50 protein-coding genes (1 of these 50 cut by a window edge) are annotated in these 57,165 nt (G+C 61.0%); 34 read left to right on the forward strand and 16 right to left on the reverse strand.

Annotated elements, in window-relative coordinates:
- Positions 1-2,138, forward strand: partial view of a S41 family peptidase gene (locus tag JAO77_RS11070; protein WP_198990451.1) — the 3' portion only. Its footprint begins 1,201 nt before the window's first position; 2,138 of the gene's 3,339 nt are visible here — the last part of the coding sequence; the start codon falls outside the window, past its left edge; the stop codon is at positions 2,136-2,138.
- A gap of 139 nt (positions 2,139-2,277) precedes the next feature.
- Here the strand turns inward: JAO77_RS11070 and JAO77_RS11075 are convergent, their stop codons facing one another.
- Positions 2,278-3,183, reverse strand: coding sequence for a DUF5694 domain-containing protein (locus JAO77_RS11075; protein ID WP_198990452.1), 906 nt, complete (start codon positions 3,181-3,183; stop codon positions 2,278-2,280).
- A 199-nt stretch (positions 3,184-3,382) separates the two neighbouring features.
- Between JAO77_RS11075 and JAO77_RS11080 the strand changes: the two genes are divergently transcribed.
- A complete protein-coding gene (locus JAO77_RS11080; protein ID WP_198990453.1) occupies positions 3,383-4,441 on the forward strand; it encodes a sensor histidine kinase in 1,059 nt (352 codons plus the stop codon).
- Here JAO77_RS11080 and JAO77_RS11085 read toward each other — a convergent pair.
- Positions 4,427-4,921 carry a hypothetical protein gene (locus tag JAO77_RS11085; protein WP_198990454.1) on the reverse strand — a complete coding sequence of 165 codons (495 nt, stop codon included), beginning with the start codon at positions 4,919-4,921 and terminating at the stop codon, positions 4,427-4,429. The two genes, JAO77_RS11080 and JAO77_RS11085, sit on opposite strands and share 15 nt — an antisense overlap.
- 286 nt (positions 4,922-5,207) lie before the next feature.
- Between JAO77_RS11085 and JAO77_RS11090 the strand changes: the two genes are divergently transcribed.
- From JAO77_RS11090 to JAO77_RS11120, 7 genes are all read left to right on the forward strand, one after another.
- On the forward strand, positions 5,208-5,951 hold the full coding sequence (locus tag JAO77_RS11090; RefSeq protein ID WP_198990455.1) for a LytR/AlgR family response regulator transcription factor: 744 nt from the start codon (positions 5,208-5,210) through the stop codon (positions 5,949-5,951).
- A 66-nt stretch (positions 5,952-6,017) separates the two neighbouring features.
- Entirely contained in the window at positions 6,018-6,611 is a 594-nt protein-coding gene (locus JAO77_RS11095; RefSeq protein WP_198990456.1) for a hypothetical protein, read from the forward strand.
- Between the two features lie 219 nt (positions 6,612-6,830).
- Positions 6,831-8,483: a TldD/PmbA family protein gene (locus JAO77_RS11100; RefSeq protein ID WP_198990457.1), complete on the forward strand. Its 1,653-nt coding sequence runs from the start codon at positions 6,831-6,833 to the stop codon at positions 8,481-8,483.
- A gap of 262 nt (positions 8,484-8,745) precedes the next feature.
- Positions 8,746-10,398 carry a TldD/PmbA family protein gene (locus tag JAO77_RS11105; RefSeq protein ID WP_198990458.1) on the forward strand — a complete coding sequence of 551 codons (1,653 nt, stop codon included), beginning with the start codon at positions 8,746-8,748 and terminating at the stop codon, positions 10,396-10,398.
- Positions 10,399-10,435: 37 nt separating this feature from the next.
- The gene (locus JAO77_RS11110; protein ID WP_198990459.1) at positions 10,436-11,770 is read left to right on the forward strand and encodes a TldD/PmbA family protein; all 1,335 of its coding nucleotides are present in this window, start codon (positions 10,436-10,438) and stop codon (positions 11,768-11,770) included.
- 182 nt (positions 11,771-11,952) lie between these two features.
- Positions 11,953-13,602 carry a TldD/PmbA family protein gene (locus JAO77_RS11115; protein WP_198990460.1) on the forward strand — a complete coding sequence of 550 codons (1,650 nt, stop codon included), beginning with the start codon at positions 11,953-11,955 and terminating at the stop codon, positions 13,600-13,602.
- A 33-nt stretch (positions 13,603-13,635) separates the two neighbouring features.
- Positions 13,636-14,961: a TldD/PmbA family protein gene (locus tag JAO77_RS11120; protein WP_198990461.1), complete on the forward strand. Its 1,326-nt coding sequence runs from the start codon at positions 13,636-13,638 to the stop codon at positions 14,959-14,961.
- Between the two features lie 140 nt (positions 14,962-15,101).
- Here JAO77_RS11120 and JAO77_RS11125 read toward each other — a convergent pair whose 3' ends face one another.
- Positions 15,102-15,725, reverse strand: a complete 624-nt coding sequence (locus JAO77_RS11125) for a porin family protein (RefSeq protein ID WP_198990462.1) — start codon at positions 15,723-15,725, stop codon at positions 15,102-15,104.
- Between the two features lie 216 nt (positions 15,726-15,941).
- Between JAO77_RS11125 and JAO77_RS11130 the strand changes: the two genes are divergently transcribed.
- From JAO77_RS11130 to JAO77_RS11170, 9 genes are all read left to right on the forward strand, one after another.
- Complete coding sequence (locus tag JAO77_RS11130) at positions 15,942-16,565, forward strand: DUF4159 domain-containing protein (RefSeq protein ID WP_198990463.1); 624 nt, start codon at positions 15,942-15,944, stop codon at positions 16,563-16,565.
- Positions 16,566-16,687: 122 nt separating this feature from the next.
- Positions 16,688-17,665: an AAA family ATPase gene (locus JAO77_RS11135; protein WP_198990464.1), complete on the forward strand. Its 978-nt coding sequence runs from the start codon at positions 16,688-16,690 to the stop codon at positions 17,663-17,665.
- 71 nt (positions 17,666-17,736) lie between these two features.
- Complete coding sequence (locus tag JAO77_RS11140; RefSeq protein ID WP_198990465.1) at positions 17,737-18,612, forward strand: DUF58 domain-containing protein; 876 nt, start codon at positions 17,737-17,739, stop codon at positions 18,610-18,612.
- Positions 18,613-18,760: 148 nt separating this feature from the next.
- Positions 18,761-20,359, forward strand: coding sequence for a BatA domain-containing protein (locus tag JAO77_RS11145; protein WP_198990466.1), 1,599 nt, complete (start codon positions 18,761-18,763; stop codon positions 20,357-20,359).
- Entirely contained in the window at positions 20,359-22,644 is a 2,286-nt protein-coding gene (locus JAO77_RS11150; RefSeq protein WP_198990467.1) for a hypothetical protein, read from the forward strand. The genes JAO77_RS11145 and JAO77_RS11150 overlap by 1 nt, the downstream gene beginning before the upstream one ends.
- Before the next feature lie 82 nt (positions 22,645-22,726).
- Complete coding sequence (locus tag JAO77_RS11155) at positions 22,727-24,523, forward strand: hypothetical protein (RefSeq protein WP_198990468.1); 1,797 nt, start codon at positions 22,727-22,729, stop codon at positions 24,521-24,523.
- Between the two features lie 245 nt (positions 24,524-24,768).
- Positions 24,769-25,347, forward strand: coding sequence for an RNA polymerase sigma factor (locus JAO77_RS11160; RefSeq protein WP_198990469.1), 579 nt, complete (start codon positions 24,769-24,771; stop codon positions 25,345-25,347).
- Positions 25,348-26,393: 1,046 nt separating this feature from the next.
- Positions 26,394-27,110 carry a porin family protein gene (locus JAO77_RS11165; RefSeq protein WP_198990470.1) on the forward strand — a complete coding sequence of 239 codons (717 nt, stop codon included), beginning with the start codon at positions 26,394-26,396 and terminating at the stop codon, positions 27,108-27,110.
- A 70-nt stretch (positions 27,111-27,180) separates the two neighbouring features.
- Positions 27,181-28,152, forward strand: coding sequence for a hypothetical protein (locus JAO77_RS11170; protein ID WP_198990471.1), 972 nt, complete (start codon positions 27,181-27,183; stop codon positions 28,150-28,152).
- A 74-nt stretch (positions 28,153-28,226) separates the two neighbouring features.
- On the opposite strand, the gene proS is transcribed toward JAO77_RS11170, so the two are convergent.
- Positions 28,227-29,702, reverse strand: a complete 1,476-nt coding sequence (gene proS / locus JAO77_RS11175) for a proline--tRNA ligase (RefSeq protein WP_198990472.1) — start codon at positions 29,700-29,702, stop codon at positions 28,227-28,229.
- A gap of 261 nt (positions 29,703-29,963) precedes the next feature.
- Between proS and JAO77_RS24375 the strand changes: the two genes are divergently transcribed.
- Both JAO77_RS24375 and JAO77_RS11185 read left to right on the forward strand, forming a co-directional pair.
- Positions 29,964-31,391, forward strand: a complete 1,428-nt coding sequence (locus JAO77_RS24375) for a hypothetical protein (RefSeq protein ID WP_198990473.1) — start codon at positions 29,964-29,966, stop codon at positions 31,389-31,391.
- Positions 31,392-31,478: 87 nt separating this feature from the next.
- Positions 31,479-33,047, forward strand: a complete 1,569-nt coding sequence (locus tag JAO77_RS11185) for an OmpP1/FadL family transporter (RefSeq protein ID WP_198990474.1) — start codon at positions 31,479-31,481, stop codon at positions 33,045-33,047.
- A 96-nt stretch (positions 33,048-33,143) separates the two neighbouring features.
- On the opposite strand, the gene JAO77_RS11190 is transcribed toward JAO77_RS11185, so the two are convergent.
- Positions 33,144-34,187, reverse strand: coding sequence for a hypothetical protein (locus tag JAO77_RS11190; RefSeq protein WP_198990475.1), 1,044 nt, complete (start codon positions 34,185-34,187; stop codon positions 33,144-33,146).
- A gap of 174 nt (positions 34,188-34,361) precedes the next feature.
- Between JAO77_RS11190 and JAO77_RS11195 the strand changes: the two genes are divergently transcribed.
- The 3 genes from JAO77_RS11195 to JAO77_RS11205 all read left to right on the forward strand — a co-directional run bounded on the left by JAO77_RS11195 (position 34,362) and on the right by JAO77_RS11205 (position 35,677).
- Positions 34,362-34,772 (forward strand): hypothetical protein, encoded by a 411-nt coding sequence (locus JAO77_RS11195; protein WP_198990476.1) that lies wholly within the window; start codon positions 34,362-34,364, stop codon positions 34,770-34,772.
- Between the two features lie 51 nt (positions 34,773-34,823).
- A complete protein-coding gene (locus JAO77_RS11200) occupies positions 34,824-35,240 on the forward strand; it encodes a hypothetical protein (RefSeq protein WP_198990477.1) in 417 nt (138 codons plus the stop codon).
- Positions 35,241-35,317: 77 nt separating this feature from the next.
- Positions 35,318-35,677, forward strand: a complete 360-nt coding sequence (locus JAO77_RS11205; protein ID WP_198990478.1) for a winged helix-turn-helix domain-containing protein — start codon at positions 35,318-35,320, stop codon at positions 35,675-35,677.
- A gap of 46 nt (positions 35,678-35,723) precedes the next feature.
- Here the strand turns inward: JAO77_RS11205 and JAO77_RS11210 are convergent, their stop codons facing one another.
- The 3 genes from JAO77_RS11210 to JAO77_RS11220 all read right to left on the reverse strand — a co-directional run bounded on the left by JAO77_RS11210 (position 35,724) and on the right by JAO77_RS11220 (position 37,808).
- Entirely contained in the window at positions 35,724-36,311 is a 588-nt protein-coding gene (locus JAO77_RS11210; RefSeq protein WP_198990479.1) for a YdeI/OmpD-associated family protein, read from the reverse strand.
- Positions 36,312-36,328: 17 nt separating this feature from the next.
- Positions 36,329-36,751, reverse strand: coding sequence for a DUF1761 domain-containing protein (locus JAO77_RS11215; RefSeq protein ID WP_198990480.1), 423 nt, complete (start codon positions 36,749-36,751; stop codon positions 36,329-36,331).
- 88 nt (positions 36,752-36,839) lie between these two features.
- A complete protein-coding gene (locus JAO77_RS11220; RefSeq protein ID WP_198990481.1) occupies positions 36,840-37,808 on the reverse strand; it encodes a helix-turn-helix transcriptional regulator in 969 nt (322 codons plus the stop codon).
- A 153-nt stretch (positions 37,809-37,961) separates the two neighbouring features.
- Between JAO77_RS11220 and JAO77_RS11225 the strand changes: the two genes are divergently transcribed.
- The 5 genes from JAO77_RS11225 (at position 37,962) to JAO77_RS11245 (ending at position 44,011) form a co-directional block, all read left to right on the forward strand.
- The gene (locus JAO77_RS11225) at positions 37,962-40,703 is read left to right on the forward strand and encodes a TonB-dependent receptor (RefSeq protein ID WP_235998386.1); all 2,742 of its coding nucleotides are present in this window, start codon (positions 37,962-37,964) and stop codon (positions 40,701-40,703) included.
- Positions 40,704-40,817: 114 nt separating this feature from the next.
- Entirely contained in the window at positions 40,818-41,906 is a 1,089-nt protein-coding gene (gene moeB, locus JAO77_RS11230) for a HesA/MoeB/ThiF family protein (RefSeq protein WP_198990482.1), read from the forward strand.
- A gap of 248 nt (positions 41,907-42,154) precedes the next feature.
- Entirely contained in the window at positions 42,155-43,174 is a 1,020-nt protein-coding gene (gene moaA, locus JAO77_RS11235) for a GTP 3',8-cyclase MoaA (RefSeq protein ID WP_198990483.1), read from the forward strand.
- 24 nt (positions 43,175-43,198) lie between these two features.
- The gene (locus tag JAO77_RS11240; RefSeq protein ID WP_198990484.1) at positions 43,199-43,441 is read left to right on the forward strand and encodes a MoaD/ThiS family protein; all 243 of its coding nucleotides are present in this window, start codon (positions 43,199-43,201) and stop codon (positions 43,439-43,441) included.
- A gap of 153 nt (positions 43,442-43,594) precedes the next feature.
- The gene (locus JAO77_RS11245) at positions 43,595-44,011 is read left to right on the forward strand and encodes a molybdenum cofactor biosynthesis protein MoaE (protein WP_198990485.1); all 417 of its coding nucleotides are present in this window, start codon (positions 43,595-43,597) and stop codon (positions 44,009-44,011) included.
- 5 nt (positions 44,012-44,016) lie between these two features.
- On the opposite strand, the gene JAO77_RS11250 is transcribed toward JAO77_RS11245, so the two are convergent.
- The 8 genes from JAO77_RS11250 to JAO77_RS11285 form a co-directional block, all read right to left on the reverse strand.
- Positions 44,017-44,844 carry an SDR family oxidoreductase gene (locus JAO77_RS11250; RefSeq protein WP_198990486.1) on the reverse strand — a complete coding sequence of 276 codons (828 nt, stop codon included), beginning with the start codon at positions 44,842-44,844 and terminating at the stop codon, positions 44,017-44,019.
- Positions 44,845-44,957: 113 nt separating this feature from the next.
- On the reverse strand, positions 44,958-45,863 hold the full coding sequence (locus JAO77_RS11255; protein ID WP_198990487.1) for a helix-turn-helix domain-containing protein: 906 nt from the start codon (positions 45,861-45,863) through the stop codon (positions 44,958-44,960).
- Between the two features lie 61 nt (positions 45,864-45,924).
- Positions 45,925-46,416 carry a cyclic pyranopterin monophosphate synthase MoaC gene (gene moaC / locus JAO77_RS11260; RefSeq protein WP_198990488.1) on the reverse strand — a complete coding sequence of 164 codons (492 nt, stop codon included), beginning with the start codon at positions 46,414-46,416 and terminating at the stop codon, positions 45,925-45,927.
- Between the two features lie 48 nt (positions 46,417-46,464).
- The gene (locus JAO77_RS11265; RefSeq protein WP_198990489.1) at positions 46,465-47,733 is read right to left on the reverse strand and encodes a sensor histidine kinase; all 1,269 of its coding nucleotides are present in this window, start codon (positions 47,731-47,733) and stop codon (positions 46,465-46,467) included.
- A gap of 102 nt (positions 47,734-47,835) precedes the next feature.
- Positions 47,836-48,513, reverse strand: a complete 678-nt coding sequence (locus tag JAO77_RS11270; protein ID WP_198990490.1) for a response regulator transcription factor — start codon at positions 48,511-48,513, stop codon at positions 47,836-47,838.
- A 120-nt stretch (positions 48,514-48,633) separates the two neighbouring features.
- Complete coding sequence (locus JAO77_RS11275) at positions 48,634-49,488, reverse strand: phosphatase PAP2 family protein (RefSeq protein ID WP_198990491.1); 855 nt, start codon at positions 49,486-49,488, stop codon at positions 48,634-48,636.
- Between the two features lie 178 nt (positions 49,489-49,666).
- Complete coding sequence (locus JAO77_RS11280; protein ID WP_235998421.1) at positions 49,667-51,487, reverse strand: sensor histidine kinase; 1,821 nt, start codon at positions 51,485-51,487, stop codon at positions 49,667-49,669.
- A 206-nt stretch (positions 51,488-51,693) separates the two neighbouring features.
- Complete coding sequence (locus JAO77_RS11285) at positions 51,694-52,443, reverse strand: LytTR family transcriptional regulator DNA-binding domain-containing protein (RefSeq protein WP_198990493.1); 750 nt, start codon at positions 52,441-52,443, stop codon at positions 51,694-51,696.
- 224 nt (positions 52,444-52,667) lie between these two features.
- Here JAO77_RS11285 and JAO77_RS11290 point away from each other — a divergent pair, with 224 nt between their 5' ends.
- The 6 genes from JAO77_RS11290 to JAO77_RS11315 all read left to right on the forward strand — a co-directional run bounded on the left by JAO77_RS11290 (position 52,668) and on the right by JAO77_RS11315 (position 57,139).
- Positions 52,668-52,826, forward strand: a complete 159-nt coding sequence (locus tag JAO77_RS11290) for a hypothetical protein (RefSeq protein ID WP_198990494.1) — start codon at positions 52,668-52,670, stop codon at positions 52,824-52,826.
- Between the two features lie 44 nt (positions 52,827-52,870).
- Positions 52,871-53,434 (forward strand): CsgE family curli-type amyloid fiber assembly protein, encoded by a 564-nt coding sequence (locus JAO77_RS11295; protein ID WP_198990495.1) that lies wholly within the window; start codon positions 52,871-52,873, stop codon positions 53,432-53,434.
- Positions 53,435-53,478: 44 nt separating this feature from the next.
- Positions 53,479-53,895: a curli assembly protein CsgF gene (locus JAO77_RS11300; protein ID WP_198990496.1), complete on the forward strand. Its 417-nt coding sequence runs from the start codon at positions 53,479-53,481 to the stop codon at positions 53,893-53,895.
- Between the two features lie 23 nt (positions 53,896-53,918).
- Positions 53,919-55,325, forward strand: coding sequence for a CsgG/HfaB family protein (locus tag JAO77_RS11305; RefSeq protein WP_198990497.1), 1,407 nt, complete (start codon positions 53,919-53,921; stop codon positions 55,323-55,325).
- Positions 55,326-55,766: 441 nt separating this feature from the next.
- Entirely contained in the window at positions 55,767-56,435 is a 669-nt protein-coding gene (locus JAO77_RS11310; protein ID WP_198990498.1) for a hypothetical protein, read from the forward strand.
- Between the two features lie 83 nt (positions 56,436-56,518).
- Positions 56,519-57,139, forward strand: a complete 621-nt coding sequence (locus JAO77_RS11315) for a hypothetical protein (RefSeq protein ID WP_198990499.1) — start codon at positions 56,519-56,521, stop codon at positions 57,137-57,139.
- The last annotated feature ends 26 nt before the right edge of the window (positions 57,140-57,165 follow it).

Consider the following 57,165-nt stretch of genomic DNA (forward strand, 5'->3'; position numbering starts at 1 on the left):
TCACCAACGCGGCCACCAACGACGCCGCCCCGCGCTTCTCGCCCGACGGCAAGCTGCTGGCGTTTCAGCGCGATGCCAAGGAGCTGCGCGTACTCGACCTAGGCAGCAACCAGGAGCGCGTGGTGGGCACAGGTCGCCTCGACCGGCCGCCGCTGGCCGCCGAGCGCTCGGCCGTATGGAGCCCCGATGGTAAGTGGCTGGCCTTCGCGCCGGCCGGCGCTCGCGGCTTTACCAATGTGCAGGTAGTGCCCGCCGCGGGCGGCGCGGCCCGGCCGGTGAGCTTCCTGGCCAACTCCAACAGCAACACGCTTTCGTGGAGCCCCGATGGCAAGTACCTGCTCTTCGACACCGGCCAGCGCACCGAAGACGCCGAGGTAGCCCGCGTGGATTTGCAGCTGCGCACGCCGCGCTTCCGCGAAGACCAGTTCCGCGACTTGTTCAAGGAGACGACGCCCGGCCCGGTGTCGCCCGACAAAAACCAGAACCCGCCGCAGAAACCTAATTCCCCAGCTACACCAGCGCCGCTGCCCGTAGCCGCCGCCGACTCGGCCCGCGCCAAAACGCGCGCCACGGCTAAAACCAAAAAGTCGAGCAAAGGCAAAAAGGGGGCTGATACCGCTGCTACCGCTACAGCGGCCAAGCCGCCGGTCACTATCAACTTCGAGGATATTCGGCGGCGCCTGAGCTTGGTGCCGGTAGGCATCGATGTACGTGCCCAAACCATTAGCCCCGATGGCAAGTGGCTGCTACTCACAGGCAGCGTCTTGAATCAGACCAACTTGTACATTTACCCGCTCGATGAGCTGAGCAAGGACCCCGCCACGGCCCGACAGATTACCTCTACCTCGGGCGCTAAGCGCGAGGCCCAGTTTTCGCCCGACAGCAAGGAGGTGTATTTCCTCGACCAAGGCCGCATTCAGGTAGTGCCGGTGGAGGCAGGCAAGGGTGCCTCGCGCAGCGTGTTCGTAGCCGCCGAGCTCGATGTGGACTTCGAGCAGGAGAAAATGGTAGTCTTCGACGAAGCCTGGGCCTACCTGCGCGACTTCTTCAACGACCCCACCTTCAACGGCGCCGACTGGCCAGCCCAGCACGACCGGTTTGCGCCCTACATCGCCGGCGCCCGCACCCCCGACGAAGCCCGCCGCCTCACCAACCTCATGATTGGCGAGCTCAACGCCTCGCACTCGGGCATGGGCCCAGCCGCCAACAGCCCCGGCACGGTACCGCCCTCCACCGGCCGCCTAGGAGTGCGCTTCGCCCCCGCCGAATACGAGCAAAAAGGTCGCCTGCGCGTAACCACCGTGCTGCCCCTAGGGGCCGGCGCGCTGGCCGGCCTCAAGCCCGGCGACGTGCTGCTGGCCGTGGATGGCCGCCCCATCAACGGCAGCACCAACCTCGACGAGGTGCTGCAATACAAGGTGGGCCGCCGCACCACGCTCCGCGTTTCCTCCGATAATAAGGAGCGCGAGGTAGTGGTGCGCCCCCTCAGCCGCGACACCGAAAAGGCCCTCGACTACCGCCAGTGGGTAGAGGAGCGCCGCGCCTACGTGGCCAAAGCCAGCGGCGGCAAGCTCGGTTACGTGCACATGTTTGATATGTCGGCCGCCTCGCTCTCACAGCTCTACCTCGACCTCGACGCCGAAAACATGAGCCGTGACGGCGTGGTAGTAGACGTGCGCAACAACAACGGCGGCTTCGTAAACGTGTACGCCATCGACGTGCTGGCCCGCCGCAGCTACCTCACCATGGCCGACCGCGGCACGCCTACCCCGGTGCCCGCCCGCAGCGCCCTAGGTCAGCGCAGCCTCGAAATTCCGACGGTACTCGTCACCAACCAGCACTCGCTCTCTGATGCTGAGGACTTTAGCGAAGGCTACCGCGCCTCCAAGCTCGGCAAAATAGTGGGCGAGCCCACCGGCGGCTGGATTATTTTCACCTCGGGTACCACCCTGCTCGATGGTTCTAGTCTGCGCCTGCCCACCAGCACCATCCGCTCGACCCGCGACGGCAAAGTAATGGAAATGAACCCCCGCCCCGTGGACATACCCGTGACGCGCCCCATCGGCGAGAGCTATACCGACCACGACGTGCAACTCGACACCGCCGTGAAGGAGCTGCTGGGCCAGCTGGGTAAGTAACCTATAATGCAGTCATAAAATGGCCCGTCTAAACCGGCTGTCATGCTGACGAAGGAAGCATCTTATCAGGTTAGAACCTTACGTGATAAGATGCTTCCTTCGTCAGCATGACAGCCGGTTTTTTGTCGTCTTTAATCTCTTACTTTGCCTCTAGCAGCGGCAGTATCTCGGCTACTTCAAAAAGCGAATTGTAGCGCAGAATCGACTTGAGTAAAGACACATGTCCCTGGCCAATGATGAGTACAATTGACTTGTCGCGCTGCACATCCACGGCGCGCAGCAAGTTGGTGTAAATGCGCACGTTGCGCTTGAAGTAATCGCCGCCTAGGTCAGCACCGGCGTAGTTGGTGCCGCCACCTACGCGGGCGTCGGTGAGCAAGTAGCCATCCATATTGGCTTGGTTTACTTCCGGTGAGTTCAGCACCTTGAAGAGGTTGAGCATATTGTTCATGGGGCGCTTGGGCACGGCGGGCCGGGCGGCCTCAATAGCCTTCACTCGCTTCTCTATCAGTAGGCCTACGCTGTCGCCGGCCTGCGCTGGGCCACTAAAGCCTTTCAAAATCGGCTCCTGTCCGTGGCTCTTGGCATAGTCTAAGGCAGCGCCGTAGTCGAATACGCCGTCGGCATCGGCGCAGTAAACTTTGGGGCGGTTCAGCTTTTTGGCCAAGCGGTAGCCTATTTGCACTACCTCGTTGTTATTGTCACGCTGGTTGCCTACCTCGCGTTGGCCCTTGCGGTAGAGCGCGTAGGTGCTATCCACAAAGCGCTGGCGGTACTCCTGCTTCCACTCCACAAAGACTTTATCGGCCTGCGTTTTCTGGAGCTTGCTCACTAGCTCGTCGAGCTCGCGCTGCTTATCGGGCGTGCTCATGTCCACCTTGGTGCCTTTGATAACATCGCCGTCCGACGAGTTGAAGTGGAACGTACCCACCAGGTAGACCTTGATTTTAGTGTTGAGCGGAGCGGCCGTTTGGGCAGCGGCAGGGCGAGCGGCGGCAAGGAGCCCTAGGGCGAGCAGGGAGCGGAAGCAGGTGGCGAGCGACATGGCAGTGCAGTGTTTGAAAGTGATGTCGCAAAGGTGCCCGGCCCACCTGGCGCCCGAAATTTTATTATCCCAACCCGGCTGAATCTTATTCCAACTGGCGTGGGGCGGTCGTCCGGCCCCAGCGGGCGTTGACTTTCGCCTGGGCGGCTTTGGGATAATAAATGGCGACGGGTGCTACCTAGGCCGGTACTTTTAAGCCATGAACCGCCAGCGCCTTCTTCTCTACCAAGTGCTCGGCTGGGCGCTGGTTATCGGCTCCGATTTAGTAGCCATTGTGGCTACGCACAGCAAGAGCGACAAGCAGGGCCTGGGCCAGCAATTGCTACTGCAATTCACGTTCGAGCTCAGCTTAATGAGCTTGTTTTATTACTGCTTCCTGTTCGTGTTTCCGCGGGGACTACGGCGGGGCGGCTGGCCGGTGCTGGCGCTAGGGCTGCTAGGCACGCCGCTGATATTTGCGGGCAGCCGCTACCTATTGCAAGAGGTAGTACTGCCGCTGCTGTTCGGCTTCCGCAATTACTATCCGGGCGTGCCGCTGCTCCCTTATATCGGCGACAACCTCTACTACCTGCCGCCCACGGTAGGGCTGGCCGCCGCCGTTGTGGTAGTGCGCGATGCCTTTGTGCGCGAAAAGGAGCGCGAAAACCAGCTGCTGCTGCAAGTGCTGGAGCAGGAGAAAACCCAGGCCGAGCTAGCCTTTTTGCGCACCCAGATAAACCCGCACTTCCTTTATAATACCCTCAACTACCTCTACGCCCAGGCCTACCCCGTGTCGGAGCCGCTGGCCGAGGCCGTGCTGCGCCTCTCCGACCTCATGCGCTATCTGTTGCACGATAGTCCCGATGGCCAGATAAACCTAGGCCGCGAGGTGGAGTACGTACAGAACTACCTCGCCATTCACCAGCTACGCTTCGAGGAAAATTTCCACGTCGAGTTTCTTCAAACCGGCCAGCCAGTGGGCGGGCAGCGCGTGGCCACGCTGCTGCTCATCCCATTTGTGGAGAATGCCCTCAAGCACGGCGTCGTAAACCAAGCAGCGCACCCGGTGCGCATCCGGCTGCACCTGCCGGCGCCTAATCAGCTAAATTTCAGCGTCGAAAACCGCATTAACCAGCATCACAAGGATGCTACTACCGGCGTGGGGCTGCCCAATATCCGGCGGCGGCTGGCGCTGCTCTACCCCGGCCGCCACACCCTGCAGGTGCACGACGATGGCCACACCTACCGCACCGAGCTTACGCTGTTACTCGGTGCCTAGGCTCAGCGCCTTGCTATCGAGGGCCGGCAACTGCACGTCGAAATCAACCTTGGCCGTCGGCAGAATTTTGGGCACTACCACGTAGTACACCACACTGGCAGCCTTGTGGCCGCTGGCCGCCTCCAGCTTCACGGTGTAGGTATAGCCAGTGCAGGTTTGCATTACCTCCTGGGCTAGCACGCGGGTAGCGGTAGCGGTTTTTGTTTTGCCAGCCAGCAGCGTGTGGGTCATGAAGTTAACCATGGTCGGCGGCGCGCAGTCGAATAGTTCGCGGTACTCACTGATGGAGTTGACGATATAGTGGTTGGACTGCCCCACGTTGGGGATGGGCTCGGTGATGTGCGCTTGCAAGCCGGGTACTTGGGCCGTCTCCACCGGACTAGGGCCTGGGCAGGGCACCGTATCGTCCTCTTTTTTGCAGCTATTATTCATAGCCAGCAAGCCGCCGGCCACGATAGTGAGTAAACGAGTAAAACGCATTCAGAGAGCAGGTTGGGTGGGAAAGGAGAATTAGCCGAATAGACTGGCAAAGAATTACTCAGCCAGCACCGACCTAGGGTAAGTAGCGCAGCGCAGCCCGAAAACCGCTGCTTCATTGAGAGCCCGCATTAGGCCGTGGCAACGACCTAGGAGCGCCCTTAGCAAACTTAACTGTAATTCTTTGAAAAGTATAGGCCCGCGCCTCGCTTTTGAGCGCTGGCCCGCCATTTTGCCTAGCAGCCTGCGCTTTTGAGGCTACATTTCCACTTTCTCTACTTTCTATTCTATGCTCCGCTGCATTGCCGTTGACGACGAGGCGTTTGCTACCCGGCTGCTTGCCAGCTACATCCAGAAGATTCCGACCTTAGAATTGGTTGGCACCACTATTAACCCGCTCGAAGCCTTGCAGTGGGTGCAAGAGGGCCGCGCCGACCTGGTGTTTCTCGACATTCAGATGCCCGAGCTCACGGGCCTACAGTTCCTCAAGATTTGTGGTACCCGCTGCAAGGTCGTGCTTACTACCGCCTACCCCGAGTATGCCCTCGACGGCTATGAGCACGATGTGGTAGACTACCTGCTCAAGCCCATTGCCTTCGACCGGTTTTTGCGGGCCGTGCAGAAGGCGCAGGCGCTATTTCCGGCTCCCGCGCCCGTGACGCCCGCCCTGCCCCCGGCCCCGGTGGCAAGCCCGCCGCTGGTCACGACCAGCGCCGACTACCTCTTTGTGAAGGGCGAGAGTAAGAACAAATATCTCAAGCTCAACTACGCTGATATTCTGTACATTCAAGGGCTCAAGAACTACGTTTCTATCCACGTACCCGGTCAGCGCGTAGTCACCTACCAAACCCTGCGCGACCTAGAGGCGCAATTGCCACAGCCGCCCTTCGTGCGGGTGCACAAGTCGTTTATCATCTCGCTCGACCACCTGCGCATGGTGGAGGGTAACACGCTGCTCGTGGGTACCGAAAGCATCACGGTGGGCGAGACATATCGAGAAGACTTCTTTAAGCTAATTCGAGAAAAGGGCTAGGTGCCCTGCAACGCTGGTCTTATAATTGACATCTTCTGACTTCATCCGTCCCTCATTTTGCTTTTGATGAGAACAACTACTGCGCTCCTCCCCTACTTAGGCCTGGCCCTAGGGCTGCTAGCTGGATGTAGCCGCGACGAGGCACCCGCCCCAGCTCCCGAAGCCACCTATAGCCGTACCGTCACTTATTCAGACACGGCTAGCCCGAGCCGGCTAGATTCTACCTTTAAAGCGCCTGTCCTCAAGGCTTTCGCTCAGCAAAACGCCAATTACTTCACCGTATTTGTACAGCGTCCGCCCAATCGCGAAGCTATTAGCTTCAGCTTTGTGCGCGCCAAGCTACCGGCCAATCTGGTTGGCACGTATACGTTTAAGACTAAGCAGGATGACGGCCCCGATGTGGACTTTGCGTACCGAATCGAAATAACAGACCGGCGAGGGTCAAGTAACTGGGTCTACGATAGGCTTATTTATAGTCCAACTGGTTCCTTAATTGTCACCGCGTATGATGCAAAGCACCGCTTGGTAAGTGGCCGTTTTGAAGTCAATGTACCCAACGCGTCGGACCCCTTCGCCTTATACAGCACTGATATTCCGCGCCGTTGCAACCTGAGTTTACAGGGCACTTTTACGAATGCGCCGGTGCAGGACATAGAGTAGCTGCCTCACGTCTCACTTACCTAATTATGAGACCTAGGGCAATAGTTGGGTTGAGGCCAGAAGAGTGCGGCAGCTAGTTGCTGCGTCCTTCTGGCCGCTTGGTTTTAAAAAGTTACCTACTTAAGGGCTGCAACTTGGTGCAGGGCACTATGTCTTTTTTGTGAAAAAGCTGCCATCTTACCGACTGCATTTCACCTTGACATAATTTAATCTGCTGCTTTGAAACGACGCGACTTCGTCGGCCTCACTGGTTTAGCCACCGGGGCCATGTTTTTACCCGGCTTCCCTAGCCTGGCTAGTAATCCGGTTGATGCCGCCCGCCTGCTAGAGCCGGGCCTCGATGTGTTGCAGAAAAAGCGCTTTGCCGACGCGGCCCTCAATACGGCCAAAGGGGCCGGCGCCAGCTACGCCGACGTCCGTATCGGGCGTTACCTCAACCAGAGCATTTTCACCCGCGAAAAGCAGGTGCAGAACATCGCCAACGGCGAAAGCTTCGGGGCCGGCGTGCGCGTCATTGCCAACGGCAGTTGGGGCTTTGCCTCTACCAACGACGTGTCGGACAAGGGTCTAGCCAAGGCCGCCCAGCTAGCAGTAGCCATGGCTAAGGCCAACGCCAAAACCCAGAAGGAGCCCGTGAAGCTGGCCGCCCAGCGCGGCTACGGCGACGTGAGCTGGAAGACGCCTATTAAAACGAATGCCTTCGAAGTACCAGTAGCCCAGAAGGTAGAGCTGCTGCTAGCAGCCAATGCTAAAGCCACCGAGAATGGCGCCAACTTCGTTAATTCGTCGCTGTTCCAAATCAATGAGCAGAAGTACTTTGCCAGCACCGACGGCTCGTACATTGACCAAGACGTGCACCGCATCTGGCCCACGTTTTCGGTCACGGCCATCGACCGGGCCAGCGGCAAGTTCAAGACCCGCGACGCGCTGAGCGCGCCCATGGGCCTAGGGTATGAATACCTCTCGCCCCAGGCTGTAGACAAGGTGGCGGGCCCGGCGGGCACCGGCCTCATCGGCTACCGCAACAGCTACGACATCTTGGAAGATGCCGCTTTGGCCGCTCGCCAAGCCAAGGCCAAGCTCACGGCGCAGTCGGTAGCGCCCGGCAAGTATGACTTGGTGCTGGAGCCCAACCACCTAGGGCTCACCATTCACGAAAGCATCGGCCACGCGCTAGAGCTCGACCGCGTGCTGGGCTACGAGTCCAACTTCGCTGGCACCAGCTTCGCTACGCTGGAGTGGAAGGCGAAGAACATTCCGTACGGCTCGAAGCAAGTCAACATTGTGGCCGACAAGCTCCAGCCCGGCTCCCTAGGTGCCGTGGGCTACGACGATGAGGGCGTGAAGTGCAAGGAGTGGACCCTCATCGACCAAGGCAAGCTCGTGAACTACGAGAAGATTCGCGACCAGGCCCACATCGTAGGCCAGACCGAATCGGATGGCTGCTGCTACGCCGACTCCTGGAGTTCGGTGCAGTTTCAGCGCATGCCCAACGTGAGCTTGCGCCCCGGCACCGCCAAGCTCAGCGCCGACCAGCTCATCAGTCAGGTAGACAAGGGTATTTACATTGCCGGCCGCGGCTCTTATTCCATTGACCAGCAGCGCTACAACTTTCAGTTTGGCGGCCAAGTGTTCTATGCCATCGAGAAAGGTAAAATCACGGGCATGCTCGACGATGTGGCCTACCAAGCCAATACGCAAGAGTTCTGGAACTCCTGCGCGGCGGTGTGCGACGCGTCGGAATACCGGCTCTTCGGCACCTTCAACGATGGTAAAGGCCAGCCCTCTCAAAGCTCGGCCGTAAGCCATGGCTCTGCCACTACCCGCTTCAACGGCGTGAATGTGATTAATACGGCCCGCAAGTTGGGGTAGGGCTTTTCTGGCGTAAGACCCCACCCCCGACCCCTCCCCTCCGGGAGAGGGGAGCCACACGCTCGCTCACGTCAAATGTCGTCAGGCTCCCCTCTCCCGGAGGGGAGGGGTCGGGGGTGGGGTCATGCGCTAGCGGAATAGCCGTTTCGAAAAAAGAACCACGCGCTACGCAACTTCCCACTGGAAGGTTAGTCCTTTTTCAAGAAAAAATCCCCATCTTGCCCCACCTCTTCACTCCTATTTCACTAAATCTACCCACATTTTGAACAGACGCGACTTCGTAGGACTAGCTGGCCTGGGGGCCGGAGCCCTGCTGCTCCCCAATTTTCCGAGCCTCGGCGCCGACTTGGTAGACCCGGCGCGCCTGCTAGAGCCCGGCCTTGACATAGCCCAGAAAAAACGCCTGGCCGACGTAGCCCTCAACGCCGCCAAAAGCGCCGGCGCCAGCTACGCCGACGTGCGCATTCAGCGTACCCTCAACCAGGGCATTTTCACTCGCGAAAAGCAGGTGCAGAACATCGGTAGCACCGAAACCATGGGCGTGGGCATTCGGGTGATTGCCAACGGCACCTGGGGCTTTGCGGCCACCAACCAGCTAACTGATGCAGGCATTGCCAAAGCGGCCCAGCAGGCGGTGGCCATCGCTAAGGCCAACTCGAAGGTGCAGAAAGAGCCCGTGCAGCTGGCCCCGCAACGTGGCTACGGCGACGTAAGCTGGAAAACCCCTATTCAGCAAAATGCGCTGGAAGTGCCCATCAAGCAGAAGGTAGACCTGCTACTGAACGCTAATGCGGTAGCTCTCGACAACGGCGCCTCGTTCGTGAACTCGGCGCTGTTTCAAATCAATGAGCAGAAGTATTTTGCCAGCACCGATGGCTCGTATATCGACCAGGATATTCACCGCATCTACCCCAACTTTGGGGTGACGGTGGTAGACCGCGCCAGTGGTAAGTTCCGCTCGCGGCAGTCGCTGAGCCAGCCCATGGGCCTGGGCTACGAGTACCTCACGCCTAAGGCCGCCGACAAAATTGCGGGTCCGGCCGGCTCCGATGTGATTGGCTATAAGAATAGCTACGACATCTTGGAGGACGCCGCCAGCGCCGCCAAGCAAACCAAGCAAAAGCTGACCTGTAAGTCGGTTACTCCGGGCAAGTACGACCTCGTGCTCGACCCCGGCCACCTAGGGCTGACCATTCACGAGAGCGTGGGCCACCCGCTGGAGCTCGACCGCGTGCTGGGCTACGAAGCCAACTACGCGGGCACCAGCTTTGCCACCTTGGAGTGGAAAGCCAAGAACCTGCCCTATGGCTCGAAGCAAGTCAACATTGTGGCCGACAAACTGCAACCCGGCTCCCTAGGTGCCGTGGGCTACGACGACGAAGGCGTGAAGACCAAGGAATGGGACCTCATCAAGGCGGGCAAGCTCGTGGATTATGAGAAAATCCGGGACCAGGCGCACATCGTGGGCCAGAAGGAGTCGGATGGCTGCTGCTACTCGCAGTCGTGGCAGGATGTGCAGTTCCAGCGCATGCCCAACGTGAGCCTGCGCCCCGGCACCGCTAAAATGAGCGTGGATGACCTCGTGAAAGGGGTAGACAAAGGCATTTACATTGCCGGCAATGGCTCGTTCTCTATCGACCAGCAGCGCTATAACTTCCAGTTTGGCGGCCAGGTGTTCTACGCCATCGAGAAAGGCAAAATCACCGAGATGCTGGAAGACGTAGCCTACCAGGCTAACACCCAGGAGTTCTGGGGTGCCTGCGCCGGCTCGTGCGACGCCTCGGACTACCGCCTGTTTGGTGCCTTCAACGACGGCAAGGGCCAGCCTTCGCAGAGCTCGGCCGTGAGCCACGGCTCGGCTACCACGCGCTTCAACGGTGTGAATGTGATTAACACGGCCCGCAAAATCGGGTAGCGCGCACTTTAGTATCTACGAAATAATCTCAGCTATAATGGCAATTCTTTCTCAAACCGAAGCGCAGGACATTCTGAAGAAGGTCATCAGCTTCAGCACCGCCGACGAGTGCGAGGCCAACATGCAGGGCAGCCTGCAAGGCAACGTGCGCTCGGCGCGCAACTCCATCAGCACCGCCGGCGCTACCGACAACGTATCCTTGGCCGTGACCTCGTACTTCGGCAAGCGCTCGGGCACGGCTACGTGCAACCAGTTTGACGAGGCTACGTTGCGTCGCTGCGTGCAGCGCGCCGAGGAAATCGCGCGCCTGGCCCCTGAGAGCCCCGAGTACATGCCCCTCCTAGGTCCGCAAACCTACCAGGCGTCGCCGCAATCGTACGCGGCCAGCACGGCGGGCATCACGCCCGACTACCGCGCCACCCAAATGGCGACCAGCATGCAGTATTGCGACAGCAAGAAGCTGACCTCGGCGGGTTTCCTCAACGACTCAACCAGCTTCGTAGCCAAGCGCAACTCGAAAGGATTGGAGGCCTACCAGCGCCTCACTAACCTCGATTTCAGCATCACGGTGCGCACGCCCGACGGGCAGGGCTCGGGCTACGCCTCGACCGATTTTACTGACATCAGCAAGTTTGACGCGGCCCGCCTCACGCGCACGGCCGCCGACAAAGCGGCTTCGTCGGTGGGCGCTCGGGCCATCGAGCCCGGCAAGTACACCGTTATTCTGGAGCCTAATGCGCTGCTGTCGAACACCGACGCTTCGCTCCTAGGTGCCCTAATGCGCTCGTTCGACGCCCGCTCGGCTGACGAGGGGCGCAGCTTCCTGAGCAAGAAGGGCGGCGGCAATCGCAAGGGCGAGAAGATGTTTGACGAGCGCGTGACTATCTACTCGGACCCCACCAACCCCGAGGTACCCGACCTCACCTTCTCGGGCGACGGCCGCCCGCAGCAGCGCACCACCTGGATTGAGAAGGGCGTGGTGAAAAACCTGTACTCTTCGCGCTACTGGGCGCAGAAGTCGGGTATTCCTTCTTTGCCTGGCCCCGGTGGCTTCATCATGGAAGGCGGCACCCAAAGCACTGCTGACCTCATCAAGAGCACCAAAAAAGGCATCTTGGTGACGCGCCTGTGGTACATCCGCCCCGTTGACCCGCAAACGCTGCTGTACACGGGCCTCACCCGCGATGGAACGTTCTATATCGAGAACGGCGCTATCAAGTTTCCGGTCAAGAACTTCCGCTTCAACGAGAGCCCCATCATCATGCTCAACAACCTGGAAGCCATCGGCCGCCCCGTGCGCTTGGCTGGCAATCTGGTGCCCCCCTTGAAGATTCGCGACTTCACGTTTACGAGCTTGTCCGACGCCGTGTAGCGCGTGGACCCCACCCCCAGCCCCTCCCCCCTCCCGGAGGGGAGGGGTTGGGGGTGGGGTCTCACAGCTGGCGAGCACACGCTCAAGCCTAAAAACCGTCCTGCTTAGCTTGCCTTCGCAGGGCGGTTTTTGCTTTTCATTTATTCCTGATTAAATAGCGCTTTATATATAAAACTCTACTCATGAACCGACGTGACTTTGTGGGCCTCACTGGCCTAGGTGCCACGGCCCTGCTGCTGCCCACGCTACCCGGCTTTGGGGCCAAGCGCGTGGACCCCGCCCGCCTGCTGGAGCCCGGCGCCGACACCGTGCTGAAAAAGCGCCTAGCCGACGCCGCCCTTAATGCTGCTAAGAGCGCGGGCGCCAGCTATGCCGACGTGCGCATTGGCCGCTCACTCAATCAGTACGTGTTTGCTCGCGAAAAGCAGATTCAGAACATCGTGAGCACCGAGAGCTACGGGGTGGGCATTCGGGTGCTCGTGAATGGCTGCTGGGGCTTTGCCTCCACGAGCGTAGTCACCGAGGCCAGCCTGGCCGCCACCGCCCGCCTGGCCGCCGATATTGCCAAGGCCAACAAGCTGGTGCTGAAAGAGCCTGTTCAGCTAGCCCCACAGCAGGGCTTCGGGGAGGTGAGCTGGAAGACGCCCCTTGTGCAAAGCGCCTTTGAGGTGCCAGTGAAGCAAAAGGCCGACCTGCTGCTGGCCGCCAACGCCGCCGCGATGAACAACGGGGCGAGTTACATCAGCTCGGCGCTATTTCAAGTTAATGAGCAGAAGTACTTTGCCAGTACCGACGGCTCGTACATCGACCAAGATGTGCACCGCCTCTGGCCCACTTTCAACGCCACGGCGGTAGATACCAAGTCGGGTAAATTCCGCTCGCGGGAGGCGCTGAGCGCGCCCGTGGGCATGGGCTACGAGTACCTCACACCCAGCGCTGCCGAGCAGGTGCGCGGGCCGCAGGGCACCGACACCATTGGCTACAAGCTGCGCTACGACCTGCTGGCCGACGCCGCCCTGGCCGGCAAGCAAGCCAAAGCCAAGCTGAACATGAAGTCGGTAACGCCTGGCAAGTACGACCTGGTGCTCGACCCCGGCCACCTAGGGCTGACCATTCACGAGAGCGTGGGCCACCCCACCGAGCTCGACCGCGTGCTGGGCTACGAGGCCAACTTTGCGGGCACCAGCTTTGCCACCCTAGAGTGGAAAGCCAAGAACCTACCCTACGGCTCCAAGCAGGTTAACATCGTGGCCGACAAGCTGCAGCCGGGCGCGGTGGGCACGGTGGGTTACGACGACGAGGGTGTGAAAACCAAGCAGTGGGACATTATTAAGGAAGGCAAGCTAGTAGACTACCAGAAAATCCGGGACCAGGCGCACATCGTGGGCCAGAAGGAATCGGATGGCTGCTGCTATGCCCAGTCTTGGGACGATGTACAGTTTCAGCGCATGGCCAATATCAGCCTAAAACCCAGCCCCACCAAGATGAGCGTGGACGAGATGGTGAGTAAGGTGGATAAGGGTATCTATATCGCCGGCGCGGGCTCGTTCTCTATTGACCAGCAACGCTATAACTTTCAGTTCGGCGGGCAGCTGTTTTTCGCCATTGAGAAGGGCAAAATCACGGAGCCGATTGAGGACGTGGCCTACCAGTCGAACACCCAAGAGTTTTGGGGCGCCTGCGCCGGCTCGTGCGACCAATCGGACTACCGCCTGTTCGGCACTTTCTTCGACGGGAAGGGCCAGCCTACGCAAAGCTCGTCAGTGAGCCACGGCTCGGCTACCACGCGCTTCAATGGGGTGAACGTGATTAATACGGCCCGGAAAGTTTAGCGCCCGCACTTCTTACTATCAGCAACTTATCCAATGGCTATTCTCTCTAAAGACGAAGCCCAAGCTTTACTAAAAAAGGTGCTATCCTATAGCACTGCTGACGAGTGCGCCGTCGGGCTCGATGGGCGCACCACCGGCAACATTCGCTACGCCCGCAACAGCGTGAGCACGGCCGGCGCCTCCGACACGGTGTCGCTCAGCGTGGAGTCGCGCTTTGGCAAGCGCTCGGGCATTGCTACCTGCAACGAGTTTGACGAGGCCACGCTGCGCCGCTGCGTGCAACGCGCCGAAGAAATCGCACGCTTGGCCCCCGAGAGCCCCGAATACATGCCGCTCCTAGGTCCGCAAACCTACCTCAACCCACCCTCGGCGGCAGCTACGCTGCTCACGCCCGCTACCCGCGCCCAGGCCGCAGCCGACAGCATCGGGCTATGCGCGGCCAAAAACCTTACGGCCGCCGGCTTTCTGGATGGTGGCGCCCGCTTCTCAGCGCTGCGCAACTCGAAGGGCCTGGAAAGCTACCAGCAATCGACCAGCACCGACTTTTCGGTGACGGTGCGCACCGCCGACGGGCGCGGCTCGGGCTACGCTATTAGCGACGCCACCGACCCCAGCAAACTCAATTTTAAGTCGCTGACCCAGCGGGCCGCTGATAAAGCAGCTTCGTCGGTGATGGCCAAGGCTATCGAGCCCGGCAAGTACACCGTTATTCTGGAGCCGGCCGCCCTGATGGCGGGCGATGACCTCTCGCTCCTAGGTGGCTTGGTGTACAACATGGGCGCCCGTGAGGCCGACGAAGGGCGAAGCTTTTTGACCAAGAAGGGCGGCGGCAACCGCAAGGGCGAAAAGCTCTTTGACGAGCGCGTGAACATCTACTCCGACCCGCTCAATGCCGACGTGCCCGGCAACGCCTTCGATGGCGAGGGCCTGCCAACCAAGCGCATGAGCTGGGTGGAGAAAGGTGTAGTAAAAAACATGTTTTACTCACGTTTTTGGGCTCAGAAAAACAACGTGGCGCCCACCGCTTTCCCCAGCAGCTTTATCATGACGGGTGGCACCCAGAGCACCGCCGAGCTTATCAAAAGCACGGCCAAGGGCATTCTAGTCACACGCCTGTGGTATATCCGCGAGGTAGACCCGCAAACGCTGCTCTACACGGGCCTGACGCGTGATGGTACTTTCTATATCGAAAACGGCGCTATCAAGTTCCCTATTAAGAACATGCGCTTCAATGAGAGCCCCATCATCATGCTCAACAACGTGGAGGCCATCGGCCGGCCCCAGCGCCTGGCTAATTGCTTGGTGCCGCCGCTCAAGATTCGCGACTTCACCTTTACCAGCCTATCAGACGCCGTGTAGCAACCACAAAAAGCCGGCTGTCATGCTGAGCTTGCGAAGCATCTTATCACGTTAGAGCTAGTAACTCCAGCGTAAGAAGATGCTTCGCAAGCTCAGCATGACAGCCGGTTGAGGAGCCTATTTGGGATTGCTTTTAGTTCTTACTTGCCAAACTGGATGGCGGCGTAAAGCTGAAACACGCGGTTTTGCAACCTAGGGTCGTTCACGCCGCTGAGGTTCTTCACATCGTTGATGTCGTTGAGGCCAGCCACGTAGCGGGCACCGATGGAGAGCGCGCTGAATTTCAGGCCCGCGCCAGCAGCGAGGCTAAAGTCGCCACGCTTGTAGTTGCCCGTTGAAGACTGGTCGACCTGACCGTAGCTGGCCGAACCGTTGGTGTTGCTAATCTGCACGTTGCCTTTCTCGTTGGCACTAGCCAGAAAGCCGAATTGCGGGCCAGCTTCTACGAAAACGGGCCCGACGGTTATTTTGGCCAGCACGGGCACCGTGAAGTAGTGCAGCTTAGTTTCGTAATCGGTTACGGCGCCTTTGAGGTCGCTGCCCTGCACCGAGTACTGTAGCTCAGGCTGAATAGACAGCGGCCCTAGGATGTTGGCCTGGTACAAGATGCCCACATGATAGAAGGTTTTGTAGCTGGCATCTTCACCCGAGCGGCCGTGCAGCTGAGCGAAGTTGACGCCGCCTTTCACGCCGAACTGGGCATGGGCTTTGGGGGCAAGGGCTAGGGTGAGCAGTGCGGCTACCGGAAGGACGAGAGCTTTCATAAGGACAATTTTTTAGAGGTAGAATACCAAAGCGGGTAACGCAGTGCGGGCCGAAATAGTACAGCCGGGTGCACTAACGGGGCCTCATGCGATGGAGTTATGATGAGCTTGGGCCAGAATAACTGCAGAAAAAACGCGCTACCGCGCAACCAACCGCGTCGCTTTGTTTCATTTAGGTGCCTTGGCTGCCTTTATTTGCTAGCTTAACTTTTACGTATGCCCGCTGCTCCTTTTACGTTTGTGCGCCTCAGCTACCACTCCGGCGACTGGGACGCGGTAGATGAGCGCATGCCGGCTAACCTGCTGCACTCCTTGGTGCAGTACACCACGGTGCCCGTCGAGCCCAAGGAAAAAGTGGTGGCCCTCGACAGCCCCGAGCTGTTCAACTACCCCTTTTGCTACCTAAGCGGCCACCGGCTGGTGCAGTTTTCGGCCCAGGAAAAGAAAAACTTCACCCAGTACGTGCGCAACGGCGGCTTCGTGTTTGTGGACGACTGCAACCACGACATCGACGGCCTGTTTGCCCGCTCCTTTGAGGAGCAGATGCGCGCCTGCTTCGGCGCCACGGCACTGAAGAAAATTCCTAAGACCCACCCCATTTACAACCAGTTTTTTAAGTTCAAAGACGGCCCACCCAACACAGGCTTCGAGCTCAATGGCTGGGGCGACGACCTAGTGCACGACTACCTGAAGGGCGTGGAAATAAACGGTCGCCTAGGTGTCCTTTATTCCAACAAAGACTATGGCTGCGAGTGGGACTATGACTTTAGAAACAAGCGCTTTCTGGCCGAGGACAACACCAAGTTTGGGGTCAATATTTTGCTGTATGCGCTGAGTTGAAATTTGCCTGTCATGCAGAGCGCAGCGCAGCATCTCGCGTGGCGCAGTAATCAATAATGTTCACAAACGTCAGCACGCGAGATGCTTCGCTGCGCTCTGCATGACAGACGCCTTTATATAATATGACAGAACAAGACGTTAAAACGCTCCTCGCCAAGCTTCCCGTCCTGAAGGCGGAGATTGGCAAAATCATCGTGGGCCAAGAGTCGGTGCTCGACGAGGTGCTAGTGGCGCTGCTGGCGGGCGGCCACGCGCTGCTCGAGGGTGTGCCGGGCCTAGCCAAAACGCTGCTGGTACGCACGCTGGCCTCGGCCACCGATTTGCCGTTTCGCCGCATCCAGTTCACACCCGACCTGATGCCGACTGACATCCTAGGTACCGAAGTACTAGAGGAAGACCACAGCACGGGGCACCGCTCGTTCAAGTTCAACCAAGGGCCCATCTTCGCCAGCCTCGTGCTGGCCGACGAAATAAACCGCACGCCGCCCAAAACCCAAGCTGCCCTGCTCGAAGCCATGCAGGAAGGCCACGTAACCTACGCCGGCCAGGAACACGCGCTGCCCAAGCCTTTCTTCTTGCTGGCCACCCAAAACCCTATTGAGCAGAGTGGTACCTACCCGCTGCCCGAGGCGCAGCTCGACCGCTTTCTGCTGTACGTGCGCATTGGCTACCCCACCGAGCAGGAAGAGATGGCAGTGCTGAGCGGCACCACCGGCGGTGCCCGCGCCGAGGTCAAGCCTATCCTAGGCGGGGCAGATATTCGGCAGTTGCAGCAGCTAGTGCGCCAGGTCAGCCTCAGCCCCGAGCTGCTGAGCTTCGTGAACCGGCTGGTGCGGGCCACGCGCCCAGCCACTTCTACGGTGAAGTTTATTCAGGACTACGGGCGCTGGGGGGCGGGACCTAGGGCCGGGCAGGCGCTCATTTTGTGCGCCAAAGCGCGGGCGCTGCTGCAAGGCCGCTTTGCCGCCACGCTCGATGATATCAAGGCGCTGGCGCCGCCCGTGCTGCGGCACCGGGTGCTCCTGAACTTCAACGCCGAAGCCGAAAACCTGACGCCGGACGACGCAGTGCGCGAGCTGCTAAAAGCCGTAGCGGTGTAACACCGATGGCACGGGGCGCAGCCCCACGCCATCATGAGGTCATCCTAGGTTCTTAATTCACTAGTTAGTAGATGCTTTTTCCTGAACTCCTTTACGCCCTGCGCAACTTGCCCCTTGCCGCCAAGCGGGCGGCCGAAGGCTTCCTGGCCGGCGCCCATGCCAGCCGGCGGCACGGGGTAGGTATGGAGTTTAGCCAGTATCGGCCCTACCTGCCTGGCGACGACCTGCGCCGCCTCGACTGGCGCCTGGCCGCCCGCTCGGACCGCTACTACATCCGGGAATCGGAAGTGGATACCAGCCTCACGGTGAACCTCCTGCTCGACGCTAGCGCCAGCATGAACCACCGCGATGACAACGGCCTCCGCAAGCTCGACTACGCCCGGCTACTGCTAGCCGCGCTGGCCTACTTGGCTCAAAAGCAGGGCGACGCGGTGGGTCTGAGCATCTTGAGTCCGGCTGGTTTGCAGCACCTAGGTGCCCTTTCGGATACGCGCCAGCTACCGCGCATTTACCATACCCTCGAAAATACTGAGGCCACTGGCGCCTTCCCGAGCACAACTACGCTAGCGCCCCTTACGGCACGCCGCCAGCGGGCGCTTACGGTGTGCGTGAGCGACTTGTACGAAGAGGACGGCGAGATAACGCGCCTCTTAGGTCGCCTGCGGGCCGTGAGCGGCGACGTGCTGCTGCTGCACTTGGTAGCTGGCAACGAATTGAATTTTAGCTACAAGGGGCCCGTCACGTTTCGCGACTTGGAGACCAACCAAACCATTCAGCTCGACGCCGACCAGCAACGGGACGCTTACCAGCAGCAGTTACAGCTGTGGCTACGCGACACTGCTCAGAACGCCCGCAGCCAGGGGCTCGATTACCATTTATTGAATACCGCCGAGCCGCTCGACGGAGCGCTACGCGAGTTTTTAACCCGCCGCCAGCGGATGGGCTAGTATTCTTAAAAAGAACCACAAAACCGTCTGTCATTGCGAGGAGGAACGACGAAGCAATCTCTCCTTTTTGGCTGACAGGCAATACAAACGATAAGGAAAGATTGCTTCATCGTTCCTCCTCGCAATGACAGTTTTTAATTGATTTAACTTGTTCGCCCTCAATACCCCTTCTGCGCTGTTTGCCCTGCTCGGCCTGCTGGTGCCGCTGGCCATCCACCTCTGGAACCGCCGGCCGGGGCAGGAGGTAGCAGTGGGCAGCCTGCGCTGGCTAACGGCCGGCGCCAACCGCCGCCTGCGCAACCTGCGCCTAGAGCAGATATGGCTGCTCTTGCTGCGAGCGGCGCTGCTATCCGTGCTGGCGGTGGCGGTGGCGGGCCCCGTGTGGCGGCAGGTGTTGCCAGGCGGCCGGGGGCAGGTGCTGGTGAGCCCCGAGCTGGCGGGCACGCGCTCGCTGGCTGCCGTGCGGCCGGATATTGATTCGCTGCGTCGGCGCGGCTACGCCCTGCGTTGGCTGGGCCAAGGGCTGCCCAAGATTTCGGCCGCCGCTTGGCGAGCCGATTCCTTAGGTCGGCTTTCGGATAGTGTAGTGGCCCTACGCTGGGCTGCTACGGCGGGCTTTTATTGGGAGCGTATCAGGCAGGCAGCGGACACCTTTGCCGGCCAGCCGCTGTACGTGCTGACGCCGGCCACGCTGCGCGGCGCGCAGGGCACCCACGGTCCGCTCCCTGCTAACCTGACTTGGCAGACGCTACCACTGACCACCGAAACTACTTGGCTGCAAGCCGCCAGCAGCAGCCGCGATAGCCTACATCTGCTGTTGGGCAGCAGTACCGAACGCCAAACCACCTTCCGCACGGTGGCCGTGGCGCGGCCTGCAGCGGGGCAACGGCTCACCGGAGCCAACCTGCCGCCTTTAAGCTACGAAACGCCCAGCAACGGCCAGCCGCAGGTGCAGCCGCTGCCCGCCACGGCCGCCGATTTGGGCCGCGCGCTGGCCGCCGTGCCGGTGCAGCCCGCCGCCCTACGCGTGTGGGTGTATACCACGCCCGCCTACGCCCAGGATGCACGCTATCTGCGCGCTGCCCTGCGGGCGGCCAGCGCCGGCCTGCCCGGCCCACTAGCCCTGACGGTAGCTGCTACCTTACCCGACCCAGCAAGCGCGCCCGACTGGCTGTTCTGGCTATCGGCGGCGCCGGTGCCCGCAGCTTGGCGCGGGCGCATAGCCCAGGGGCTACACCTGTGGCAAAGCGCGGCTGGTCCGGGCGTGGCCGACACAAGCGCGCTAGCCACGCTTAATCTTGAGGAAGCGGCCCCGGTCAGCCTTTGGCGGCGGGCCAATCAGCGGGCTAGCGCTACTGCCGAGCCGCTGTGGACCGATGGCCTAGGTCGCCCCGTACTCACCCGCCAGGCGCAAGGCCAAGGCGCATCTTACTACTTTGCTACCCGCCTCCACCCCACTTGGAGCGAGCTACCCGACAGCCCGGCGCTGCCCGCGCTGCTGCTCGGCGTACTGCGGCCTGAGCCAACGGGCGCCGCCCTGGCACGCTTGGCCGCCCACGACCAGCGCCGCCTCGACCCCGCTCAGCTACCCGCCCCCGCCGCCAAAGTAGCCGGGCCGCCTGCCCCTACTGCTTTTCGACTGCTCGATTTACGCCCGTGGCTGGTACTGGCGGCGGGCGTGCTCCTAGCCCTAGAGCGCTGGCTGGCTAGCCGGCGGGCGGCCTTCACCTTATCATCTCCGGCATAATGCAGACCGTCGATTTTGCAGCAAAGACTGACCTAGGGCAGGCCCAGCGGCACATCCAGGAAGTGGGCCGCCACTATGCCTGGCGCTACGCAGTAGCGGTGCTGCTGCCTACACTGGCGGCCGGCGTGCTACTCGGCGTGCTGGCGCAGGTGTGGCCGGCTGGACGGCCCTGGCTAGTTGCGGCCGGCGTAGGTGTGGTCCTTATCGCGGCGTGGCAACTGTGGCCGCTGCGGCACCTAGGGCCAGCGGCGGTGGCACGGCGGCTCGACCGACAGTTTGCCGAGCTTGAAGACAGCACCGGCCTGCTGCTGGTGCCCACCGAGCCAAATCTGCTGGGCCAGTTGCAACAGGCGCATGTAGCGCAGCAATTGAGCCAGCTCATGGCGAACGGTGCGGGATTACTGCCCTTCTCCTTTAAGAAGTCGCTACTCATAACCGGGTTGCTACTCGGCAGCGCGGGACTGCTCACGTTGGTACGCCCTACCAAGCAAGCGGCCGCGCCCGCCAGCGTAGCCGTGCATTTCTCTCCCGACTCCACTCAGAAGCCAACTGCAGCGGGCCCAGCGCGCATCACCAACGTGCGGTTGCTCGTGACGCCGCCGGCCTACACGCGGCGGGCGGCGTTTGTGCCCGCGCAGGCGTCTTTTCAGTGCCCGCAGGGGTCGCGGGTACGCTGGGTAGTGGAGGTAAACCGCGCTGTGCAGTCCGCTCCCTTACTAGAAATAGGGAAGCAGCGCCAGCCACTACAGCCGGTGGCAGGGCAACCTAGGGCCTTTTTTACGGAGCAAACCTTGGCTGCCCCGGCTTTGTACCGGCTGCGCTACGCCGGCCAGGTGTCTGACGACTACGCCATTGATGTGCGGCCCGACCAGGTGCCGGTAGTGCGCATCCAAACGCCGAAGCCGTACACGCTTATTGCAGCCATCGGCACCAAGCCCGAGGTGCCGGTGCGGGCTACCCTGCGCGACGACTACGGCCTGAGCCACGCCGAGCTAGTCATTACGGTAGCTCAGGGGCAGGGCGAAGCGGTGAAATTTAAGGAGGTGCGTCGCGACCTGAGCGCGGCCCTAGGTGGCCAACCCACGCAGAGTACGCTCAGCAACCTGCTTAGCCTGCCTAAGCTGGGCATGACCTACGGCGACGAATTATACTTCTACATTCAAGCCCGCGATACCCACGGCCAAAGTGCCCGCTCCGACACCTACCTGGTGCAGTGGCAAGACACGGCCGCCGCCACCAGTGCCCTCGACATGGGCATGGGCGTGAACACCGCACCCGCCTATTTCCGCAGTGAGCGCCAGATAATTATTGACACCGAGAAACTGATTGCCGAGCGCAAAAAGCTCACGCATGCCGAGTTTACTAACCGGGCCAATGCGCTGGGCTTCGACCAGCAGTCGCTGCGGCTGCGCTACGGCAAGTTTTTAGGGGAAGAATCGGAGAAAGGCATGGGCGTGACGGCTGGCCCCTCACACTCGCCCATTGCGGAGGACGAAGACGCGCCAGCCGCCGCCGAGCCGGCCCACTCGCCCATTGCCGACGAACATGACGAGCACGACGGCCACGACCATAGCCACGCGGCGGCCCCGCCCCGCCCCGGTACCCTAGGCTCGCAAACCGCCGAAACCGACGCGCTAATGGACCCCTACATCCATAAGCACGACGACGCCGAAACTGCCGACTTCTTAGAGCCCGCTGTAAAGGCCAAGCTGCACGCAGTGCTCGACGAGATGTGGGCCGCCGAGCTGCGCCTGCGCACCGGTCAGCCCGAGGCCGCGCGCCCCTATGAGTACCGCGCCCTGCGCCTGCTCAAAGAGGTGCAGCAGCAAACCCGCGCCTACGTTAAGAAAGCCGGCGTCACGCCTCAGCCTTTCCCGGAGGCCACCCTGCGCCTCACCGGCGAATTGAAGGGCGCCGCTGCCCCGCACCTCACCGGCACCGTGCCGGCGCCCGCCGCGCAGCCGGCCGTGCGCGGGGCCCTGCGCTGGCTAGCGGCGGCCCAAGCCGGCCAGCCCAGCCGCGCTGCCGATGCCGCCACCCTCGACCAGGCCGGCCAGGTGCTGGCGCAAGCTGCCCTGCAAAAGCCCGGCGCCTACCTGCCCGCCTTGCGTGCCCTACGCACGCTGGCTACCGATGCGCGCGCCGGCCGCACGCCCTGCGCTAACTGCTTGCCGGTAGCCGAGCGCGCCCTGGCCGACCTGCTACCCTCTCCTACCCCCACCGCCGCCCCGGCCGTGGCGCCCAACCGCCTGGCGCGGCGCTACTTCCAGGAGCTAGACCAGTAGTGTACCGTGGACTCTGCGAGTTCGCGCGTGAACCGACTGACCGCAATGCCATTCTTATTTGACATTATTTACTTATCGCGTATTGTCTTCTCCGCTTGTTTTCTACCTGCTGCTAGTTGGCTGCATCTTACTCGGCGTGTGGCTGGTAGTGGCTGCCTGGCGCCGACCCGCCCCGCGGCGGCGCCTGCTGCGCGTGTTGGCCAGTGCGCTGGTGCCGCTAGGGCTCTGGTTCAGCGCCTACCCGCCCACGCGGGCGGTGCCGACCACACAGTCGGCCGCCATCTTGCTTACCGAAGGGTACCAGCCTGACAGCCTGCGCCAACTGAAGGGGCAGCTTGGGGCGGGCACGCCCGTGTGGAGCTACGGCGTGCCCGCACCCACCGGCGCCCGGGCCCTAGGTAGCCTGCTCAGCCTAGCCGAGCAGCGCCCGGCCCTGCGCCAGCTGCACGTGCTGGGTTACGGCCTGCCCGCCGCCGACCTAGGCGTCCTAGGCAACGCGCCCCTGCAAGCGCACGGGGCACCGGCCGTTGAAGGCTTTCAGCAGGCGCACTGGAGCCCACAATTGCGCCTAGGTCAGACATTAGTGGTAGAAGGCACCGTAGTTTCACCTAGGGCTCCTGCTTGGGTGAGTCTGCGCGCCGCCGGCGCCGGGCGCGACTCGGTGCGGCTAACCAAGAGCGGCACCTTCCGGCTACACTACTTGCCCAAGGTCGCCGGCCGGCAATTGCCCGAGCTGATGCTGCGTCAAGCTGGCCGCGTGGTGGCCATCGAGCCCGTACCGATTGAAGTGACAACCACCAACCAGCCGCCCGTGCTGCTCCTGGCTGCCGTGCCTTCATTCGAGTTTAAGTTTCTAAAAAACAGCCTCGCGGCGCAGGGCCGGGCTGTGGGCTTGCGCAGCACCGTGAGCAAAGGTTTAGTGCAAACCGAGTTTCTCAATCAGCCCGCTCAGTCGCTCGACCATCTCACGCCTAGCCTACTCAATCGCTACGCCGTGGTAGTAGCCGATGCCGCCACGCTAGCGGCCTTGCCTCCCTCAGAAAGCCAAGCCCTACGCGCAGCCACCCAGGCCGGCCGACTAGGCTTGGTAGTGCTAGCTGACGTGGCGCCGCTGCCTACTGCCGCACCCGCCCGCGCCGATTTCAGCATCGTACCCCAGCCCACTACCGGCCCCAGCGCCAACCCGCAGCTGGTAGCCTGGCCCGGCGGCCCGGCTGGCCTACGCACCACTTTGCCGGCCCACCTGCGGCCCACGGCCGCGCTGAAGCCGCTGGTGAATGGACCCAACGCTGCATTGGTAGCTGCCAGCCGGCGCTATGGTCTAGGTACGGTGGTAGTATCAGTGGTACCCAATACGTTTCGGTGGGCGCTGCAAGGCCAGGAAACTGCCTACGGCGCCTTTTGGAGCCAGCTGCTTGGGGCGGCCACGCCGCCGCCCGGCTTGGCCGCCACCTGGCAGCTAGGTAGCCGCTGGCCCCGACCACACTATCCGCTGGCCTTGCGCCTGAGTGGGGCGCTGCCCGCCCCCACTGCGCTGCCGACCGTGCGCCCGTTGGCGGGCGGGGCGGGCGTGCAGCTAGCCCTCGGGCAAGATACTCGCCTGCCCGAATGGAGCACGGCGCAATTTTGGCCGGGCGCGGCGGGCTGGCACCAAGTACAAGGACCTGGCCGCACAGCTTACAATTTCTTCGTGTATGATTCGACCGCCTGGCGCGGGCCCGAGCTGGCCGAGCGCCAGCAAGCACTAGCGCAGCACCTAGGAGCTTTCAAGGCTAGCAGCCACGCGCCCGGTACCGTACAGGAGCCGTGGCCCACTAGCTGGTTCTTTGGGCTAGTCTTGCTGGCTGCTGGCTTTTTGTGGCTGGAAGAGAAACTATAACGCTGTAGAAATCATCATTACGCTATTAATTTCAAAAAGAGGCGCCTGGCAAAGCCCGGCGCCTCTTTTGTTGTGAGATTTCTTAAAAGGTCTTATTCCCTGCTACCGCCTAGAGCGCGCCTTAGTCGCGGTTAGCAGACTAGTTCAGAATTTTTCCTTAGCCCACGCAACCGTTAGCGCAGCCCGCCGGTCAAGCCCCCGAATGCCGCTGCTGCCAGGTCAGGCGTTTGCTTCTCCTTCTGCTTATGCCAGCTGCTACTGCTATCTCCAATGCCTTGCTTGCGGCTTGCCGCCGGGGTGAGGAGGCCGCGCAGTTTCAGCTATACAACCAGCTTTCCTACAGTCTCATGGGCGTTTGCCTACGCTACTGTTCGAGCCGAGCCGAGGCCGAAGACGCCTTGCAAAACACCTTCGTTAAACTATTTACGCGCCTCGACCAATATCGGGGCGATGGTCCTTTTGAAGCGTGGGCGCGGCGGGTGGCGGTGCACACCGCACTGCACGCCGTGGCGCAGCACCGCCTGCGCCACCCCACCAGCACCGGCGCCGACGAGCTCGACGACTACGCGGCCGACCTGCCCAGTCTGGAACCCTCCGCACTGGACACTCTGGCGGCCGATGACCTGCTGCGCCACCTAGCAGCCCTACCTACTGGCTACCGCACAGTACTCAATCTATACGCTATCGAAGGCTACTCCCACCCCGAAATCGCGCAGTTGCTCGGCATTTCTGAGGGCACCAGCAAGTCGCAGCTTGCCCGTGCGCGCCAGCTCTTAGCCCATCGTCTGCGCTTAGCTAACTACAAAAATCTTTATCAAGCATGAACGCAGGCCCGACCCCGCCCAGCCCCGATGACGACGCCAGCGACCCGCTGCTGGCTGCGCTACGGCAGCGCCTGGGCGACTACGGCCAAGCCCCTCCTCCCGGCGCCTGGGCCGCCATCAAGGAGCAGCTACCGCCGCCACGCCCGTGGTGGCAACGCACGCGGTTCTTGCCGTTACTACTCTTACTGCTGGGGGTAGTGGCCGTTACCACCACTGTCATTTTGCGCGGGCATATGGGCCGGCGAGGTCAGGCAACCACCGCTGAGCGGCAGCCGGCGGGTAAGATGCTGAAGCATGATTTTATCGCTCCCGACCTACCTAGGAACGCAGGTCCAAAAACAGTTCCTATTAAATTGAGGTCTGTAGAAACTGCTAGCTCTTCTACTTCTTCACCAGTAACTGCCTCGCCTTTTTCTGCTACCACTGACACGGCGATAACACTTGCTGCGACCAACAGCCTCGCCCAGCCAACCACCTCTCCCAATACTTCAGCTCACTCACCAGTCGGGCGCCCTTCGCGCATCGGCAAAACAGCTTCCGCAGATGCGAGCGGACTTTCTCTCACAGCAGATATAACTGGCGACCGTGCCCATAGCGAGCGGATGTTGAAACAGCCTTCATTAGCACGCGCTAGCACACGCAGACGCAAAACTTCCATTGCTTCGACTTGGCTTTCGGCCGCGCCAGAGTCGCAGGTTAAGAGGTCAGCAAAAGCAGGAGTAGTAAGTCTTAATGTAGTTTCCTCTGTAGAAGCCAGCCGGTCGGTCACGGCTCGCAGCAAAAGGCACCGTACTCGGGCCGAAGGTTCTCTCGCTTCGCAAAGCCCCTCCAAGCAGCACCGTTCGGTACCGTCCGAAACTGCTCTTAACCGAGTTAGTCGCCGAGCCAAAACATATTCAGGTATTCAGCAGGCTAGTGCTGGCACCCGGTTGCAGTCGCGTCTAGGTAGTACTGAGCTAACTGCTGGGCCGCGTACCTCAGTGGGCCGGGCCAGCCAAGTCGATTCCCTGGCACTACACACGGTAGCTCTAGAATTGCCACTGACCTTGACTCAGCCAGTACTTATCGCCCGGCCCGACTCTGTACAGCCGACCTTACCTAGGGCGCGGCGCTGGTCGGTGATGGTGCTGGCCGGGCCCACCCTGAGCTACCGTACCCTAGGCCCAGCGCCCACGCTGGCTGCGCGGCACCCCGATTTTGCTCGCCTCGAGCGGCCGGCGCTGGGCTTGGGCGCGCAGGTGCAACTACGGCGGGTGCTGTCGAGCCGCTGGGCGCTGGCTGCGGGCCTAGGCTACCACGAGTACGCTACCCGACTAGCCCTTGGTATCGTTGACACTAGCGGTCGCAGCCCTAGGTCGGTACATCAGCGCGATGTGTACCGGATGCTTACGCTACCCGTGCAGATGAGCTACGCGCTGGGTGTGCCTCGCCAGCGGCTGGCCTGGGGCCTGTTGCTGGGCTTAGAGCCCAGTTGGTACCTAGGCGGCCGCAGCACCGAGGGTAGCGACTGTGGCTGCCAGCAGCGGCTATATCCGGCCGATTCAGCCAAGACTGGACCTTATCGCTCCTTGTCACTAGCATTGAGCCTAGGGCTCGACCTGCGCTACCGGCTCGGGGGGCCGGCCTCGCGTTGGCAGTGGGTGGTGCAGCCTACCGCGCGCTACATCATTACCCCTTTCGTGCGCAGCGACGCCACTGGCTTCACGCGCCGTCAGCCTTTTAGCCTGGGGCTACTCACCGGTTTTTCCTGGGATTTGCGCTAAGTCCAAAGCAGGCCGGCCGGCTGCTTCTACCTAGCGCTATTATCCTCTTCCACCTTTTTTCCTGGCTGTTATGAATCGTTTGTTTCTCTTGCTCGGCTTGGCCGGACTGCTGCTGGCGGCCGGCTGCCGCAAAGACGACTTGGTTGACTGCACACCCGCTACTTCTAATCTATCACTTCAAGAATTTATAAAGCGCAATGGCGTTCCCGTACAAACCTTTACCCTGACGCTAGGACCTAATTCCGGGAATCAAACCCTTACAACTAACGCTGGCGCTACCATTACCTTCCCCGGCAGCCGCTTCATCCTACCCAACGGTACAGCGGCCAGCGGTTCGGCGCAGGTGCGCGTGCGCGAAATCTATTCGGTACCCGACATGCTATTGAGCAATATGCCCACGCAAGTTATTGGTACCCGCCAGCTGCTAATATCAGGAGGTGAGTTCAGTATCCAAGTATGGCAGAATGGAACCCGGCTACGACTCGCGGCAGGCTCCTCACGCATAGTAGTCAATTCGATAGCTCCGGTTGGTGCAGCTAGCGGCCAGCAACTCGTCTGGCAGCAACTAGCTAATCCTACACCCGACTCGGCGGCGTGGTCGCGGCCCGGCACACTTGACACCGTGCGCACTAATACCTTCCCTAATGGCGTGGCACCTGTTTACAGCATGCCTATTTCGCTTGATTCAGTTAGCTGGTGGAATATTGACCGCCTGTGGTCGCTCTATCAATCGGCTCCCGTAAGAACTATTACGGTGCAGGTACCTGCTATCCCAGCAGCTAGCACTGGTTCAACTCAGGTTTTTATACGGGTGACTGGCCTCAATGGCTTAGCTCGTTTATACCCCAGCAACACAGCCAAAACCAACTGGGTAGCCCAGTTGCCGACCGGAGCTAACATGGTAGTCGCAGTGCTACAATCTGTCAATGGCCAACTCTATTTTGGCTCGCAACCACTTACCACCCAGAATGGCTTGGTCATAACGCCCACCCTAACCGCCGTGAGTGAGGCAGATGCCGTGCGGCTCATCAAGCAATTATAAGAATCGAAGCTATGAAAACGAAAAAGCACCTAGGACAACCCTAGGTGCTTTTTTGCTATCGTATAACTTAAGGACTAGTACGCCCGCGCAAACCAGGCGCGGCGGGTGCTCGGCTTGCCGGTCACGATGCAGACGCCGTCCTCGTCGGGCTCGTTGAGGGGGAGGCAGCGCACGGTAGCTTTGGTTTGCTCTTTGATGAGCTCCTCGGTTTCGGAGGTGCCATCGTAGTGGGCTACAACGAAGCCGCCTTCGCCGTCGAGCACCGCCTTAAACTCGTCGTAGGTGTCGACGCGGGTGGTGTGGGCATCGCGGTAGTTTTTGGCTTTGTTGTAGATATTCAGCTGAATATCGTTCAGCAGCTTATCTACGCTGTCTACTACGTCGGCTAGCGGCAGTTGCAGCTTTTGCTTGGTGTCGCGGCGGGCAGCTTCTACGGTGCCAGCGTCGAGGTCGCGGGCGCCGATGGCTAGGCGCACGGGCACGCCCTTCATCTCCCACTCGGCAAACTTGAAGCCGGGGCGCTCGGTGTCGCGGGCATCCAGCTTCACCGAAATACCGCGCTGCGCCAGGCCCTGCTGAATGGGCCGAATGCGCTCGATGAGCGCGTCAAGCTCACCAGTTTTGTAAATCGGGATAATGACAACTTGAATCGGCGCCAGTTTGGGCGGCAGCACCAGGCCTTCGTCGTCGGAGTGGGCCATGATGAGCGCGCCCATCAGGCGGGTGCTCACGCCCCAGCTGGTGCCCCACACGTACTCAAGGCCACCTTCTTTGTTGGCAAACTGCACGTCGAAGGCCTTGGCAAAATTCTGACCTAGGAAGTGGCTGGTGCCCGCTTGCAGGGCCTTGCCGTCCTGCATCAGCGCCTCGATGCAGTAGGTGTCCTCGGCGCCGGCAAAGCGCTCATTGGGCGTCTTCACGCCCTTCACTACGGGCAGGGCAATGTGCTCTTCGGCAAACTCGGCGTAGACGTCGAGCATCTGGCGGGTTTCGGCTACGGCCTCGGTGGCAGTGGCGTGGGCAGTGTGCCCTTCCTGCCACAAAAACTCGGCGGTGCGCAAAAACAAGCGCGTGCGCATTTCCCAGCGCACTACGTTGGCCCACTGGTTGATGAGCAATGGCAGGTCGCGGTAGCTCTGAATCCAGTTTTTATAGGTGCTCCAGATAATTGCTTCCGAGGTGGGGCGCACGATGAGCTCTTCTTCGAGCTTGGCGTTGGGGTCAACGCGCAGTTTACCTGGCTTGTCAGGGTCGTTTTGGAGGCGGTAGTGGGTCACTACGGCGCACTCTTTGGCAAAGCCTTCGGCGTTTTTTTCCTCGGCCTCAAACAGGCTCTTAGGCACGAACAGCGGGAAGTAGGCATTCTCGTGGCCGGTGCGCTTGAACATGTCGTCCAGGGTGCGCTGCATCTTTTCCCAGATGGCGTAGCCGTAGGGCTTGATAACCATACAGCCGCGCACAGCGGAGTTTTCGGCCAGGCCGGCGCGCTTCACCAGTTCGTTGTACCAGGCCGAATAATCTTCCTGGCGGGTAGGCAACTTCTTGCTCATATCGGGCATCTAGCGACCAGCTGGTCGACCTAGGCAACTGCCAGGTCGAAACTGGTACAGGTTTTGTGTCAGTAACTTCGAAATAAAGGCACCGTTTTGGGGCGAAATTACGTTATAGTAACGTGCGCTGGGGCGGAATCTTCGTTGGTACTGTATCTTGTTCGGCCGGGCTTCGTTAGCAAGGCTTCACGTAGCCTCCATACGCGCGACATTTTTTTACTATCCCACTCAGCTGCAAGCTGATTTCGCCTTTTTTCAGCCATGAAAAAAATACTCACCGCTACGCTGCCGGCCCTGGCAGCGCTCGCACTTGGTGGCTGCGCCACCACAGGGGCTATCTCCTCCACGGAGGACGACGGGGTGTATTACTCCTCGGCCGACCGCACGACCGTAACGCCCTACGCTGCCCGCCCTCAAACCGATGGTTACGGCTACGAGACGGCCCGCGCGCAAACCCAGACTACCCAAACCACTGAGGATGCAAACCCCGATTACCAAGGCGGCACGCAGGGTACGGACGCGAGTACTGATTACTACGACGATAGCTATACCTCGGCATCGCCTAGCGGCTTTGGCCAGCCTTATACCGGGCCTGGCGTAAGCACTTACAACTACACGCCGACCTGGTCGGTGTCGCCGTCATTTTATGGCTCGCCCTTCGGCTACGGCACTGGCTTGAGCTTTGGCTATGGCCTAGGTGGCTTTGGCGGCTACAGCCCCTTCGGCTACGGCCTAGGTTACCCCGGCTACGCTGGGTTTTATGACCCCTTCTTCTCGCCCTACGGCTATGGCTCGGCCTTCAGCCTGGGCTTTGGCTACGGCTTCGGTGGATTTGGCAATCCCTATGGCTTTGGCTCGCCGTTTGGCTATGGCTACTCGCCCTACTACGCCTATGGCCGGTACCCCTACGGGGGCGGTGGCTACTACGGCGGCAACTACTACGAGGGCGGCTATGGCGGAGCCCGCCGCTATGTGTACAAAAATGCCATCGTGAACGGTGGCTACCCCAATGGCTATGACCGCAACGCCATTCGGGTGGGCCGGCGCGAAGGCCGCGCTACCAACGCCGTTGGCGCGGGTGGTGGCGTAGTTGCCCCCGGTGGCAACGGTACCAACGCTCCTTCGGGCGTGATTGGGGGCCGCCGCGTGGTAGGTGGCGCCGCTTCGGGCTTCGGCAATGCTACCGCTCCGGCTCCGGGCCAGCTCACCGGCAACGACCCTACGGCCGTGACGGGAGCCCAGCCCACTACGGGTGGTCGTCGCTTCGACCAGCCCACCGTGAACCCCAACTCGCCTAGCCCTAACGGCCGCGGTGGCTGGCGCTCGATGGATGCTGGCGCCAACGGCGGCTACAACCAGCCGCGCTCCGATGCTGCCGCCACTAATCCCGGCGCGCCGCAGCCGCGCCGCGGCGGTTTCTTCCGCGATGTATTTGGTGCCCAACCCAATGGAGGCGGCAATAACGGTGCTCAAAACGGCTTTTCGCAGCCGCAGCAACGTGGCTTCTCGCAGCCACAGCAACAGCAGCGTGCTTACTCGCAGCCCGACCGTGGCTTCCAGCAGCAGCGCATGGAGCAGCGTAGCTTCCAGCCTGCTCCTGCACCGGCTCCGTCGTTTGGCGGCGGGGGTGGAGGCGGCGGTGCTGCTGGTGGCTTTGGCGGGGGTGGCGGTGGCCGCCGCGGCCGCTAAGCCGCACCTGGCTTTTCTTGTTGCTGAAACGTGTTTCGCAGGGAGCCGGCCCCCACGGCCGGCTCCTTTTTTTCTCTCCTTTTTCCTATGAAAAAACGGATTCTTTGGCTTAGTCTGCCCCTAGCACTCGGGCAGGCCAGCTACAGCTATGCCCAAGATGCCACCGACGCGCTACGCTACTCGCGGCTGCAGTTTGGGGGCTCGGCGCGCACCCTAGGTATCGGCGGGGCCAACGTGGCCCTAGGTGCCGATTACGGCTCCGTGAGCTCGAACCCCGCGGGGTTGGGCTTGTACCAAAAATCTGAGATTCAGATTACCCCTGGCTTTAGCGTGGGGCAAGGCGAAGGCACGCTGCTCAACAGCACCACAGCTACCGGGCCGCTCAATCAAAATGCCAATAACTTCAACTTCAGCGGGGGCGCTGTGTTTTCGTCGCGCCGCAGCCGCCTAGGATATGGCAACGACGATAGCGCCTGGAAAGGTGGGGCCTTTGCCATCGGCTTTACGCGTATCGCTGACTTCAATGCGGGCTCCAATTATTCGGGGACTGTCAACGATAATACGTCGCTGCTACAGCGCCTGCGCGACCCCCGCGTTCCTATCACAGGCCGTAACAATGGCAGCATCGAAGACCAGTATACAAATAAAGTCTACACGAACCTAGATGGCCTGGGCTACGCCGCTCTCCTCACGGAAGTAGACACTGGCCGACGCGGCCAAGATACTCTCTTGACGCAGCGGCGCGTGGGGCCCATCACGCAGGGCGAACGCATCCAAACCTCAGGCTCGATGTCGCAATTTGACCTGGCCTACGGTGGCTCGTATCGCGACAAGCTCTACATTGGCCTAGGACTGGGCATTGTAACGTCGAATTTTCACTCGCGACGCACCCTGACGGAGGCGGAAAGTGACCAGAGTACGCCTTTTGTTAACCTCGCCCTCTACGACGATGTGCAAACCAGCGGTACCGGCTTCAATGCGCGCCTAGGGCTGATTTATCGCGTTGTGGATGCCGTACGCATCGGGGCTTCGGTGCAAACGCCCACCTGGATGCGCATGACCGATACGTATACCCAGTCGCTCAGCACCAGTTTCACTTCTCCTAGCAACCCATCTGAGAACTATTCGTTCGACACTGGCACCAATCAGTACGCCTATACCATCACCACGCCCTTCCGGGCTAATGGGGGCGTGGCCGTTACCATCGGTAAGTATGGCTTCCTGACCGGCGACGTAGAGTACGTGGGTTACCAGCAGGCGCGCCTCGACAGCAACCCCAACAATGCCCTAGGTGACAATGCCGACTTCTCGGACACGAACGCCTACATTCAGCAGAACTACGCCAAGGCTGTGAACCTGCGCTTTGGTGGTGAGGCGCGGCTCGACATCTTCCGGGTGCGCGCGGGCTTTGCCCACTACGGCTCGCCCTACACGGCCACCACGGTGCTCAACCAGAGTGCCACCGGCCTGGCTCAGAATCACTACACGGCGGGCCTTGGGCTGCGCACCAGCAATTTCTTTCTGGACGTAGCCGGCGTGTATACCCGCTATAACACCTACTACTCGCCCTACACCCTCAACAACTACAGCGAGCCCGTGGTGCAGGTCAAAAATGACCGCTTCACTACTACCCTCACGGCCGGCTTCACATTCTAGTCCTAGGCTGTCATTTTCTTAAGTAAAAACGGAAGGCCCGCCGAGCAAGCTGCTTGGCGGGCCTTCCGTTTTTGGTTATCTACTCAGCGGCCTTATTTATCGCGGTTGTTTAGCCATGCGCACTTGCAGCTGCAGGCCAGTGGTGGTAGTGGTAGACGTAGAAACAGGCACACTCACGACCAGCATTACGCCATATTGCGGCGTGGCTTCGTCGGTGCGAAATGCGTATATCTGGCCCGCCCGCACTGGGCCAATTTGCTGGCCCGTAGAAGCACCACTCGTAGCGGCCCTATTAAAAACATTTCTGATGGCTGCATCGGTGAGCAAACCCACAAAAGCGCTATCGGCTCGGACGGCAGGATAAATGCGCGTGGCGCGGCGGTACGCTGGCTCCCATCGTTTATCATTGAGCCTAAACGAACTAGATGCCTGCGCGTCGGGCGTCACTAGCGTCAGGCCGTCGGGCAGCACAATCAGGTCAGTCAGCTTTTGCAGGGCAGTTTGGCTGGCGGGGCGGCTGGGAGACGTGTTCAGCACTGAGTAGGCGGGCAGGGCCAAGCCAGCGTTCAATTGCAAAAAGCGCCGGGCACCGGGCCGGTTGGCCGGCGCTACCAGCTTCAGCGTGTAGTCATGGTAAGTGTTGAGCGAATCGAGGCGGCGCATGCTTATCCGAAAGGCGCGGCTGGCCTGCACCACCGTATCGGCCGACAGCAGCTCGTACTCCCAGCGCTCGGCGCCCGTGGTGGTGCGCACCCCAAATACGGAGGTAAACAGAAAGCTTTTAGAGGTAGCCGCGCTCTTATTTAGCAGTGTATCGAGGTAGATAAAGCCTCCGTCGGGGTTGTTGTTAATCAGGTCGCGGCTGATGGAGCTGGCCGGCGTAGGGTACAGAAAGGGGGCGCGGCGCGGCGTGTACCGAACCGTGATGCGCAGGCGAGTCAGGAGCTGGCTGGGGTCGTCGGTATTCGCCTCTGCGTAGATGCGGCTGGCCAGCGTGTCGCCGGGCACCGTGGTCGTCCGGTTGCTCGCCGTGAAGCGGGTGCTGCCCACAAAATCGAGGCGCTGGGCTTTATCACCGGTAGAATCGGTGCAGGCCGCCAGCAAGGCCAGGCCAGAAAATAGCAGCAAGAGGCGCATCATATTTACAAAGGTCGGCAGCCGGGCTCGGATGCGCCGGCAGCTCTCCCTAACCCAACGTGCGGCGGGGCCTACTTATTTCTGCCGCCTAGGTATTGCTCGCGGGTGAAGTTGTGGCGGCGGCTACCTCGCCATCTTCAGGTAGCTCTCACGCCCCTAGGTTACCTTTGGGCTTCGATGACAGCTGCCCTACCCGTTTTATTTAAGAATCCTGCTGGCCAGCTCGCGGCCGACCCCGCCGGGTTTTTGCGCATGGACTGGTCGGGGGCTGCCCGCACCCTGGCCGATACCCAGGGCCTGCTCACTAGCATGGCCCAGGCTTTGCAGCAGCGCGGCTGGGCCAAAGTACTGGCCAACCAAACGTTGATGCAGTCGTTCTCGCCCGCCGAGCAAGCCTGGATACAGGAGTGGCTGCCGCTCGCCGTGCACGAGGGTGGCTACCGCTTCGGAGCTATTGTAGTGTCTACCGATACCTACGCACGCTTGGCCACGGCCTATATTACTACCAACGTGGGCGGCCTGCCCCTGCGCTACCGCTCCTTCGACGATGCGGCACAGGCTACCGCCTGGCTGCTGCGCGTGGGCTAGCGCACACCTAGGAAGCGAGCGCCCTGCAGCACGCTATTATCTTTGGCTTTTATGCCGGCCGAGCTTACTCCTCTTTTTGCAAACACTGCCGGCCAGCTAACTGCTGAGCCCACCGGGTTTTTGCGCGTGCACTGGTTTGCCCAGCCGCGCACCCTGGCCGATACGCAGGCTCTTTTCACCAATATGGCGCGGCTGCTAAAGCAGCGTGGCTGGAGCCGCATCTTGGTAAACCAGGTGGCAATGCGGCCGTTTTCGCCAGCCGAGCAGCAGTGGGTATCGCAGGAGTGGCTGCCCCAGGCCGTGCGCGAGGCGGGCTACCGCGCGGGGGCCGTTGTAGTGTCTACCGATACCTATACGCGCCTGGCCACGGCTTATATTACGACCAATGTAAGCGGCCTGCCCCTACGCTACCGCTCCTTCGACACCGAGACCGAAGCTGTGGCGTGGCTATTGCAGCAACCGACCTAGGCGGCCCGGCGTTGTAGCAGGGTGGCCTACTGGCGGGGCGGCTTGGTGCCTGCCCATTTACTGCTGATTTTTACTTCATGCACGAGCTTTTTACCGAAAACCAACCTTTCCGCGCCAATGGCCGCCTCTGGATAGAAGGCCCGGCCGACCGCTTTCTGGGTATCGGGCGGCTCGAACTGCTGGAGCGCATCGCGGCCACAGGCTCTATCTCGCGGGCAGCCAAGGAGATGGGTATGTCGTATAAAAAAGCCTGGGACCTGGTAAGCTCTATGAATGCCCAGGCCCGTCAGCCGCTAGTGGGTACCCAGGCTGGCGGTGCCCACGGCGGCGGGGCCAGCCTCACCGAGGCTGGCGCGCAGGCCGTGGCCGAGTTTCAAGCTATGCAGGCGCGGTTCGCGCAGTTCCTGGCCGACGAAACGGCTCGGCTGTACCAGTAGCGCTTAAGCCTGTACCTTGGCCAGCGGCCGACCTAGGGCCCCGCGGCTACCGGCGAAATGGCTTGGGCCTAAGCTGCTGGGCGGCCGCGTCTACAATATCGCTAATGCGCTGCTGGCGCGTGGCGGGCCGCTTGGCCAGGGCTACCCACTGCAGTATGTTTTGCCGCACTGATTTGCTCAGGCTCAGAAAGTAGCGGTGGGCGGCCGGGGCGTTTTCTAGGGCCAGCGCTAAGTCGGTAGGCAGCACCAGGGCAGTGGCCTCATCGAGCAGCGACCACGCGCCATTTTTCTGAGCGACTTCGATACTAGTGAGACCGGCTGGGGTCATGCGGCCTTCGGTAATCAGCCGCGCTACTTTATACTTGTTAACCTTCGACCACCCGCTGGTGGGCTTGCGGCAGCTGAAGTACTGCTGGTACCGCTCGCCATCCAGCGGCTTGGCCTGGCTGTCTATCCACCCAAAACACAGGGCTTCGTCTACGGCCTGGCTCCAGGTTAGGCTAGGTTTATTAGTGGCCTTTTTATAGTAGACCAGCCACACAGCCTGCTCCGTGGCGTGGTGCGCTTGCAGCCACTCGCGCCAGTGCTCCGGGCTACTGGGGCAAAAGGTTGTAGGTTCCTTGGTGGGCTTCATGGCTGGCTACGGATGGCTTATTTCATAGCCACCAAAATCAGGTTGACGAACACCATGCCCGCTAGGTGGTAACTGCCAGTGATGAGGCCATAGAAGAACGGCCGCGGCATGTTGGGGTTGATGGCAATGTTGACGGTATTGCTCACCAGATACCCTACCCCCACCAGCAGCGCAAAGCTCAGAGCGGTGCCGTAAGTATCGATGTGGAGGGCGTAGAGCAGTACGGCGCAGGTAATGGTAATGAGGAGTACGCACACGGCCGGCCCCACTATGTAGAGTGGGTCTTGGCTTTGGCCAGCGGCCGGCTCGTGTTCTTTCCCGAGCGAGGCCCGGTAGGGCTTGGGGAAAAGCACCATATACCACAGGGCACCTAGCAGAAAATACGCCACAAAAGCGACCAGCACACTTAGCCAATTAATGGAAGTCAGCACGTTAAACATGGGCAGCAGAGAAAGTGAAGGGTTAAAAAGCGTTGTTGCTTGACCCTACAAAAGTCCTGACCGCTACTGACAGCCCTGTGTCAGCAGCCTAGCTCGAGGTGCAAAAAAAATTGTAGGCCCGCTGCGCCAGCTCGCCTAGGTGGGTGCGCAGCGCGGGCGGCTCCACTACGGTCACGGCCCCCGCGTAAGGCAGCAGCCAGGCGGCCAGGTAGGGCAGCGACCCCAGAAACAACGTCATTTCCAGGCTACCATCGGGCAGGGGCTGCTCGTGGGCCCAGCCGTACTGGCGCTTGGTATCGTGCAGGCGCCGCGCGGCCTCAGGCAGCATCGCGGTGGGCTGAAAGCGCAGTACTACTTTTTCCTTGGCTCGCCCGCGCTCGGCCTGCGCGGCCCAGTAGTGCTGCAAGGTTTCGGGGCGGGCCGCAAATACTTCCTCGCTGAGCGTTAGGTGCTCGATGCGGTCGAGGCGAAACTCCCGGAAGGCCTGCCGCAGCCGGCAATAGGCCACCACGTGCCACTGCTGGCTTAGGTACAGGCCGATAGGCTCGATAGCACGCTGGCTGGGGGCCTCAGCGGTCGCGGCCTGGTAGCGCAAGTGCACCACCCGCTGCGTGGCCACGGCCGTGAGCAGCAGTTGGTGAGCATCGGTGGGGTGGCCGGCCCGGCTGGCGGGGCCAAGCACCTGAATGTGCGGGGCTAGGGTTTCGAGGTGGTCGCGGTCGGGGCGGCGTAGCACGGCGCGCAGCTTGTCCATGGCTGCGCCAGTGAGCTGCGCCGTGGGCGCGTCGGTGAGGCGGGCGGCCAGCTTCTCAGCCGTGAGCAGGGCGGTGGCTTCCTCGCGGGTAAACAGCACGGGCGGCAGCCGGTAGCCCTCGGCCAGCGAGTAGCCCACGCCCGCCTCGCCAAAGAGCGGTACCCCGGCCAGCTCGAGCGTGCGCAAGTCGCGGTATATCGTGCGCAGGCTCACGCCAAACCGCTCGGCCAGGGCTGGGCCACTCACTACACGCTTGGCTTGCAGCTGAATAAGGATGGCCGTGATGCGGTCGAAGCGATTCATAAGAAAAAGAAGGGACCTAGGCGGCAGCTCGACGCCAAGCCGTTGGTTAGCTTATTACTGATAGGTTCACTGCCCTTGCGAATGCTGACTTAGGCATAACAAAAAAACGCATATCCCCGTTATATCTTTCAAAATATAACGAAAAGGCCTATTTTGAAATTAGTACTTTCAGTAGCTCGCTATCGGCTTTTGGTGCTCGGTGCAGCCACCACTACGCTGGGGCTTGTAGCCGCTAGCGCGCCAGCGGCTTATGCCCAAAGCCCTAGGGTGCCCCGCCCGCCCGTGCGCCAAGACACGCTACACACCGACCTCAACGAGGTGGTGGTGTCGGCCTCGCGGGTGGAGGAGAGCTTTTTGCAGTCGCCCGTGACAGTAGAAAAGCTCAACCCGCGGGCCATTCGGCTGTCGGCGGCGCCGTCGTTTTTCGATGCCATCGAGAACCTGAAGGGCGTGCAGGTTATCACGCCCAGCTTGGGGTTTAAGGTGATAAATGCCCGGGGCTTCACTAACACGACGAATGTGCGCTTTGCCCAACTCGTGGATGGGGTGGATAACCAAGCGCCCCACATCGGCGGGCCCATCGGCAACGTGCTGGGGCCAAGCGACCTCGACATTAACACGGTGGAAGTGGTGCCGGGCACCGCCGCCGCGCTCTACGGCCTCAACGCTATCAATGGCCTAGCCAATTTCACGACCAAAAACCCATTTGACTATCAAGGCCTGAGCGTGCGCCAGCAAACGGGTGTCAACCACCTCCACGACCCCAACGTGAAGACATTTGGGGAGGGCGGCGGCTCCTCGACCAGCTACTCCGAAACCAGCCTGCGCTATGCCAAGGTGCTGCTGGCCGACAAGCTGGCCTTCAAGGTGAACGCCACCTACCTACGGGCCTTCGACTGGATAGCCAACGACCAGACCGACATCAACGGCCAGGGCAATGCTACCACCGGCCTCTTCGGAGCCGACAACCCAGCTCGCGACCCGGTGAGCAGCTACGGCAACGAGTCGTCGGACCGCTCGACGCTGACCCTAGGCGGCAAGCAGTACGCGGTGGCCCGCACCGGCTACAACGAGCGCGATTTGGTGGACTATAACATCCGAACGCTCAAGGCCGATGCCGCGCTGCACTACCGCTTTCGGCCAGGCGTGGAGCTGGCCTATACCTACCGCGTAGCGGGCTTCGACAACGTGTACCAGCGCTCGAACCGCTTTCGGCTGCAAGACTACCGCTTGCAGCAGCACGCTCTGACCCTAACTACGCCCGTGGTGCAGGCTCGCGCCTACCTTACCGCCGAGAACACCGGCCGCAGCTACAACCTGCGCTCGATGGGCGAGAATATTGACCGTAGCTATAAGCCCGATGCTACTTGGAACGCCGACTACACTAGCGCCTGGAACGCCGCCACCGCTGGCGGAGCCAGCGTAGCGGCCGCCCACGCTACGGCTCGCCAAGCCGCCGATGCCGGCCGCCTCCAGCCCGGCACCGAGGCCTTCAACCAGCGCCTGAGCCAGCTGCAAAACATCAACAACTGGGACCAGGGCGCCGCCCTGCGCGTGCAAGCCAAGCTGCTGCACGGCGAGGCCCAGGTGAATATTGCGGAAGCCCTGCGCCGCAGCGGCAAATCCTTGACGGACAAGCTCGACCTGCTAGCCGGCGCCGACCACCGCACGTACATCGTGGTGCCCGATGGCAACTACTTCGTGAACCCCGAGCCGGGTAATGACGCCCTAGGTGATAACCTCACGTACTCCAAAACCGGGGGCTTTGTGCAGGCGGGCGGCCGGCTTTTCCAAGAGAAACTGCGCTTGACGGCCACGCTGCGGGTCGATAAGAATGACTACTTCAACGTGAAGTTTAACCCGCGCTTCACGGCCGTGTACTCGCCCACGCAGCGCCAAAACTTTCGCCTCAGCTACCAGGGCGGTTACCGCTTTCCGAGCTTGTTTGAGGGCTTCTCAAACGTGAACAGCGGTCAGGTAAAGCGCATTGGCGGGCTGCGCGTGATGAGCGATGACGTATTTGAAAACAGCTACACCCGCGCCAGCATCGACGCGTTTAATAACCAAGTAACGGCTGCCGTTAACGCTAACACCTCTTCGCAAACCACCGCCCAAAAGCGGGCCGCCGCCATCCTGGCCAACCAGGGCACTTTGCAGAAAAACCCCTACACCTACATGAAGCCCGAGTACATTAAGTCGCTCGAAGTGGGCTACAAAGCGGCGTTTGGGGAAGGTGGTAGGCTGCTGGTCGATGTCGATTTTTATTACAACTCGTACCGCGACTTTATCGCCCAGGTCGAAGCCTACGTGCCCATCGCCACGGCCAACGCCATCAATTCGCCCCTGCGCGACCCGCAGCAAGCCAACTACTTACCTATTACGGGCGACAATAACCTGAATGCCGTGGCCACCGCCCTCAACACCCGCGCCACCCAGGCCCGCTACCGCCTCTGGACCAATTCGCGCAGCCAGGTATACAACTACGGCGGCTCGGCGGGCCTACGCTACAACCTAGCCGGCGGCTACTTGCTGGGCACCAACGCCACCTACACCCGCCTCGACCGCACCGAAAACGGCGACGGCCTCGAAGACGGCTTCAACACCCCGCGCTGGATGTACAACCTGAGCCTGGCTAACGAAAACGCCTACCGCAACTTCGGCTTCGGCTTGAATTTTCGCCACCAAGTCAGCTACTACTCGCAGACCTTTCTGGTCAATGGCGACGTGCCGGCCTATAGCACGCTCGATGCCCAGCTCAGCTATCAGCTGCCGCCCGCGCCCCAGGTGCGTCTCAAGCTCGGGGCCAGCAACGTACTCAACCAGTACTACGTGAGCTACCTAGGCGGTCCCAGCGTAGGCGGTCTCTACTACCTCACCGTGACGTACGGGCTGTAAGGTTCTTTTATCTGGTTTAAAACCGTCTGTCATGCTCCGCAAGCGGACGCCAGATGAGCATGACAGCTGTTGGTTTGCGCAAACTATTTGCCGGCAATAACGATTACTAGCGGTATGTCTACTTTCTCTCCTGCTGAGCGCCAGCGCTACCGCCGCCACCTCCAGCTCGCTGAAATTGGCGAGGCGGGCCAAGAACGCCTGCGCCAGGCGCGGGTGCTAGTAGTGGGTGCCGGTGGCCTAGGCTGCCCCATCTTGCAATACCTAGCCGCCGCCGGCGTGGGCACCCTAGGGCTGGCCGATGCCGACCAAGTAGAGCTGACTAACCTGCCGCGCCAGATTTTGTACGGCCCCGCCGACGTAGGCCAGCCTAAGGTGGAAGCCGCCGCCCGCGCCCTAGGTCGCCTCAACGACCTCGTAACGTATGAAGTGCATCGCGTACGCGTGAGCCCCGACAACGTGCGCGAGTTAGTGGCCGCCTACGATGTGGTAGTCGATGGCTCCGACAATTTTCCGACCCGCTACCTGCTCAACGATGCCTGTGTGAGTTTGGGCAAGCCGCTGGTGTCGGGCGCTATCTACAAGTTTGAGGGGCAAGTTTCGGTGTTCAATTACCAAGGCGGCCCTACCTACCGCTGCCTCTTCCCTGAGCCGCCGAGCGCTGCCGAAGCGCCCGACTGCAATACCACCGGTGTGCTCAATGTGCTGCCCGGCCTCATCGGCACGGTGCAGGCCACCGAGGCGCTGAAAGTAGTCCTAAGCCTCGGCGACGTGCTCAGCGGCCGGCTCTGGATACTCGATACGCTCAGCTTTCAAAACCGCACGTTGCGCTTCAAGCGCGACGCCGTGCAGAGCATTATCAACCTCGACACGGCTAATCCCGCCGATTATATCGACGCCAGTTGTGCGCCCACCCCGGTTAATAGCTTGCTCACTAGCAGCGAACTGCGGGCGATGCTAGCCGCGCCCGAGCCCCCGCTACTGTTCGATGTGCGCAACCCGCTGGAGTACCAGCGCCGCCACCTGCCGGGCGCTGTGCTGCTGCCGCTGCCTCAACTCGCCGACCGCGCCGCCGAGGTGCCGCGCCAGGGCCCGGTAGTGGTGTACTGCCAGAGCGGTGTGCGCAGCGCCCAAGCCGTGGCCCTGCTCCAGAGCCTAGGCTACGACAACGTGCGTACCCTCAGCGGTGGAATAGAAGAGTTTTGAGTTAATTGTTAGTGAGTTCTCTAGCATGGCCTTCACAAAGTCATGCTTCGCTGCGCGCTGTATGACAAACGCACTTTTTTGCAACTTTCTAAGGCAGCTTTAATACCTAGGTACTCGCAACTGACAACTATCCATCCCCGTTATTCCCAACCTTATATAACGGTATTGGGTTAAAATGAATGAAAACCCCCACTTCGCGTTTAGGGTAGTACATAGCCTGGCAATCCCAGGCTTCTTTAGGTTTCCGCATGAGTAGTTTTTCCACGCCCACCCCGTTACTAGACGCCCACGGCCGGCCCCTGGAATACCTGCGCCTAGCCGTAACCGACCGCTGCAACCTGCGGTGCTTCTACTGCATGCCCGAAGAGGGTATCAAATACATGCCTAAGCACGAGCTGCTTAGCTATGAGGAAATGCTACGCTTGGTCAGCATCATGACTGGCCTGGGCGTGCGCAAGGTGCGCCTCACTGGTGGCGAGCCCTTTGTGCGCCGCGACCTGGTGCCTTTCATGGAGCGCCTAGCCGCGATACCCGGCATCAACGACCTCAGCCTGACGACCAATGGCGTGCTCACCGCGCCGCATGTGCCCACTATGGCCCGCATCGGCGTGAAGGCTGTCAACCTCAGTCTCGACACTCTAGACCGGCAGCGCTTCTTCGACATTACGCGGCGCGACGAGCTGCCGCAGGTCATGCGCACGTTTCATGCGCTGCTCGATGCCGGTATTCAGCTCAAAATCAACGCCGTGGTGATGAGCGACCGCAACATCCAGGACCTAGTGCCGCTGGCCGAGCTCACTCGCGAGCTGCCCGTAGAGGTGCGCTTCATCGAAGAAATGCCCTTCAACGGTGGTAGCCACGTGGCCACGCCCGAGTCGCTGCCCTGGAACCACCGCCGCATCAGGCAGCACCTGGAAGCCCACCTAGGGCCGTTGGTGCCCGCCCACGCCGGGGCCGGCGCCACTGCCGACGAGTACACCGTGGCGGGCCACGTGGGCCGCATTGGCATCATTGCAGCGTACTCGCGCACCTTCTGCGGTACCTGCAATCGCCTACGCCTCACGGCCGAAGGCGGTATCAAAACCTGCCTCTACGACCAAGGCGTGCTCGACCTGCGCGCCCTGCTACGCGGCGGCTCCTCCGACCTGGAAATTGCCGAGGCCCTAGGTCAGGCCTTTTACCACCGCGCGGCCAATGGCTTCGAGGCTGAGCGCCAGCGCCCCGTGCATCAGCTCAACTTCGAGAGCATGGCCACGATAGGCGGCTAGCTTTTATCTGAAATACTTGTTGCTGTGAATATTAACATTGCTCTTTTTGGCATTGCCCGCGAGATAGTAGGGCAGTCTTCTCTGACCCTAAACGCCCCCGTTGGCCAATCGGCTGCCGGGCTGCTCGCCGACCTGCGCCACACCTACCCCGAGCTAGCGGGCCTGCGTAGCCTCGCCGTAGCGGTCAATAATGAGTACGCTGCCGACGACGTGGTGCTGCACGAGCGCGACGAAATCGCGCTAATTCCGCCCGTAAGCGGGGGTTAAGACATTGGTTATTACCCATTCAAACGTTTGTCATTGCGAGCGCAGCGCAGCAATATTTCCTTCTCGTTAGCTGACGTAAGCGAGGCTGCGTAAGGAAAGATTGCTTCGCTGCGCTCGCAATGACAAACGTTTTTTACTCCTTCTTTATACAGAATGCAAATCGACCTCACCGACCAGCCTATTGACGTAGCGGCCGTGCTAGCTGCCGCCGAGTCGGAAGAAGCCGGGGCCGTCAATGCCTTTATCGGTACGGTGCGCAACCGTAGCGAGGGTCGCCGCGTGGTGCGCCTGCACTACGAGGCCTACCCGCCCATGGCCCTGCACCAGCTACGCCGCGTGGCCGAGATGGCCCAGGAAAAGTGGCCCATGCTGCGCAAAATAGCCGTATCGCACCGCCACGGCACCCTCGAAATCGGCGACGTGGCCGTAGTAGTGGCCGTGTCCACGCCCCACCGGGCCGACTCATTCGCCGCCTGCGAGTACATTATTGACACCCTGAAGGAAGTCGTACCCATCTGGAAGAAAGAGGAATACGAAGACGGTACCGTGTGGGTGGCCGCCCATCCCTAGGTACCTCAGGCGTCGGCCTTAACTGATAAGGCGATAGCCTGTTGAGCGTCAAGGGCAGCTAGGCGGCTCATTAGCGCAGCGCGCACGTCGGCGTAGGTATCAGGGCCGAGCGCTAGGCGCAGGGGGGCCGGGTGCTGGCTGGCCGAGTCGAGCATGGCCTGCGCTATTTTATCGGCATCGTTGGGGATGGGAAAGTCGCCGTTGAACAAGCCCCGGCGCACATGGCCGGCTGGCGTTTGGTCGTATTCGGGCATAGCGGGGGCGCTCACTAGGCCCGTGCCGAAGCCGGTGGGCGTGGCGCCGGGCTCCACAATAGTAACCTCGATATTGAAAGGCGCCACCTCCTTGGCCACCGTCTCAACAAAGCCCTCAATGCCCCATTTGGTGGCGTGGTAAAGGCTAAAATTGGGATAAGTCGTTTGGCCGCCCGCCGATGATACCTGCATGAGCCGGCCGCCACCCTGCGCCCGCAGGTGCGGCAGCGCCGCCCGAATGAGCTGTATCGAGCCGATGAGGTTGGTATCAATCTGGTGGCGAATCTGCTCGTCGGTTACTTCTTCGGCGGCGCCAAACAGACCGTAGGCCGCGTTACTCACAACCACGTCGATGCGCCCTAGGTCGGCAAAAGCGGCATCAACTACCTGGCGAATGGCGGGGGTATCGGTAAGGTCGAGCACGGCCACCCAGAGGCGGTCGCCGTACTGCGCCTTTAGGCCGTCGAGAGCGTTGGGCTGGCGCACAGTGGCGGCTACCTGGTCGCCGCGCTGCAATAGTTTTTCGGTGAGCAGGCGCCCGAAGCCGGTCGAGGTGCCCGTGATGAACCACGTTTTCATGAGGGAGAACTAGGAGTGAAGCCCATCAGGAAAGCTGTTTCCCGAAGGCGCTGCAAAGGTCTCCTAGGTTGCCAGGGCCCGGCTAATACGATTCAAACGGATACTGACCCCAATCAAACTGCGCGTAGCGACGACGGTGAACAATGGGCGTATTTGCGGAATAAGCGGGTAAAATGCGTTGGCTCCTCGAAGCCCAGGCAGTAGCTGATACTGGCAATGGGCCAGTCGGTGTGCCGCAGCAAGGTGCGAGCTTCCTGTACCAAGCGCTCGGCCAGCAGCTGCGTGGTGGTTTTGCCAGTAGCGGCTTTCAGGGCCCGGTTGAGGTGATTAACATGCACCGCCAGGGCATCGGCAAAGGCCTGGGGCGTGCGCAGTGCCAGCCGGCGCGCGGGCGTGATGATGGGGTACTGGCTCGCCAGCAGCGAGCCAAAGGCCGCCGCCAGCCGGGTAGCGGCCGTAGCGCCGTGCGGCTCGGCCACGGGCTCCAGCTTCAGCGCCCCGTGGATGCACTCCATCAGGTAGTGGTACAGCAGTTCATACTTATACGGGTAGTTTGAGGCCTGCTCGGTCAGCATCTTCTCGAACAGCTCGCTAAACGCCGTAGCCTGAGCGGCCGTGAGACGAAAGAAAGCCGGCTTGTCGGGCGCAAACACGGCCCAATCGGCGGGCCGCAGGTGCGTGTGGGCGGGCAAAAACGCTTCGGTGAATACACAGCAGTAGCCCCGGCACGCGCCGTCGGCGGGTACTTCCCAGGTATAGGGCACCTGCGTGTTGGTGCACACCAGCGCTGGCTCGCCGGGGGCCAGCGTCAAGCGCTGGTCGGCGCAGAGGTAGGTGCCCGGCCCAATAGTGAGGGTTATTTTGTAGAAATCCTTGCGGCTGTACACGCCCACCAGCGCCATATCGGCCAGGAAATCTTCGAGTCGCCACGCGCTAAATGCCCCGCCTCGCAGGCCATTGGGCTGGAGCAGGGGCAGCCGGTCGGCGTAGAACTCCGCTAAGGTTTGAAGCCCAATCATGACGCAAAAGAACTACCTAGTAGCAACGCCGCAACGCGGCGCGGCAGCACCCTAGGGCACACTAGTCGGTGTGCCGAAAATCGGACTTGCCGCCTGTTTTTTCCAGCAGTCTGATTTCTTCAATCACAATGTCGTGCGACATAGCCTTGCACATATCGTACACAGTAAGCGCCGCCACCGAGGCGCCGGTCAGGGCCTCCATCTCGATGCCGGTTTTGCCGGTAACGCGGGCGGTGCACTCAATAAGCAGGCTGTCGGGCTGCACGGCCTCAATGGTGATTTGGCAATCGTCCATACCTAGGGGGTGGCAGAGGGGGATAAGGTCGGCCGTTTTCTTGGCGGCCATCACGCCCGCGATAATGGCCGTTTGAAACACCGGGCCTTTGCGAGTGGGTAGGTCGCCGGCTTGCACCAGCGCCAGGATGTCGGCCCCGAGGCGTACGCGGGCACGGGCACGGGCCAGGCGCGCCGTCATGGCCTTCGGGCCAACGTTGACCATAGCCGGCTGGCCGGCGTCGTTGAGGTGGGTGAGCTTGGGGGCTAAATCGGACATAAACACGGCGTAGAGTTGCGGCAAAGTACGCAGCCTACCGGGCGGTAGTTAGCCCGCGGCAGGCCGAAAGGCCACCCGCAGCGTGTGGCGTTGCCCCGCCGCCGCATAGCTGTAGGTAACCGCAAAGCCATAGTAGGCACCTATTTGCTGCACAATGCTCAGGCCCAGGCCCGGCGACTCGGCGGCGGCGTGGTGCTTACGAAAGCGCTCAAAAAACCGGCTGGGGTTGCCGTCGATGGCCGGGCCGGGGTTACTGATTTCGAGCGCCTCGGCACTGAGGCGCACCGTGATGTCGCCCCCCAGCTGGTTGTGCTTGATGGCGTTATAGAGTAGGTTATGCAACAGCGAATCGGCCAGGCCGGGGTGCATAGCCTGCACCGGCGCCTGCTCCACGTGCCGATGCAGGCGCAGCTCGCGGGCCTCCAGTAGGGGCGCCAGCTGGTCTACTTTTTCATCGAGCACAGCGGCCAGGTCGAGGGGCTGGGCCTCGGCAAATTGCCGGTTTTCAATCTTGCTAAGCAGCCCTAGCGCTTGATGCAGGCGCGAGAGGCGGCGCGTGGCTCCGTAGAGGTCGGCCAGGAGGGGCGCGGCAGTAGGGTCGTCGCCCAGGGCGGGCACTTGCAGCAACTGCTCTAGCTGGGCCTGCATGATGGCCAGCGGCGTTTGGGTTTCGTGGGCCGCGTTGGCCGTGAACTCGCGCAGGCTCTCGTAGTCGGCCACTAGGCGCTCGCTCAGGTGAGTCACGGCCAAGTTGAGTTCGGCAAATTCTTCGATGCGCGGCCTAGGTAGGGCCAGTGGCCGGTGCTGCTGCAAATCGTAACGGCGCAAGACGGCCAGCGTGTGGTAGAACTGCCGCCACAACCGCTCGCTTAGCCACCGATTGAGCAGCAATACACTCAACATCAGCGTTACTAGCACCCCCAGCATGATGCCCAGCACTACGGCCAGTAAATCATTGGTTTCGACCAGCGACTTGCGCAGCGTCACCCACTTAGGCTGGCCTTGGGAGTGTAGCCGAAAGGTAAGCTGCCGGTGCGGCACCCACGTGCGCTCGTAGGGGTCGGGCAAAATAGTATCGACCAGGCCTAGGGGCCGCGGCCGGGCACTCACCACAAACTGGTCGGCAAAAAGGGACGACACCAGTGGCTGCCCGGCTTGCACCAAGACTTCGATTTTGCGTTGGTGCAGGCCCAGCTGCTCATCTACCTCGTGGCGCAGCGCCGCATTTACGCCGTAGTATAGCGCCCCGCTCGCCGCCGCAAACAGCACCGCCACCAAGGCCAAATAGTAGCGATTGGTGGCGGCGAGAAGCTTCATTTAATGGGTGATTAGGTGGGTAAGCAGTGGCACAAGCAGGCGGTTGTCCTTGCAGAGCAACGCTGCAAAGCAAGTATGTATGCTTGCCTGGGTCACTGCCTGCTACTCGCCACTGAGCTTATAGCCAACGCCATACATAGTCCGAATATAATTATCCGCGCCCTTTTCCTGCAGCTTTTTGCGCAGGTTTTTGAGGTGGGTATAAATGAAGTCGAACGAGTCGGCCGCGTCTACAGCATCGCCGCAGAGGTGCTCGGCAATGGCTTCTTTGGTGAGCACCCGGCCGGGGTTGGCTAGCAGGTACAGCAGCAGGTCGTACTCCTTGCGCGTGAGGGTGAGGGCCTCGCCGTGCACCAATACCTCGGCCCGCTCGGGCCAAACGAGCAGGTCGCGAAACACAATGTGGTGCTGCCCCTGAAATTGCCGCCGCCGAATGATGGCCCGCAGCCGAGCATTGAGCTCCGAGAGGTGAAAAGGCTTGATGAGATAGTCGTCGGCCCCTAGGTCGAGGCCCGACACCCGGTCTTCGAGCGAGTCGCGGGCGGTTAATACCAGCACACCCGCGGCTGGATTTTCGGTCTTGAGGGTGCGCAGCAGGTCGAGGCCGTTGCCGCCGGGCAGCGTCAGGTCGAGCAGCACACAGTCGTAGCGGTAAAGCCTAATTTTTTCGTGGGCTTGCGCAAAGTCGGGCGCTACCTCAACCACGTAGCCGCCCTGGCGCAGCGACTCCAGGAGCGTGCTGCGTAGGGCCGGCTCATCTTCAATAAGCAATAGTTTCATGGGCAGGGTGGGTGGGAAGGGAAGGGTTGACCGTGTGAAAAACGGCAGGAAATCTGAAGGTTTCTTGTAGTATATACTTATTTCCTTCATCTCCCTTTCTACACCTCGCCCGTGCCTTGGCTACTTAGGCCGCCAGGTTATGGTCAGGCCTGGCGTGTTGCCGTAGAAGGTGGGCACCACGCCTACATCGCGCCCAATAGCCTTGCGCCCCCAGCGGTTGCGGTGGGTGAGGTAGGCCAGGTGAGCCGACAAGATGCCAAAGCCCGCACCCGCCACCACGTCGCTCTGCCAGTGCTTATCTACCACCATGCGTAGCACGCCCACGCCGGTGGCCAGCGTATAGGCCCCAATGCCGTACCACTGACTTTTGTCGCGCAGTTCGGTGTGCACAATGCTGGCCGCCAAAAAGGCCTGCGCCGTGTGCCCCGACGGAAACGACAGGTTATCAGAGCCATCAGGCCGCTCTTCGTGGCTGATGGCCTTCACTAGGAAGGTGCTAGTGAGCATGATGGCCTCGCTCTTAGCAATGATGAGCAAGACATTGACCCGGTCGTTGCGCGACTGCACCCCGGCCAGCGCCACGGCCCCTAGCTCGAGGTAGGGCGCAAAAATGAGGTAGTCGGCAATACGGCTGTCGCTTTTAGGAAACAGCCGGTGAATGTCACGCCGGGCCTCCTGGTTGGTGTAGAAGCCGCCCCCGTTGAAGGTGTAGGCGCCATAGCCGATGAGCACCGCCGGCACGATGGCCGCCTTGAAGACCTTGCTCTTAAAAAACGGCTGCTTAACGGGCGCGGGCACGCCTCCCGGGTTTTCGTATTTGTGCGTGGTATCGGCCGCGGCCGGGGTAGCCGGGTTGAGTGGCACCTGGGCCTGGGCAACCGGAGCCAGCCCTAGCCAGATACTCAGCACCAGTGCGCACGATACTCCCCACGAGCGACGCGCGCGGGCAGCTATTGAAGTAGTAGTAGAGGACATGCCGCCCTCTACGGTAAAACAGCGCTCGCCTTTGCGCTGCTGCTTATAAAAGAACCACTACCTAGGCAATAGTTTTTGATTATGAATTAGTTAAAATATCCTAGCCGAGTAACTGCCGCCGCGAACTAGTACCATAGGCTCGGCCAGATAGCCAGAAGTGGCAGCTGCCACAAGCGCCCTAGGTGCCCGCTAGCGGCGTGCCCGCAGCTGCCGAGCCCGTAAGGCGGAGCTGGAAAAAGGCCCCCGGCTGGTTGGCCACCTTCACTTGCCCGCCCAGTTGCGCACTCAGCGCCAGGATGAGTTGCTGGCCAAACGACCCTTCGGCTTTTTGCCACTGCCCCGGCGCGATGCCAGGGCCGTTGTCTTCTACCTCTAGCAGCAGCCCCGGCTGGCCATCGGCCGCGCCGAGCAGCAACACGCGCAGCCAGGGCCGGGCCACGCTGGCGTAGGCGTGCTTAAGCGCATTGGTTACTAGCTCGTTCAGAATGAGACCTAGGGGTACTGCGCGCTCTACTTCCAACGTGGGCAAGTCCAGCGTCAGCTCGAGCTTAATACTATCTTCCTCGAAGCCGTAGGTGGCCAGCAGATTATCGAGGAGGGTAGTGAGGTAGGGGCGCATGTCGACGCGGGCCACGTCGGCAGTTTGGTACAGGTGCTGGTGCAGCAGGCCCATGGCCTCCACGCGCTGCCGGCCTTCGCGCACGGCGCGGGCGGCGCGCGCATCGGTAAGGCTGCCCGACTGCAAGTTGAGCAGGCTGCTAACGATGGCCAGGTTGTTCTTGACGCGGTGGTGCAGTTCACGCAGCAGCAGGGTCAGGTGGTTGGCCTGCTCTTGCAGCTGGTGGTGGTTTTCGCTAACGGTCTGGTTGGTGATGCGCAGCTGGGCATTGGCCTGCCCTAGGGCACGATATTGCCAGCCTGTCACGAGCAGCAGCGCCGATAGAAGCCCCAGGCCCAGGCCGAGCGCCCCGAGCTGCTGCTGCCGCTGCGTATTGAGCTGGTTGAGCGCCCGGATGCGGGCCTGCTGCTTCTGAAGGCGGTAAGCTGCTTCGATGCGGGTTACGGCCTGCGTTTTTTCTAGCCGGCCCAGTTGGTTTTCTACCCGCTGCTTTTCTTCGAGTAGCGTGTTGGCCTCGCGGTACCGGCCGGCCGCCTGGTAGGCCAGGTAGGCCGCTTCGAGCGAGTTGCTGAGGCGGTGCGGGTCGCCGCTGGCGCGGCCCAGGGCCAGGCAGCTATCGGCGGTGGCGAGGGCCGAGCCTAGGCGGCCCTGCTGCCGGTAGGCCCAGCTAAGCTGACGATAGGCGTGCTCCAGGCTGTTGCGGTTGCGGTTGGCACGGTGCAGTGCCACCGCCCGTCGAAAATAGCCGATGGCAGTGGGTAGGTTGTGGTCGAAGTCCATCAGCAGCTGCCCATAGTTGGCGTAGGCTACTCCCAGCATGGATGGGGTAGGATGGTAGCGGTGCTCAAGCGCGATGGCCTGCTGGTAGCAACTGCGCGCCGAATCGGGCTGGCGCAGGTCGCGATAAATGATGCCCTGGCTGAGCAGTGCCGTCACTGTCCCAACTGGGTCGTGGGCCTGCCGGGCCACCGCCAGCGAGCGGCTGGCCAGGGCCAGTCCTTTGCGGGTGAGCAGCGTTACCTTCTGCGCATCGCCTAGGCGCTTGTAGGTCTGGGCGTTTGTATTCAATGCCGCAGCTACCCCGGGCAACTGGTGCTGCGCCTCAAACAGCATCAGGGCGCGCTGGCCATACGCGAGGCTAGAGTCGAACTCGCTGCGATTGCGCAGCGCGATGCCAAGCTGCAAGCAGCTCTGGGCTGTGCCGTAGGGATAGCGCAGGCGCTCGCTGGCGCGCAGCAGCTGTCGGCTTAGCACCAGCGCCGAGTCGTTGTGGCGCAGCTGTAGCTGCTTGGCCAGGGCCAGCTGGGCCCGCACCTGCGCCGTATCGGCCGGGGTGCCCTGGCGCGGCTGCCCGGCAGCGGGCCAGCCGGCCAGCAGCATCAAGCAACTCCCTAAGCTTGCTACGTACTGAATTAGAGTTTGCTGCGCCACGTCGTGCAAGTGATGGCCAGCAGTGAGGCCGACTATCCTTCGTCAGCGAAAGTATGCGGTTTGCGCAAGCGCCGGCGCACAATGGCAGCCAATGGTCGGCTGGGAGTAGTGAACAACGCTAGGTGGTAAGCCGAGACTTGCCGCTGGCTCCTGACTTAGCGAAACAGGAACTGCCGGAGAAAGGCCTCGCGGTATTGCCGGCTCAGTGGCACTACTTGGCCATCTACGGTAAGCTCGGTATCGGAAAAGCGCTCGACGCGCTGAATATTAACTGCAAACGAGCGGTGCACCCGCACCAATTGCCCAAACGACAAGCGCTCGAGCACCGCCCCTAGGGTAAGGCGCAGGGCGTGGCGCCGGCCAGCCGTGCGCAGCGAGGTATAGGTATTGTCGGCCTCTAGCAAGATGATGTCATTCAGCTGGATACGCACAAACTCGCTGGCATCCTTGATGAACACGTAATCGCCGCGCTGCAAAATGGTATCGCGGGTGAGGGCCTCGTGGCTGGCGGCCGGCGGCACGGGCCGCGCCACGCTGTGCAGCGCCAGGGCCAGGGCCGCCCGCAGGCTAGCCACCGATACGGGCTTGGGCAGGTAGGCGGCGGGGCTGGTGGTGAGGGCCCGGTCGAGGGTGGGCTGGTCGGCCAGGGCCGAGAGGTAAACCAGCGGCAAGGGGCGCAAGGCCAGCAGCTGCCGGGCGGTTTCGATGCCATCCCAGGGGCCTTGCAGGTGAATGTCGCATAGCACGCCCCCCACTTCGGGGTGCTGGCGCAGCAGTTCCAGGGCCTGCGGGCCAGTGCTAGCGATACCCACTACCTCATAGCCTTCGGCTCGAAGGGTAGCACGCAGGTCGAGGGCTAGTACGGCCTCATCCTCAACAAGTAGCAGCGAAATAGGAGTGGGCATAGGGTGCAGCAGCGGTAGGTGGGCAAAGGGGTACTGCGAAGCTACGCACGAAGCCGCCCGCCCGACACTCGCATACCACGCGGGCTCCGTTCACTTACCATCTAGCGCTGTCCACTACGTTCCGTTGGCCTTAGACCAAGGCGGCGCCAATTTCGAACAACTAATCTGTCTTGGCAGCTTCTGGTTTTTTCTTGGTTTGCTGCTACCGCCACCCACCACGCACTATGAAAACAAACGAACATCACCCTAGCCAGCCTGGCAGTGCCAACCAGGCCGGCGCTAGCCGCGGGCCCACCGGCCGCCGTGCTGCCCGGCCAATGGTGGCCAGCCCCTCACCGCGCAGCAGCACCCTAGGTAGCCTAGGGCCAGCTTATGCTCTTTAAACACAAGACGTTCTGCTTCTACGCCAGTACAGCAAGCTTACGTTATGTTATCGATGTTACTCTCATACTTGCTACGCGGCGGCGCTGTCGCGGGCTGGGGAAGAGGCCGAGCACTAGCCGGCGTCCTACTGCTGAGCAGTGGCGCGGTGTGTGCCCAGGTAGCGCCAGCGCAGCCCCCCGCGGCCAAGGCGTCGGGCACCCTGCCAGCGGCCCAGGTCGAAGAAGCACTGCGCCTGCTGCTCCGCGCCGATTCTACCAACCAGCTGCGGGCCCGCGGGCCCGAGTCGGCGGGCCTGGTACTCGACCAAACGATTACCAAGTTAGGCCGCGATTTTTTTGACATGTTCTACGTGACCTTTGAGCCCCCGGCCGGCAGCACCGACTATACCATCGCCATTACCGAGCGGCCCGGCCGCATTGGGTCGGCCCTGGTGGCGCTCACGGTAAATGACGTGGACCTGTTCGAGATTCCGCTCTCGCCGCAATACGAACAAATGATGGCCGTCGCGGCCGAGGCCGTAGCCGCCGCCCAGAGCCAGCTGCTCGAAAACCAACGGGTAAGCCGCCAGCTCGAAGCGGGCCGGCGGGCACCACTCGAAACGTTCTGATTCGCCCTTCTTTTCTCCCACCCTCGCTCTTTCTCTTTCAGCCTATGAAACTGCTTTACTTCTTTTTTCTGCTAGTCGCCAGCGCCTTACCACGCCTGTGCGCCGCCCAGGACTTTGTGTATGAGCCTAAAAACCCGGCCTTTGGGGGCGGCAATACCTTCAACTACTCGTGGCTGCTGAGCGCGGCCACAGCCCAAAACACTACCGCTGACCCCAGCACCACCCAGCAAGCTACCAACCCGCTCAACCAGTTTTCGGCCAATCTTAACCAACAAGTGCTGTCGCAGCTGACCAGCCGGCTCATCAGCTCGCAGTTTGGGCAAGGCGCCATCAAGGCGGGGTCGTACAACGTAGGGGGCTACCAGGTGCAGGTGACGCCCGGCAGCAATGGCATTGTGGTGGTGGTGACTGATACCGGCAACGGCAACCAAACCACCGTTACTATTCCGAACGGCCTCTAGGCAGCTCGCCCATCGCCTTCGCCATGAGCACCTTTCGAGGACTTGCTCTCATCCTGCTATTGAGCTGGGTGGGGGGGTGCATTCCGTACATGCACCAGCACCTACTCGCGCCCCAGCCCGCCCGGCTGGGCGCCGAGCTGAACCGCAACGAGCACTGGCGCCAACTACCCGCCCCGAGCGAACGCACGGTAGTGGCCGTGTATAAGTTTCGGGACCAAACGGGACAGTATAAGCCGCAAACCAACGGCTCCAGCTTCTCGACGGCCGTGACGCAGGGGGCCACCAGCATCCTCATCCGGGCCCTAGACGAGTCGGGCTGGTTTGAGCCCATCGAGCGCGAAAACATCGGTAACCTCTTGAACGAGCGCAAGATAATTCGCTCGACCCGCGAGGAGTTTTCGCAGCAGACGGGCCGGCCGCAGCCAGGGCTAGCGCCGCTGCTATTTGCGGGCATCATCTTGGAGGGTGGCATTATTTCTTACGACTCCAACATCATTACGGGGGGTGGGGGCCTGCGCTACTTTGGGGCGGGGGCCTCGGGCCAGTACCGACAAGACCGCGTGACGGTGTACCTGCGGGCCATCAGCACCAGTTCGGGGCGCATTTTTCGCACGGTCTACACCTCCAAAACCATTTTGTCCCAGCAAGTCGATGCGGGGGTGTTTCAGTTCGTCAGCTTCAAGCACCTGCTCGAAACCGAAACCGGCTTTACCTACAACGAGCCCAGCGAAATGGCCGTGAAGGAAGCCATCGAGAAGGCCGTGCAGGCCCTCATCTACGAGGGATTCAACGACCACCTGTGGTCGCCGCGCGACACCGCCGAGCAGCACGGGCCCGGTCGCCAGGCCTACCTGCGCGAGAAGTCAACCAACCTAGACATCGATGTGCTGGGTCGCGAAACCTACCCCCGGCGCCCAAATCTTAGCATTGGCCTGAGCGGCGCCTTGCAGCACTACGTGGGCGACTACAGCAGCGGCCTGAACCGGCCGGGGCTAGAAGCCTCGTTGCGCTACCGCCTAGGTGATGCTACGAGCTTGTTTATAAACGCAGGCCGGGGTCAGCTGGCGGCGGGCGCTGGTGGCCAAGCCTTTAGTCAGACCTTTAACTATGCGGAGGCTGGCTTGCTGCTGCGGCTGCTGCCGCAAGATGTCCTGACTCCCTACCTGCTGGCGGGCGGCGGCCTCACGGGCCGCACCCGACCTACTGCCGAGCAGCCGCGACTGCTACCACACCTGCTAGCTGGGGCCGGGGCCGAATATCTGCTCACGCCGCACCTAGGGCTCAATGTGGGCCTCGACGTGCACTACTATCTGAGCGACCAACTCGACGGGCTGGCGACGGGCAGATACAACGATTATTACTTGGCCGGACGGGCTGGCATCAGCCTATACCTAGGTCGGCAACCCCGCCGCAACGCGCAAGCGCGCTAGGCCTCAGTGGCCTTTTTAACGTCGAATCTGATGCATCATGTTTTATAACAAAAACGTGTCAACGCATAGCTTTTAGATTTAAGAATAGGGAATAAATTCAGAGATTCATTAACTGAACTTTTTAAAGTTATCAGTCAATACCTTATTGGCTTTTACCGACAAAGTACAAGTGTTTCAAATAATAAAATACTTGTTAATAAACCTCTTATGTCCTTATTATAGATATTTAAAATTAGTCTTCAATTATATCAGGCATGATATTAAATTGTATTTTTCAAAGCAAAATCTTTATTTACTACTGTTACAAAAAGAAATTTATATAAATGTTTATCTATTATAAAAATAGAACTTGACAAAGATATTTTGAGACTATAATTTTGTTTCGTTCTTCCGGAGAGAGCACCACCACCCACCCTTTTTCACCCTTTTTTAAGTACGCTCATGAAAACGATTAAGACTCTTGCCATCCTCGCCAGCGGCGTTCTATTTGCCGGGGTTGCCCACGCCCAAAACTTCACGCAGCCGGCCTTGACCGGGCCTGGCTCGCTCAACATCAAAGCAGCGCCGACTACCAGCACCACGGCAGGCCCCTACGACCGGGCAGGCTACGCCAACCAGTCGTATGTAGAGCAGACAGGTAGCAACCAATACAGCAAAGTGGACCAGGCCTGGCGGAACGGCAATGCTGGTGGCAACTCGGCTAACCTGATTCAGGCACGGAATTCGGGCAACATGGAGATGCGCGCCTTTCAAGACCAAACCAATATTGCTACGGGTAAGGCTGGCGGCAATGCGATGTACCTAGAGCAGCGCGGCGATGGCGACGTAGCCGCTCAGTACCAGTACGGCTCCGACACCCGCGGCAAGATTGTGCAGCGAGGCTCTGATAGAGAATCAGCTTTCCAAAGCCAGACCGGCTATAGCAACGATGCCGAAATCACGCAAACCAGCAACGCTAACGTGGCGCAGCAGGTGCAGCGCAGTAATGGCGGCAATGCCCTCTCGGGCCACGACAACTACGTGCGCACGACGCAGGGCGGCATTGGCTATAACTGGAGCGTGACCGACCAGCGGGGCTCGAATAACACGGCCATCGTGACGCAGCAATAAGTTACCTCCTGCAGCAGGCCCGGCTAAGGTAGCTGGGCCTGCTTTGCTGGGGGCATCCCTACCTACTCTTTCTCTACTGAGCTATGAAAACATCCTTCTTTTGGCTGGCCACAAGCTTGCTGTCTTGGCCCCTGCTAAGCGCCCAGGCCCAAACGCCAACCCTAGGGGAAGGAACCGCGCAGCAGCTGGCCGAAGCCCTAGGGCCCGACCAGTTGCTGCACGTGCGGGCCGGCGCCGACCAGCGCAACACGGCCTCGCTGCTGCAAAACGGGACCGGCAATACCGCCACCCTTTCCCAAAGCAGCCTCAACCTGCCAGCCAACCAGGCCTACATCGTGCAGGTGGGCACTACCAATGAGCTGAACCTCTTGCAGCAAGGCAGCGCCAACCGCACCAACTACACCCAAACCGGCAACGGCAACCAAGGCATGCTGGGCCAGTACGGCACCGCCAACACCCTGGAAGGCAGCGTAACCGGCAACCAAAACGTCATAAACCTCACTCAGGATGGTAGCAATAACCAGATTAGAAGTGAGGTAGCTGCCAGCAACCGCCAGTACAACCTGAGTCAGATTGGCAGCAACAACAGCATTACGCAGCGCGAAACCACTCCTTCGGCGCAGCCGGGCTACAGCATTGAGCAGCGGGGCAGCAACATGCATATCACCGTTGAGCAAGGCCGGGGCTTACCGGGCGTGCCATAGCGCTGAGCCCTTACGCACCAGTCCTA

Source organism: Hymenobacter sp. BT559 (assembly GCF_016427535.1).
Taxonomy (GTDB): domain Bacteria; phylum Bacteroidota; class Bacteroidia; order Cytophagales; family Hymenobacteraceae; genus Hymenobacter.

Bases quoted from the DNA above. Each gene is read 5' to 3' on its own strand.
- proS (WP_198990472.1), bottom strand. From the start codon at position 29,702: ATGAGCAAGAAGTTGCCTACCCGCCAGGAAGATTATTCGGCCTGGTAC.
- JAO77_RS11300 (WP_198990496.1), top strand. From the start codon at position 53,479: ATGAAACTGCTTTACTTCTTTTTTCTGCTAGTCGCCAGCGCCTTACCA.
- JAO77_RS11280 (WP_235998421.1), bottom strand. From the start codon at position 51,487: ATGCTGCTGGCCGGCTGGCCCGCTGCCGGGCAGCCGCGCCAGGGCACC.
- JAO77_RS11220 (WP_198990481.1), bottom strand. From the start codon at position 37,808: ATGAATCGCTTCGACCGCATCACGGCCATCCTTATTCAGCTGCAAGCC.
- JAO77_RS11210 (WP_198990479.1), bottom strand. From the start codon at position 36,311: ATGAAGCCCACCAAGGAACCTACAACCTTTTGCCCCAGTAGCCCGGAG.
- JAO77_RS11295 (WP_198990495.1), top strand. From the start codon at position 52,871: ATGTTATCGATGTTACTCTCATACTTGCTACGCGGCGGCGCTGTCGCG.
- JAO77_RS11265 (WP_198990489.1), bottom strand. From the start codon at position 47,733: ATGAAGCTTCTCGCCGCCACCAATCGCTACTATTTGGCCTTGGTGGCG.
- JAO77_RS11215 (WP_198990480.1), bottom strand. From the start codon at position 36,751: ATGTTTAACGTGCTGACTTCCATTAATTGGCTAAGTGTGCTGGTCGCT.
- moaA (WP_198990483.1), top strand. From the start codon at position 42,155: ATGAGTAGTTTTTCCACGCCCACCCCGTTACTAGACGCCCACGGCCGG.
- JAO77_RS11135 (WP_198990464.1), top strand. From the start codon at position 16,688: ATGACAGAACAAGACGTTAAAACGCTCCTCGCCAAGCTTCCCGTCCTG.
- JAO77_RS11285 (WP_198990493.1), bottom strand. From the start codon at position 52,443: ATGCCCACTCCTATTTCGCTGCTACTTGTTGAGGATGAGGCCGTACTA.
- JAO77_RS11205 (WP_198990478.1), top strand. From the start codon at position 35,318: ATGCACGAGCTTTTTACCGAAAACCAACCTTTCCGCGCCAATGGCCGC.
- moaC (WP_198990488.1), bottom strand. From the start codon at position 46,416: ATGTCCGATTTAGCCCCCAAGCTCACCCACCTCAACGACGCCGGCCAG.
- JAO77_RS11110 (WP_198990459.1), top strand. From the start codon at position 10,436: ATGGCAATTCTTTCTCAAACCGAAGCGCAGGACATTCTGAAGAAGGTC.
- JAO77_RS11130 (WP_198990463.1), top strand. From the start codon at position 15,942: ATGCCCGCTGCTCCTTTTACGTTTGTGCGCCTCAGCTACCACTCCGGC.
- JAO77_RS11160 (WP_198990469.1), top strand. From the start codon at position 24,769: ATGCCAGCTGCTACTGCTATCTCCAATGCCTTGCTTGCGGCTTGCCGC.
- JAO77_RS11185 (WP_198990474.1), top strand. From the start codon at position 31,479: ATGAAAAAACGGATTCTTTGGCTTAGTCTGCCCCTAGCACTCGGGCAG.
- JAO77_RS11085 (WP_198990454.1), bottom strand. From the start codon at position 4,921: ATGCGTTTTACTCGTTTACTCACTATCGTGGCCGGCGGCTTGCTGGCT.
- JAO77_RS11190 (WP_198990475.1), bottom strand. From the start codon at position 34,187: ATGATGCGCCTCTTGCTGCTATTTTCTGGCCTGGCCTTGCTGGCGGCC.
- JAO77_RS11080 (WP_198990453.1), top strand. From the start codon at position 3,383: ATGAACCGCCAGCGCCTTCTTCTCTACCAAGTGCTCGGCTGGGCGCTG.
- JAO77_RS11140 (WP_198990465.1), top strand. From the start codon at position 17,737: ATGCTTTTTCCTGAACTCCTTTACGCCCTGCGCAACTTGCCCCTTGCC.
- JAO77_RS11245 (WP_198990485.1), top strand. From the start codon at position 43,595: ATGCAAATCGACCTCACCGACCAGCCTATTGACGTAGCGGCCGTGCTA.
- JAO77_RS11270 (WP_198990490.1), bottom strand. From the start codon at position 48,513: ATGAAACTATTGCTTATTGAAGATGAGCCGGCCCTACGCAGCACGCTC.
- JAO77_RS11310 (WP_198990498.1), top strand. From the start codon at position 55,767: ATGAAAACGATTAAGACTCTTGCCATCCTCGCCAGCGGCGTTCTATTT.
- JAO77_RS11075 (WP_198990452.1), bottom strand. From the start codon at position 3,183: ATGTCGCTCGCCACCTGCTTCCGCTCCCTGCTCGCCCTAGGGCTCCTT.
- JAO77_RS11125 (WP_198990462.1), bottom strand. From the start codon at position 15,725: ATGAAAGCTCTCGTCCTTCCGGTAGCCGCACTGCTCACCCTAGCCCTT.
- moeB (WP_198990482.1), top strand. From the start codon at position 40,818: ATGTCTACTTTCTCTCCTGCTGAGCGCCAGCGCTACCGCCGCCACCTC.
- JAO77_RS11120 (WP_198990461.1), top strand. From the start codon at position 13,636: ATGGCTATTCTCTCTAAAGACGAAGCCCAAGCTTTACTAAAAAAGGTG.
- JAO77_RS11150 (WP_198990467.1), top strand. From the start codon at position 20,359: ATGCAGACCGTCGATTTTGCAGCAAAGACTGACCTAGGGCAGGCCCAG.
- JAO77_RS11275 (WP_198990491.1), bottom strand. From the start codon at position 49,488: ATGTCCTCTACTACTACTTCAATAGCTGCCCGCGCGCGTCGCTCGTGG.
- JAO77_RS11250 (WP_198990486.1), bottom strand. From the start codon at position 44,844: ATGAAAACGTGGTTCATCACGGGCACCTCGACCGGCTTCGGGCGCCTG.
- JAO77_RS11115 (WP_198990460.1), top strand. From the start codon at position 11,953: ATGAACCGACGTGACTTTGTGGGCCTCACTGGCCTAGGTGCCACGGCC.
- JAO77_RS24375 (WP_198990473.1), top strand. From the start codon at position 29,964: ATGAAAAAAATACTCACCGCTACGCTGCCGGCCCTGGCAGCGCTCGCA.
- JAO77_RS11170 (WP_198990471.1), top strand. From the start codon at position 27,181: ATGAATCGTTTGTTTCTCTTGCTCGGCTTGGCCGGACTGCTGCTGGCG.
- JAO77_RS11195 (WP_198990476.1), top strand. From the start codon at position 34,362: ATGACAGCTGCCCTACCCGTTTTATTTAAGAATCCTGCTGGCCAGCTC.
- JAO77_RS11315 (WP_198990499.1), top strand. From the start codon at position 56,519: ATGAAAACATCCTTCTTTTGGCTGGCCACAAGCTTGCTGTCTTGGCCC.
- JAO77_RS11255 (WP_198990487.1), bottom strand. From the start codon at position 45,863: ATGATTGGGCTTCAAACCTTAGCGGAGTTCTACGCCGACCGGCTGCCC.
- JAO77_RS11200 (WP_198990477.1), top strand. From the start codon at position 34,824: ATGCCGGCCGAGCTTACTCCTCTTTTTGCAAACACTGCCGGCCAGCTA.
- JAO77_RS11305 (WP_198990497.1), top strand. From the start codon at position 53,919: ATGAGCACCTTTCGAGGACTTGCTCTCATCCTGCTATTGAGCTGGGTG.
- JAO77_RS11290 (WP_198990494.1), top strand. From the start codon at position 52,668: ATGAAAACAAACGAACATCACCCTAGCCAGCCTGGCAGTGCCAACCAG.
- JAO77_RS11090 (WP_198990455.1), top strand. From the start codon at position 5,208: ATGCTCCGCTGCATTGCCGTTGACGACGAGGCGTTTGCTACCCGGCTG.
- JAO77_RS11095 (WP_198990456.1), top strand. From the start codon at position 6,018: ATGAGAACAACTACTGCGCTCCTCCCCTACTTAGGCCTGGCCCTAGGG.